Genomic DNA, 53,383 nt, shown 5'->3' on the forward strand with positions numbered 1-53,383 from the left:
GTGCTGCGCCGTGTGCCGGACGGCCATCCCTTCGTCACCTCGCTCGACGCGCCGCTGCTGCGCGGGGCGCAGGCGGGGCTGCTCGGGGTACTGGTGGTCGGGCTGGCGGTGCAGATCGTCGTCCTGCGCCGTTCGCGCCCGGCCTAACCGCCGCCGGGCAACTTGCCTTCGGGCACCTTCAGGGCATCCGCCAGCCGGGCCTTGGCGGAACCGGGGCGCAGCGGCTTCTGCTGGCTCTCATGCGGCGCCCAGCCGGAAACCCAGGCGATCTCGAAGGTCGCGCGCAGCCGTCCGTCGGCATCGGCGAAACGCTCGGCATAGACCTCGAACAGCCGCGCCAGCGTCTTGCGCAGCAGGGGGGTGCGGCGGCGATGGGTCAGCGGATTGGCCGCGCCCATGCGGCGCAGGTCGTGCAGCAGGGCGAGCGGATCGCCATAGCGCACCACCACGCGGTCCACGTCGGTCACCGGCAGGGCGAGTCCGGCGCGCTGGAGCAGGCCGCCGAGGTCGCGCAGGTCGGCGAAGGGCGCCACGCGCGGGGAGATGCCGCCCAGCGTGTCGCTCTCGGCGATGGCGAAGGCCTCGCGCAGCTCGGCCAGCGTGCCCGAGCCGAAGAAGGCCGCGAGCAGCAGCCCGTCTGGCCGCAGCGCGCGGCGGATCTGCGCCAGAGCGCCGGGGAGGTCGTTTACCGTCTGCAGCGCCAGCGCCGAGACCACGAGATCGAGCGATTCCGGCGCGAAGGGCAGCACCTCGGGGTCCGCGACGGCATCGACGTCGGCGCGCTCGGCCGGGCCAAAGGCGAACAGCCGGCCGATCATGTCGGAGCCGGCGAGTGCGTCGCGCAAAGCGGGCGTCGGGGTGCCGAGATCGGCGGCGATCGCGAAGCGGCGCTTCACCGCGGCGAGCCGGTCGGCGAGGTCCTCGGCCACCCGGTCGAGCAGAAAGGTCTCCGATCCCAGCGCCAGCGCGCGGCGGCGCCGGGCGGCCAGCGCGCGGGCGTCGAAGACGTCGAGCGGATTGAAACCAGACATGGGATGCTCCTCGGGCGAGAGGCATAAGCCCGCCGCTACGCCGGGTCAAAGCCGGCAGCGCCGTGCGGGGGCGATGTTCCCGATGACATGTCGCCGGAGCGGGTGGCGCGGGCGTGGGGCCTGCGTGCTAGGCTCGGCGCCCATGGATATCTCCCGGCCCTCCGATCCCGCGCTGGAAGGCGCCGCCCTGCCGCTGGCCGTGCGGGCCGGCGCCCTGGGCCGCCATGTGCTGCGCAGGCTCGCACGCGGGGCGGTCGATCTCGCCCTGCCGCCGCTCTGCATGGCCTGCCGGGCGGCGGTGGAGGAGCCGGGCTGCCTGTGCGCGCGCTGCTGGAGCCGGGTCGGCTTCATCGAACGCCCGTTCTGCGACCGGCTCGGCACGCCGCTGCCGCATGATTTCGACGCCGCCGAGGGGCCGGCGGTCTCCGCCGCCGCGCTGACCGATCCGCCGGCCTATGGACGGGCGCGGGCGGTGGCGCTGTTCGGCGATGTGTCGCGCGACCTCATCCACGCGCTGAAATATGCCGACCGGCTCGACGTCGCCGCCCCGCTGGCGCGGATGATGGCACGGGCGGGGGCGGACATCCTCGCGGATGCCGACGCGCTGGTTCCCGTGCCGCTGCATGGGCTGCGGCTGTGGCGGCGGCGTTTCAACCAGTCGGCGGCGCTGGCGCAGGGCATCGGGCGGGCGGCCGGGGTGCCGGTGCGGTCCGGCTGGCTGGCGCGCCGGCGCGCCACCACCCCGCAGGTCGGGCTCGACCGGCAGGACCGGGCCCGCAACGTCGCGGGCGCCTTCGCCGTGCCGGAGGCGGCACGCGGCGAACTGGCCGGCCGGCGCGTGGTGCTGGTCGACGACGTGCTGACCACCGGCGCCACCATCGACGCCTGCGCCAAGGCGCTTGCCCGCGCCGGCGCGGCGCGGGTCGACGTGCTGGTGTTCGCGCGGGTTGTTGACGGGCGGGTTGTTGACGGGGAGGCCGCGCCCATATCATAGCCATCACCGCCGCGAAGCAGCGCGCAGAGGTCGCAAGCGATGTCGCAGATCGAGATCTACACCACCTATTCCTGCCCCTATTGCCACGCCGCCAAGAACCTGCTGGCACGCAAGGAGGTGGAATTCACCGAGATCAACGTCACCGGCGATCCCGTCGCCCGCTCGGCCATGTCGAGCCGGGCCAACGGGCGCACGAGCGTGCCGCAGATCTTCATCGACGGCCGGCATATCGGCGGCTGCGACGACCTCTACGCGCTGGAGGAAGCCGGCGAACTCGACGCGCTTCTGGCGAGCTGAAAGAGCAGACGCATGACCACCGTCCCCGTCGTCCCGCCGCTCGGCAGCCCCTTCCGCGCCGCGCTCGTGCAGATGCGCACTGCCAAGAGCGTCGCCGCCAATATCGAGGCGGCCTCGGCCCTCATCCGGCAGGCAGCGGCCGAGGGCGCGAGCTATGTGCAGACGCCGGAAATGACCGGCACGATGGAGGAGAACCGCGAGGCGCTGTTCAGGGTGCTGCACGCGGAGGAGGACGACCCGGCGCTGGCCGCCTTCCGCGCGCTCGCCGCCGAGCTGAAGATCCACCTGCATATCGGCTCGCTGGCGGTGAAGGCGAGCGAGCACCGCGCCGCCAACCGTTCCTACCTTCTGGCGCCGGACGGCTCCATCGCCGCGCGCTACGACAAGATCCACATGTTCGACGTCGATCTGCCCAATGGCGACGTCTACCGCGAATCCAACGCCTATCGGCCGGGCGAGCTCGCCGTGCTGGCGGAGCTGCCGCAGATAAGGCTGGGCTTCGCCATCTGCTACGACCTGCGCTTTCCCGCGCTGTTCCGCGCGCTGGCGGAGGGCGGCGCCGGCCTCATCACCGTGCCGGCGGCCTTCACCCAGTCCACCGGCGAGGCGCACTGGCACGTATTGCTGCGGGCGCGGGCGATCGAGACCGGCTCCTTCGTGCTCGCCGCCGCGCAGGGCGGCACGCATGAGAACGGCCGCAAGACCTTCGGCCACAGCCTGATCATCGACCCGTGGGGCACCGTGCTCGCCGAGGGCGGCACCGAGCCCGGCATCGTCGCCGCGGAGATCGACCCGGCCAAGGTCGCGGCGGTGCGCGCGCGCATTCCCTCGCTCGCCAACGGCCGCCGCTTCGAGCTGCTGGCGCCGGGCGCGGAATCCCGGCTGCACCTCGTCGCCTCGCGCGAGGGGGCGGGCGGCGCGACATGATCCTCTACCGCCTGACCTGCGCCCGCGCGCACGAATTCGAGAGCTGGTTCCGCGATTCCGCCGCCTTTGACGGCCAGCGTGCGGCGGGGCTCGTGACCTGCCCCGTCTGCGGCTCACCGGATGTCGACAAGGCGCTGATGGCGCCGGCGCTCGGGCGCGGCACCCGCAAGGGAGCGCCGGAAGCCGAGCCGGCAGCCACGCCGTCGGCGCCGGTTCCTGCTCCGTCTCCGCAGCCGGTGGCGCTGATGTCGGAGAAGGAGCAGCAGCTCCGCGCGATGCTGCGTGCGGTGCGCGCCCATGTGGAGGCGAATTCCGACTATGTGGGCGAGGACTTCGCCACGCTCGCCCGCCGCATGCACGAGGGCGAGGAGGAGGCGCGCGCCATCCATGGCGAGGCCAGCGCCGACGACGTGCGGGCGCTGATCGAGGACGAGATCGAGATTCTTCCGCTCCCCGTCCTGCCCGACGAGCGGAACTGACGCGATGGGCGCGCGGGCGGGATCGTCGCTTGGCCGCTCGCGCGCGACGATGCCGGCCCTCGCCCTGCTGGCTCTCTCCCTCATCAATCCCGCCGGCGCGAGCGCGCAGACCACGGGTGGACCGGCGACGAAGACCGCGCTCTACGAGCTGGGTGGCCGCGAGCCCTACCGCACCGCCTGGAAGCACCTCACCGCCCCGGTGGTGCGCCATGAGCGCTGGCTCAAGGGCGTGCGCGGCGTGTGGTCGCCGGCGCAGAATGTGACGGCGGAGGGTGCGAGCTTCCACGTGTTCTACTTGTGCAAGCCGACCGACTGCGCGCATTACAAGATCACGGTGATCTTCGGGCCGGAGGGGCGCCACGCCTATGGCGCGCTCTACACGCCGGCGGGCACGCAGCTTCTCGGGGCGCCGGCCGAGCCGGTGCGCCGGGTGCTGCTCAAGGCGCTGCACCCCGGCTAGCGGTAGCGGCCGCTCAGCCGCCGGCGGCGGCGCCCGGCGCGGGGCTTGCCACAGGCGCCGGGGCCGGCGCTGCCATGACCTTCTGGATTTCCGGCAGCAGCTTTTCCGTCAGCCCGCGCTCGTCGAGCGGGCCGATGAACTTGTAGGCGATGCGCCCGTCGCGGCCGATGACGAAAGTTTCCGGCACGCCGTAGACGCCCCAGTCGATGGCGGTGCGCCCATTGGCGTCGACGCCGACGGCGGCATAGGGATTGCCGAAGCGGCCGAGGAAGCGGCGGGCGTTCTCGGCGTCGTCCTTGTAGTTGAGGCCGACGAGGCGGAAGCCCGGCATCTTCGACAGCGCGACGAGGAAGGGGTGCTCGTCCCGGCAGGGCACGCACCAGGAGGCGAAGACGTTGAGCACCGTCACCTCGCCCGTGAGGCCGGCGGAGGTGAGGCCCGGCACGGCGGCGCCGTCGCGTGCCAGCCCGTCGAGCGGCGGCAGGTCGAGCGCGGGGGCTGGCCGGCCGATCAGCGCCGAAGGCACGCGCGAGGGATCGCCCGAGAACAGCCGGCCGTAGAACAGCGCCGCCAGCGCCAGAAACGCGATCAGCGGCAGCAGCACGAGCAGCCGGCGGCGGCCGGGGGAGGGGATGGTCTCGCTCATCGCGGCTTCCTCACGCCTCGGGGGTGCCGGCCGAACGGCGGCGCACGCCGCGCGCCTCCAGCTCGCCGAGCTGGCGGCGCACCAGGCGCCCGTCGAGCACGGTCCACAGCGCCAGTGTGCCGAGGACGAGCGCGCTCACGCCGTAGCAGGCGAGGATGAAGCTGCCGTGCTCGCCGAGCATTCAGGCCCCCTCACGCATAGGCGGCCTCGGCGGCGGCACGCGCTTCCAGCACGCGCAGGCGGCGGCGGTAAATCTCGTTGCGCATCGCCGCCATGTGCAGGGCCAGCATGAGCAGGGTGAAGCCGACGGCGCAGATCATCAGCGGCCAGAGCAGGCTGGAATGGATGGTCGGCCCGTCCATGCGGAACACCGAGGCCGGCTGGTGCAGTGTGTTCCACCAGTCGACCGAGAACTTGACGATCGGCACGTTGACGAAGCCGACGAGGCTGAGCACGGCGGCGGCGCGGCCGGCCTGGTTGGGGTCCTCGATGGCCGAGCGCAGCGCCAGCAGGCCGAGATAGAGCAGCAGCAGCACCAGCATGGAGGTGAGCCGCGCGTCCCAGACCCAGTAGGTGCCCCACATGGGCCGGCCCCACAGCGAGCCGGTGACGAGGCACAGGAAGGCGAACACCGCGCCGATAGGCGCCATCGCCTTGTGCGCGACATCGGCCAGCGGGTGGCGCCAGACGAGGATGCCGAGGGCGGAGAGCGCCATCAGCGAATAGCCGAACATGGCCAGCCACGCGAAGGGCACGTGGATGTACATGATCTTCACCGTCTCGCCCTGCTGGTAGTCGGATGGGGCGCGGAAGGCGAGGAAGAAGCCGACGGCGAGCGTCGCCAAAGCCAGTGCGGTGAGCCATGGCAGCACGCGCCCGGAAAGAGCGAGGAAGCGGGTAGGGTTGGCAAGGTCCATCAGCGCCATGGCGCGGTTCTAATCCGCCCGGGCGTGGCCGGCAACACGCCCGGCCTGCGTCACTTTACGGATACGGGCCACAGGATGGTCACAAGTGGACGATTGAACGGAGCGAGCTTAAAGGGAATCGCATGACACTGGCATCTTCCACCGCCCTGCGCGCCGCCCTCGCCGCTCTCGGCCTTTCCGCTCTCGTCCTTCCTGCGGGTGCCGCCCATGCCCGCTCCAATGATGAGGTGATGATGAAGCTCGAACCTTCCGAGCGCATCGAGCAGCGCTGCAATTCGCGGGCGATGGGCGAGGTCGGGCGCGACAACAAGGGCATGCACCCGGACGAGCTGGTCGCCTATGCCTATCGCGATCCGGTCATAAAGGGCTGGAAGATCAAGGCCTCCGGCGCCGCCATCCGCAGCGGCAACACCTGGTACCACATCGCCTACGAGTGCGAGACGCAGAACGAGGGGATGGACGTGAAGAGCTTCTCCTACAAGCTCGGCGCGGCGATCCCCAACGAGGAATGGGGCGCGCACTACCTCGTGGGGCAATAGGGCGCCCCTGGCACGGCGACATCCCGCCGTGGCGTGCGTCGAACCATCCGTCTTCCGGACGGCTCCATGTGCAATCCCGTCATGTCCACCCAGAGCCCCGTCATGGCCGGGCTTGACCCGGCCATCCACGGCTTATTCGGCAAGAGCGTGGCGCGCCCGCACCCAAGTCGTGGATCCCCGGGTCAAGCCCGGGGATGACGGGGTGAGGGTGGCAGGCCGGCGCGGCGGGCCATTCCGTCATCCGCTTGGTCCGTCATCCCGGACGGCCGGTAGGGCCGATCCGGGATCGCGTGCCGAAGACGACGCGCTCTCTGTGGACGATCCCGGCTCTCCGCTACGTTCCGGGCGCGATGACGATGGAATTCCCACGGGATGATCGATGCGCGGTTGCCCCTGCCTACCAGGACTTGAGCGCGCGCAGGGTGGGGGTCTTCTTGTCGAGATGGTCCGACATGCGCGAGAGCAGGCGGTCGAGCAGTTCGATCGCCTCGCGCACCGCCGGGCCCTTGTTGAGCATCACGCATTCGGCGCGGGCGGCCATGGCGGCGTCGGTCATCTCGCCGCGCGAAGGGATGCCGTCGCGCACGAGGTCCTCCAGCACCTGCGTCGCCCAGATCGCCGGCACGGCGGCGGCCTCGCAGATCCACAGGAGTTCCTCCTGCATCTCGGCGAGCCGCTCGAAGCCGATCTCGGCGGCGAGGTCGCCGCGCGCGATCATGACGCTGAACGGGCCGCGGCGGGCGGCGCGGGCGATGAGGTCGGGCAGGTTCGTCACCGCCTCGGGGCGCTCGATCTTGGCCATCAGGCCGAGCGGGCGCGCGCCGCGGCCGTGCTTGTCGAGCGCGGCGTCGAGCAGGTCGAGGTCCTCCGGCCGGCTGACGAAGGAATAGCCGATCAGGTCGGCGCATTCGATGATGGTGGCGAGGTCGGCGTCGTCCTTGGCGGTGAGCGGGGAGAGGCCGAGTGCGGTGTCGGGCAGGTTGATGCCCTTCTCGGGCTTCAGCTTGGTGCCGTCGGGCCGCGTGTGGAGGATGCGCAGGATCGCCTCGGCACCGTTCTCGCCCTCGCCGACGCTCTCCACCACCGCCTCGACCTTGCCGTCGTCGTAGCGCACGCGGTGGCCGACCGCGAGCCGGGTGACGATCTCCGGCAGCGAGACGGCGGCGCTGAAGCGGGCGGTCTCGTCGACATGGGGCTTGCCCTTGGCGACGAGGCGCAGCGTGTCGCCCGGCAGCAGCCGGCCCTCGGGCTTGCCCTTCTTCATGGGCAGCACGGCGCCGGTGCGGATCTTCGGGCCGGCAATGTCCATCAGCACGGCGATGGGCCGTCCGACCGCCTCGCCGGCGGCGCGCACATGCCCGGCCATGGCGCGCCACGCTTCGGCGTCGTCATGGGCGCAGTTGATGCGGGCGACGTCCATGCCGGCGCGGGCGAGCTCCAGCACGAAGTCGGGCGCCCCGGCGGCCTCGCCCGGCAGCGTCACCATGATGCGGGTGGGACGGTCGGCCGGTTCCGGACCAAGCGAGGCGAGGCTGGCCGCGTCGAGGCGGGCCTCGCCGGCGAAGAAGTTCGCCACGTCCGGCGCGGGATAGGGCGCCGGGCGGCCGGCGAGCGCGGCAAGCGCCACGAGCACGGCGTCGAGCGTCGGCAGCACGCGGCTTTCCAGCCGGCCCAGCGAGGACAGGCCGCGCCGCATGAGCTGGCGTTGGAGCGGGCGCAGCTCGTGGCGGCGCAGGGCGAGATAATGGGCCAGATTCTCCAGCGCTGCGTCCTCGCGCCCGTCCTCGCGGAAGAAGCGCTCCTTCAGCGGGGCGGCCTCCTCGATCACAGCGGCGCGCAGGGACAGCAGGGTCTGGAACAGGGCCGCGTCGTCGCTGGCGGCCTCGCCGGTGGAGATCGGATCGTGCATGGTCGTCGCCCTGTTCCGTGGATGGCGGGGCGACGCTAGAATGGCGCTGTTACGCGCCTGTGACCTCCGTAGTCCTGCGGAAGGCGGCGCAAAGCTTGACTTTGCGGCGGGCGGCGCCTAACAACCCGCCATCCTCGCATCACCCGCGAGCCGTCCCGCCGCCCGGACCCGTGAGTCCGGAGGCTAACGCCCGACAGCGCGATGCGCCCTCGGGCGGCAATCGGCTTTGCGGGTGTCTCCGCGCGGAAAGGGAGCCGAGCGAACGCATGTTCGATTCATTGACCGACCGCCTCGGCGGCATATTCGACCGGCTGAAGAAGCGCGGCGCGCTCTCCGAGGCCGATGTCGGCGAAGCCATGCGCGAGGTGCGCCGGGCGCTGATCGAGGCCGACGTGGCGCTCGACGTGGTGCGCTCCTTCACCGACCGCGTGCGCACCCGCGCCGTGGGCGCCGAGGTCATCAAGTCGGTCACGCCCGGCCAGATGGTGGTGAAGATCGTCAATGACGAGCTCGTCGCCATGCTCGGCTCCGACGCCAAGCCGATCGACCTCGACGCCGCCCCGCCTGTGCCGGTGCTGATGGTCGGCCTGCAGGGCTCGGGCAAGACCACCTCCACCGCCAAGATCGCCAAGCGCCTGACCGAGCGCGGCAACCGCAAGGTCCTGATGGCCTCGCTGGACACCCGCCGCCCGGCGGCGATGGAACAGCTCGCCACGCTCGGCCAGCAGGTCGGCGTCGCCACCCTGCCCATCATGGCGGGCCAGAGCGCCGTGCAGATCGCCCGCCGCGCCATGGAGGCCGCCCGCCTCGGCGGCTACGACGTGGTGATGCTCGACACCGCCGGCCGCGTCACGCTCGATGAGGCGCTGATGGCCGAGGTCGCCGAGGTCAAGGCGGCGACCAACCCGCACGAGGTGCTGCTCGTCGCCGACAGCCTCACCGGCCAGGACGCGGTGAACACCGCCAAGGCGTTCGACGGCCGCGTCGGCCTCACCGGCATCGTGCTGACCCGCGCCGACGGCGACGGGCGCGGCGGCGCCGCGCTCTCCATGCGTGCCGTCACCGGCAAGCCGATCAAGCTGCTCGGCACCGGCGAGAAGATGGACGCGCTGGAGGATTTCGATCCCCGCCGCGTCGCCGGCCGCATCCTCGGCATGGGCGACGTGGTGTCGCTCGTCGAGAAGGCGGTCGAGAACCTCGACGCCGAGAAGGCGATGGCCGCCGCCGAGCGGATGCGCAAGGGCCAGTTCGACCTCGACGATCTGCGCATGCAGCTCGACCAGATGGAGAAGCTCGGCGGTCTCGGCGGGCTGATGGGCATGCTGCCGGGCGTCGGCAAGATGAAGAACCAGCTCGCCGCCTCCGGCATGAATGACGGCGTGATCAAGCGGCAGAAGGCGGTCATCGATTCGATGACGAAGAAGGAGCGGCGCAACCCGAAGCTCCTCGACGCCTCGCGCCGCAAGCGCATCGCGGCCGGCTCCGGCACCAAGGTCGAGGACGTCAACCGGCTGATGAAGATGCATCGCCAGATGGCGGACATGATGAAGGCGATGGGCGCGCAGGCCGGCAAGCGCGGGCCGATGGCGGGCCTCGCCTCGATGTTCGGCCTCGGCGGCGGGGGCGGCATGCCGAGCCCCGAGCAGATCAAGCAGATGGCCGAGAAGATGCCGGGCGGTCTTGGAGGCGGTCTGGGGGGCGGTGGCGGTTTGCCGCCGAACTTCCCCGGCAAGTTGCCCGGGCTTCCCGGCGGACTTCCCGGAATCGGAACCAAGCCGGGCGGGCTTCCCGGCCTGCCGGGCTTCCCGGGGAAGAAGAAGTGACGGCCCGACAAGACTTCACGCCGTCATGGCCGGGCTTGACCCGGCCATCCACGAATTGCTGACCGCGAGGCGTGGATCCCCGGATCAAGTCCAGGGATGACGGAAGAAACAAGACGAAAAGAAACCAGGTAACCGAAAGGAAATCCCGAATGTCCCTCAAGATCCGTCTCGCCCGTGGCGGCGCCAAGAAGCGCCCCTATTACCGCATCGTCGTCGCCGACTCGCGCTCGCCGCGTGATGGCCGCTTCATCGAGAAGATCGGCACCTTCGATCCGCTGAAGCCCAAGGACGCCGCCGACCGCTTCGTGCTCGACGTCGAGAAGGCCAAGGCCTGGCTCGCCAAGGGCGCGCAGCCGACCGACCGCGTCGCCCGCTTCCTCGATTCGCTGGAACTGGTGAAGCGCGCCCCCCGCAACAACCCTGAGAAGGCCGTGCCCGGCAAGAAGGCGCAGGAGCGCGCTGCCGAGGCCGCCAAGGCCGCCGAAGCCGCTGCCGCCGCTGCTGCGGCTCCCTCGGCCGAGTGAGGCTTGCGCCGGTGGTGTCGGCCCGAGCGGCCGACGCCTTCGGCGAAGTCTTGCGCTGGGTCCCGGCTCGGCGCTCCGCCTTTGGCGTCGCTGGTCCGGGACACGCGGACCCGCTTCGTTTCCCGGACAAGCTGTGCGCAGCACGGCGCAGCTCCGGGATCCGGGAGAAAACAGCGCCTTAGGCGTGTCTCGGATTCTTCTTGCCGCGAGACTGCTCCATGCCGAACGACCGCGTTCTCCTCGCCCGCATCGGCGCGCCGCACGGCGTGCGCGGCGAGGTGCGGCTGTTCGTCTTCGCCGAAGACCCGTCCGCGCTCGGCGACTACGGCCCGCTGACCGACGAGACGGGCAAGCGCGTCTTCAAGCTGAAGGCGCTGCGCCCGGCAAAGGACCATTTCGTCGCCCGCATCGAGGGCGTCGATACCCGCGAGGCGGCCGAGGCGCTGACCAATGTCGGCCTCTTCGTCGCCCGCGACCTCCTGCCCGCGCCGGAGGACGAGGACGATTTCTACCATGCCGACCTGATCGGCCTCGCCGTGGTCACGCTGGAGGGCGCGCCCTTCGGCACGGTCGTCGCGGTGCATGATTTCGGCGCCGGCGACATCATTGAGGTGGCCCCGGCCGAGAAGGGCAAGACGCTCATGCTGCCCTTTACCAAGGCGGTGGTACCGAGCGTCGACCTCAAGGCCGGCCGTCTCGTCGTCGACGCGGGTGAGTGGGCGAGGGAAGAAGCGCCTCCGCCGGACGCCGACCGGAGTTAGAACGACGCTGTCATCCCGACCGAAGGCGAAGCCGCAGAGCCGGGATCGCTCTCAAATTTCACACGATTCCGGTCCGGCCCCGCAGGCCGTCCCGGATGACGAGGCGAGAGATCAACCCATGTGGCGCGCCTCTGTTCTCACCATTTTCCCCGAGATGTTTCCCGGCCCGCTCGGCCTGTCGCTGGCGGGGCGCGCGCTGGCGCAGCAGGCGTGGGGCCTTGAGACCGTCGATCCGCGCGAGTACGCCACCGACCGTCACCGCTCGGTCGACGACACGCCGGCGGGCGGTGGGCCGGGCATGGTGATGCGGGTCGACGTGCTGGCGCGTGCCATCGACGCGGCGGCTCCTGAAGGCGACACGCGCCCGCGCCTGCTGATGACGCCGCGCGGCGCGCCGCTGACGCAGGAGCGCGTGCGCGCGCTCGCCGCCGGGCCCGGCGCGGTGATCGTGTGCGGGCGCTTCGAGGGGGTCGACGACCGGCTGGTCGCCGCGCGCGGGCTGGAGGAAATCTCCGTCGGCGACGTCGTGCTGTCGGGCGGGGAGATCGGCGCGCTGGTGCTTCTCGATGCCTGCGTGCGGCTGCTGCCGGGGGTGATGGGCCATCCCGAATCGGGCACCGAGGAGAGCTTCTCGGCCGGGCTGCTGGAATACCCGCAATATACCCGCCCGCAGAGCTTCGAGGGGCTGGAGATTCCCTCCGTCCTTACCAGCGGCGATCACGCCAAGGTGGCGCGCTGGCGCCGTGAGCAGGCCGAGGCGGCCACCCGCGAGCGCCGGCCGGACCTGTGGGCCGCTTTTCAGGCCGCGCATGACCGTTCTGCGACGAAGGGGGAATGACAAGCGGCCCCACTTCGCGTATAGGGCGCGCCGTCACTATGAACTGACAACAGCAATATGCGGACGGTCGGGTCCACGGACACCGCCGATCTCGCCTGAGGTGATCAAAATGGTCGATATCATCAAGGAGCTCGATGACGAGCAGGCCGCCAAGCTGGCCGAAATCCGGGCGATCCCCGATTTCCAGCCGGGCGACACCGTCATCGTCAACGTGAAGGTGAAGGAAGGCGAGCGCTCGCGCGTTCAGGCCTATGAAGGCGTGGTGATCGCCCGCAATGGCGGCGGCATCAACGAGAGCTTCACCGTCCGCAAGATTTCGTACGGCGAGGGCGTCGAGCGCGTGTTCCCGCTCTACTCGCCGAACATCGACAGCCTGAAGGTTATCCGTCGCGGCAAGGTGCGCCGCGCCAAGCTCTATTACCTGCGCGACCGTCGCGGCAAGTCGGCCCGTATCGCCGAGCGCCAGGACAAGAACGCGGTCAAGGGCAAGAAGGGCGCCGCCCCGGTCGCCGCCGAGTGATCCGCATCGCACCGATGCACTGAAAAGGCCGGGGCATGCCCCGGCCTTTTTGTTTGATCGACTGAGGACGGCAGGCGTTTCCGACACCACCACGTCATGCCCAGCCTTGGGCCGGGCACGCTTCGGCGGAGACGACGGGCAGGCAAGACGTGGATGGCCGGGTCAAGCCCGGCCATGACGTTGTTCCGGAGGCTTCACGTCCGAGAGGGCGCCCCTCAGGTCACTGTGCTCAGATAGCCTGCCCGCCGGAGACCTCGATGCGCTGGGCGGTGACCCAGCGATTATCCGCCGACAAGAGGCTCGCGACCATCGGGCCGATATCGTCCGGCACGCCGACGCGCCCGAGCGCGGTCATGTTGGCGAGGGCCTTGTTGATCTCCGGATTGTCGCGCACCGCTCCGCCGCCGAAATCGGTCTCGATGGCGCCCGGCGCGACCGTATTGACGGCGATGCCGCGCGGGCCGAGCTCCTTGGCCATATAGCGGGTGAGCACCTCCACCGCGCCCTTCATCGCGGCATAGGCGGCGTAGCCGGGATAGGCGAAGCGCGTGAGGCCGGAGGAGAAATTGATGATGCGTCCGCCGTCGGCGATCAGCGGCAGCAGCGTCTGCGTCAGGAAGAACACGCCCTTGAAGTGCACATCGACCAGCCGGTCGAACTGCGCCTCGGTGGTCTCGGCGAGGGAGGCATGGTCGCCGTGGCCGGCATTGTTGACGAGGTGGTCGATGCTCTCGCGGCCCCACACCTCCTTGAGCGTGGCGCGCAGCCGGTCGGCGAAGTCGGGGAAGTCCGCCACCTTGCCGGTGTCGAGCTGCAGCGCGGCGGCCTTGCGGCCGAGCGCTTCGATGTCGGCGACGACGGCCTGCGCGTCCTCGGCGCGGCTGTGATAGGTGAGCACGACGTCCCCGCCGTGACGGGCGACGGCGAGGGCGGTGTTGCGGCCGAGGCCGCGGCTGCCGCCGGTGATGAGGGTGATGGTGGTCATGTCGGTCTCCTGTCGGGGTGGATGAGCAAAGATATGGACGTCGCGCGGCGCCGGCGGTTGCCGGAAGGCCGCGATTTCTTGCCTGATCCTCCAAAGCTGCTTTCCTCACCGCCGGGCTGGGCTATCATGAAGGCATGACAGAGCTGCTCGACATCATGGACCGGCATGGCCGGCTGCACGCCGATGCGAACGGGATCGTGACGACGGCGATTCCCGGCGTCAGTTTCTTTCGCGTCACCGCCCCCACGGGCGGCACGCACGCCATCGCCCGGCCTCTCGTCTGCCTGGTGGTTCAGGGCGCCAAGCAGGTGACGATGGGCACGCGCGAATTCAGCTTCGGTGCGGGCGACTCGCTGCTCATCACCGCCGACGTGCCCATTGTGAGCCACATCGTCCGGGCCAGCCACGCCTCGCCTTATGTGTCGCTGGTGCTGGAGCTCGATGCGGCGGTGATCGCCGAACTGCTGCTGGAGATGGGGCCGGCCCCGGTGGGCGATGTCGAGCCGGTGAGGGTCGAGCCGACCGACGCCGAGGTGGCGAGCGCGGCGCTGCGGCTCATGAGCTTGCTTGATCGTCCGGCCGCGCTGCCGGTGCTGAAGGACCAGCTCCTGCGCGAGATCCATTACTGGCTGCTGGCGGGCCGGCATGGCGCGGCGATCCGCCGGCTCGGCTGGCCGGACGGGCATGCGCGCCGCGTGGGGCGGGCCATCGCGCTGCTGCGCGCCGATTTCGCCCGGCCGCTGCCGGTGGAGCGGCTGGCGGCGGAGGCGGGGATGAGCGTCTCCGCCTTCCACCAGCATTTCCGCGCTGTGACCTCGCTGTCGCCGCTGCAGTTCCAGAAGCAGCTCCGGCTCATCGAGGCGCGCCGGCTGATGGTGGGAGAGGGCATGGCGGCGAGCGGCGCGGCCTTCGCGGTCGGCTATGAGAGCGTGCCGCAGTTCACCCGCGAATATGGCCGGCTGTTCGGCCAGCCGCCGGTGCGCGACATGAAGAGTGCGCGGCAGAATATGCGCGCGGCCTGAGACGGCGCGCCACGCCTTGCAGGCGGCTCAGCAATCCTTGACGTGACGTACGCGCGTATTGGTCTGCTGCTCGACGATGAGCGTCCCGTCGCCGAGCATCGCGGCCTGCATGACGGTGGCGAATTCGGGCTTGCGCAGCGGGCAGGTGATCAGCGAGGCCTTGGCCGGGGCGCTTTCCGGCGCCGGTGCCGCCGGGCTTATCTCGACGCGGTTATGCGCCTCGACGGCGATGAAGGCCCCGGCGGTGGCAAGGATCAGGAGGATGTCGGTCGCGCGCATCGCTCACTCCGTTCGCGCACCCAACGTAACGCAGCGTTTTGCGCTGCGCTATATCGTAATGACGTTGGGTAAAATTGCCTGAAAAGAGAGGTGAGGCGGCGGAAATACTGGATAATACATTATTTCAGATGAGGTTCCGGGAGCTTGCGCTTCACGCGCTCGTGCGCCGTCAGGACGTTGGGCGACGCCTGCGGCCGATTGTCCGGCGCGGCGAGACTTGCTAGAAGGGTTCCATGATGACGAAGGGCACGAGCAAGGCGGCGAATGGCTGCGCGCGGAACGGCGTTTGCGCCGGTGCGCCCGCCGTGGCGCGCCCGGAGGCCCGCCGCCGGCTGCCGACGACCATCGGTTTTGCCGCCGTGCCCGACCATGTGCGCCTGCCCGCGCGTTTCTTCGGCCGTTTCACCGCCTGCGCGGTGGCCGGGCTTAGCTGAGCGCCGCCCGGAGCATCGCGCCACGGCGCCCCGCTCCCGGCTGCGCTGCCGAGCCCCGACATCCCCCTTTTCCTTCAAGTGAGACGCCGAGATGAGCACGTCCGCTCCCCGTACCCTGTACGACAAGATTTTCGACGACCATGTGATCGACCGTCAGGAAGACGGCACCTGCCTGCTCTATATCGACCGCCATCTCGTGCATGAGGTGACCAGCCCGCAGGCCTTCGAGGGTCTGCGCGTCGCCGGTCGCCGGGTGCACGCGCCGTCGAAGACGCTGGCCGTGGTCGACCACAACGTGCCGACCACCGACCGCCGCTTCGGCATCGACGATCCCGAAAGCCGCACCCAGGTCGAGACGCTGGCCGAGAACGCCCGCGACTTCGGCATCGAGTATTTCAACGAGCTCGACAAGCGCCAGGGCATCGTCCACGTGATCGGGCCGGAGCAGGGCTTCACCCTGCCGGGCACGACCATCGTCTGCGGCGACAGCCACACCTCGACGCATGGCGCCTTCGGCGCGCTCGCCCATGGCATCGGCACCTCGGAGGTGGAGCATGTGCTCGCCACCCAGACGCTGATCCAGAAGAAGAGCAAGAACATGCGGGTGTCCGTCGACGGGAAGCTGCCCGAAGGCGTGACCGCCAAGGACGTGACGCTCGCCATCATCGGCGCCACCGGTACCGCCGGCGGCACCGGCTACGTCATCGAATATGCCGGCGAGGTGTTCCGCAACCTGACGATGGAAGGCCGCATGACGGTCTGCAACATGTCCATCGAGGGCGGCGCGCGCGCCGGCATGGTGGCGCCCGACGAGACCACCTTCGCCTATGTGAAGGACCGCCCGCGCGCGCCGAAGGGCGCGGCGTGGGACGCGGCGCTGCGCTACTGGGACACACTGCGCACGGATGAGGGCGCCTTCTTCGACAAGGAGATTCGTCTCGACGGCGCCGCGCTGCCGCCCATCGTGTCCTGGGGCACCAGCCCGGAGGACGTGATCTCGGTGGAAGGGCTGGTACCCGATCCGGACATGATCGAGGACGCCGACCGGCGCGAGGCCAAGAAGCGCGCGCTGGCCTATATGGGCCTGTCCGCCGGCACGAAGATCACCGACATCGCCATCGACAAGGTGTTCATCGGCTCCTGCACCAATGCCCGCATCGAGGACCTGCGCGCCGCGGCCAAGATCGTCGCCGGCCACAAGGTGCGCGAGGGCGTGGCGGGCATGATCGTGCCGGGCTCGGGGCTGGTGAAGCTGCAGGCCGAGGCCGAGGGGCTGGACGCGATCTTCCGGGCTGCCGGTTTCGACTGGCGCGAGCCGGGCTGCTCCATGTGCCTGGCCATGAACGCCGACAAGCTCGGCCCGGAGGAGCGCTGCGCCTCGACCTCGAACCGCAATTTCGAGGGCCGGCAGGGCCACAAGGGCCGCACGCATCTCGTCTCCCCCGCCATGGCGGCGGCGGCGGCGATCGCGGGGCACTTCGTCGACGTGCGCCGCTGGCCTTACGCGGTGTGAGCCGCCGAACGGCGACCCGGCCCGGAAGGGGCGGGGTCGCCGGTCGCCGGTCGCGCGTCAGGCGCAGCCATATTCGCGAACGTAGCGGTAGTGCATCGGCGGCCCGACGCGCACGAGGCGGAAGCCGCACCGGTCCCCGGACGTGTTCAGGCCGAAGCCGTAGTCGTCGTAGGGGAAGCCGAAGAACCCGTAGCCATAGCCATAACCGTCATGATGGTAGACGTTGCTGAACGGCACGCCGTGGAAGAAGCCGCCATGCGGGTAGAAGCCTCCGCCATCGTGAAAGCCGCCGCCATGGAAGCCGCCGCCAACGTTTCCTCCGTAGCCTCCATCATGGAAGCTGCCGCCTCCGAAGCCGCCGCCCATGTGGCCGCCACCACCGCCCCCGCCATGCGCGGAAGCGGCGCCGACGCCGGCGGCCAGGAGCGAGAGCGCGAGAAGGCCGGTCTTGAGCGCGCCGGCCAGGCGCGGTTTGCTGAGTGTCATTTTCGTCGTCCTCGGTATGAAGGACGTCGCCCACAGTTGATGTGGAGAGCCGACGGCGCGTTGGCTCGGCTTCTGACGCTGGGGGAGGCGCGCACGGGGGTGCGAATCGGCAAATACGGGACGCAGGCGGCGCCGCGATGGCGCGGGGAGGTGCCGGCGTGAGGGGCGATCCGTTCTGGGAACCGCCGCCGGACGACCCCATGGAGCGATGGGGACGCCGCATCGGGCGCGGCCTCGCCATCGTGGCGGGGCTCGTGCTCGCCTATTATCTGTTCGCGACCTATCTCAGGTGAGCCGATGAGCATGAGCGCAGACTGGCTGAAGCGGGGGGCGCCCTCGCTGGCGGAAATGGAGGCGATGGCCGAGGAGGCCTATGCCCGGCTGCCCGAGGAATTCCGCGCGCTCTGCGGCAACCTCGTCATCCGGGTGGAGGATTTCCCGACCGACGAGGTCCAGAAGGAGATGGAGGCGGAGACGCCGTTCGACCTTCTGGGCCTGTTCCAGGGCATCGGGCTGGCGCAGGGCTACGAACTGGCGACCGGCATGCTGCCCAACATGATCTTCCTCTACCGCCGCCCGATTCTTGACTACTGGGCGGAGAACGAGGAGACGCTAGGCGACATCGTCACCCATGTCCTGGTCCACGAGATCGGCCACCATTTCGGTCTCTCCGACGACGACATGGAGCGGATCGAGGAGGAGGCGGGCTAACGGCCCCGCCTCGAAACGGAATTTGACGGACGCAGGCGCGTCCAGGAATTTGACGGACGCGGGCGCGTCCAGGAGATGTGAGAGATGGACAAGTTCACCACGCTGACCGGCGTCGCCGCGCCGCTGCATCTGGTCAATGTCGACACCGACATGATCATCCCGAAGCAGTATCTGAAGACGATCAAGCGCACCGGCCTCGGCAAGGGGCTGTTCTCCGAGATGCGCTATCTGGAAGACGGCTCGGACAATCCCGATTTCGTGCTCAACAAGCCCGCCTACAAAGGCGCGCAGATTCTGGTCGCCGGCGACAATTTCGGCTGCGGCTCCTCGCGCGAGCACGCGCCCTGGGCGCTGCTGGACTTCGGAATCCGCTGCGTGATCTCCACGTCTTTCGCCGACATCTTCTACAACAACTGCTTCAAGAACGGCATCCTGCCGATCACCGTCACCCATGAGCAGCTCGCCGCGCTGTTCGACGACGCCGCGCGCGGCGCCAATGCGAAAATCACGGTCGATCTGGAGAGCCAGACCATCACCGGCCCGGATGGCGGCTCGATCTCCTTCGACATCGACCCCTTCCGCAAACATTGCCTGCTGAACGGGCTGGACGATATCGGCCTCACCCAGGTGAAGGCGGACAAGATCCATTCCTTCGAAGGCAAGCTCGCCGAGGAGCGCCCCTGGGCCTGAGGCCGGCAAGGCACGCCCTCTCGTCGTCCCGGCTTCGCCTGGGCCGGATGACACCAAGGACAAATCCCATGGCCGAGCGCCGCCTCATCTCCTCCCATTCCGCCTTCGAGGCGGTGGCCGGCTATTCGCGCGCGGTGGTCGACGGCGACGACATCTTCGTCTCCGGCACCACCGGCTACGACTATGCCCGGATGGAGCTGCCCGAGGACCTTCTCGCGCAGACCCATGGCTGCTTCCGCAACATCGCGGCCGTGCTGGAACAGGCCGGCGCCGGGCTCGATGACGTGGTGCGCGTGCGTTACATCGTGTCCCGCGCCGAATATGCCGAGGCGGTGTTCCCGATCTTCGGGGAGTATTTCGCCCGCGCCCGCCCCGCCGCCACGCTCATCGTCGCCGGGCTCCTCCAGCCGGAGATGAAGATCGAGATCGAGGTAACCGCGCGCCGCCGCCGGCCCGCGCCGGCGGGCTGACCATTTTTCAGCTTTACAGCCGGGCGTTCCCAAGATGGAATCGTTGAAAACGAGAACATCCGGGAGACGCCCCATGTGCCACATCTTCGCGGGCCAGCCGCCCGAAACCTATGAGAGCCAGACCCGCTCGGTGCGGATCGGCGGCCATTCGACCTCGATTCGCCTTGAGGCCGCCTTCTGGACCGTGCTCGAGGACGTCGCCGCCCATCAGGGCATGAGTCTGGGCAAATTCGTCACCAAGCTGCATGACGAGGTACTGGACCTGCATGGCGAGGTGCGCAACTTCGCCTCGCTGCTACGCTGCTCCTGCCTCATCTACCTCGCCGAGGTGCGCCCTGCCGGCGTCGCGCCCGCCCATGCCCGCGACCGCTATCTCTGCGAGAGCACCCGGCTGCATCTGCAGGCGGCCGAATAGGCCGGGCATCCGCCTGCGGCGTGCCTTCCGCTCCGAAAAAGCACATCGTGGTGATGTGTTAGCAGCGTACCACCTGCGCTTCTCCCCGAGGCCTAGCATCCCCGATATCGGCGGCATTCCCGCCGCGACGGGGTTCAAGGCCGGAGGAACAGGTGGCGAAGGCCATTCATTCGATGATCCGCGTGCTCGACGAGGCGCGCTCGGTTGATTTCTATTCGCGAGCCTTCGGGTTGAAGGTGGCGACGCGGCTGCCGTTCGACGGCTTCACGCTGGTCTATCTGCGCAATGACGAGGCCGACTTCGAGGTCGAGCTGACGGTCAATCACGGCCGCACGGAGCCCTATGCGCTGGGCGACGGCTACGGGCACATCGCCTTCGTGGTCGACAATCTCGACGCGGAGCATGCCCGCTTCGTCGAAGAAGGGCTCTCGCCCAACCCCGTCAAGGAATTCTTCCACGAGGGCGCGCTGCTCGCGAAGTTCTTCTTCGTATCGGACCCCGACGGATACAAGATCGAGGTGCTGCAGAAGCACGGCCGATACCGCTGACATACGCCTGCGGTGCCGCTGCGGACGCCAATCTGCGCGGTATCGAATAACGAATACATAAGAAGTCCGGGAGGATACAATGCCAACACTGATCGACAGGCGAGGTGTGTCCCGCCGCGCGGTGCTCACGGGCATCGGCGCGGCCGGCGCCCTCATGGTGAGCGGCGCCGCCGTGCTCAGCCCGCGCGAGGCGTGGGGGCTGGAAGTGGCGGCGCTCAAGCCGGAGACGATGCGCACGCTCATCGTCATGGCGCGCGACATCTATCCGCACGACAAGGTGCCGAACCGCTTCTACGCCGTGGCGATGAAGCCCTATGAGACGGATGCCGCCAAGGACCCCGCGCTCAAGGCGCTGGTCGAGAACGGCGTGACGACGCTCGACACGCTCGCCATGGCGAAATACGGCGTGCCCTATGCCGATGTCGGCTGGGAGGAGCATCGCGTCGCGTTGCTGCGTGGCATTGAGGACAGCGCTTTCTTCCAGAAGGTGCGCGGCGGCCTCGTGGTCGGCCTCTACAACCAGGAGGAGGTGTGGCCGATCTTCGGTTACGAGGGCTCCTCGGCCGACAAGGGCGGTTATATCGACCGCGGCTTCAACGACATCGTCTGGCTCTGAGGGGAGAACGCGATCATGGCTGCACCCTTCGATCTCAACGATGATTCCGTCGTCGTCATCGTCGGCTCCGGCGCCGGCGGCGGCACGCTCGGCACCGATCTCGCGCTCAAGGGCATCAAGGTGGTGATCCTTGAGGCCGGCGAGCGCCACAACATGGAGGACTTCGTCAACAACGAGTGGGACAGCTTCGCCCAGCTCGCCTGGAAGGACATGCGCACCACCTCCGGCTCCTGGCGCGTGCACAAGAACTTCCCCAATTTGCCGGCCTGGATCGTCAAGGCGGTGGGCGGCTCCTCGGTGCACTGGGCCGGCGCCTCGCTGCGCTTCCAGGAACACGAGTTCAAGACCCGCTCGACCTATGGCGACCTCGACGGCGCCAACCTGCTGGATTGGCCGATCACGCTGAAGGAGATGGAGCCCTATTACGCCCGCGCCGAGGACCGCATGGGCGTGACGCGGACCAACGGCATTCCGGGCCTGCCGGGCAACAACAACTTCAAGGTGTTCGAATCCGGCGCCACCAAGATCGGCTACAAGGAAGTCTCGACCGGCCACATGGCCATCAACTCGCAGCCGCGCAACGACCGCGGCGCCTGCCAGCAGATCGGCTTCTGCTTCCAGGGCTGCAAGTCGGGCGCGAAATGGTCGACGCTGATCGCCGAGATCCCGCGCGGCGAGGCGACCGGCAATCTCGAAGTGCGCCCGCAATCCATGGTGCAGAAGATTGAGCACGACGCCTCGGGCAAGGTGACGGGCGTCGTCTATGTCGACAAGGACGGCAAGACGCAGCGCCAGAAGGCCCGCATCGTCGCGGTGGCCGGCAATTCCATCGAGAGCCCGCGCCTGCTGCTCAACTCCGCCAGCGCGATGTTCCCGGACGGGCTCGCCAACTCCTCCGGCCAGGTCGGGCGGAACTACATGCGGCACATGACCGGCTCGGTCTATGGCGTGTTCGACAAGCCGGTGCACATGTATCGCGGTACCACCATGGCCGGCGTGGTGCGCGACGAGGCGAAGAACGACACCAAGCGCGGCTTCGTCGGCGGCTACGAGATGGAGACGCTCTCGCTCGGCGTGCCCTTCATGGCCGCCTTCCTCGATCCCGGCGCGTGGGGCCGCTCCTTCACCTCCGCCATGGACGGCTATGTGAACATGGCCGGCATGTGGCTGGTGGGCGAGGACATGCCGCAGGAGACCAACCGCGTCACCCTCAACATGGACGTGAAGGACCAGTACGGCCTGCCGGTGGCGGACGTGCATTTCGACGATCATCCCAACGACGTCGCCATGCGCAACCACGCCTACCGGCAGGGCGCGGCGGTCTACGATTCGGTCGGCGCCATCCGCACCCTGCCGACCCCGCCCTATCCCTCCACGCATAATCTCGGCACCAACCGGATGAGCGAGAAGGCCCGCGACGGCGTGGTGAACCGCAACGGCCAGACGCACGACATCAAGAACCTGTTCGTTTCGGACGGCAGCCAGTTCACAACCGGCGGCGCGGAGAACCCGACGCTCACCATCGTGGCGCTGGCGATCCGCCAGGCGGAGTTCATCGCCGGCGAGATGGGCAAGGGGACGATCTGAGCGGACCTTCCCACAGGCCGTCATCCCGGACGGCCGCAGGCCGATCCGGGATCGCTGCCCAACAGGGGCGCGATCCCGGCTCCCCGACGCCGGCAGCTCGCTGCCGGCGTCTTTCTTTCTCCGTCACCGCGCCGGCCGCCCGCTGCCGGCGTTTTTCTTTTGCCGCCCCGGCCGGCGCGCGGCTTGCCAGCGCGGGCGCCAGCCATTAGCACTCCCTCGCCGGGCCGAGCGGCCGGTAAAGACGCTTCACGAACAGGCGCGCGCGAGGATTCCATGGCCACCCACAAGCTTCTCCTTCTCCCCGGCGACGGCATCGGCATCGAGGTGATGGCCGAGGTGAAGCGGGTCATCGACTGGCTCGACACGCGGGGCGTTGCCTCCTTCGCAATCGAGGAGGACCTCGTGGGCGGCGCGGCCTATGATTCCTGCGGCCAGCCGATCTCCGAGGAGGCCATGGCCAAGGCCTTCGCTGCCGACGCTATCCTGCTCGGCGCGGTGGGCGGCCCGAAATGGGCGAATGTGCCTTATGAGTGCCGTCCCGAGGCGGGCCTGCTGCGCCTGCGCAAGGACCTGCAGCTTTTCGCCAATCTGCGCCCGGCGGTCTGCTATCCCGCGCTCGCCGATGCCTCCAGCCTCAAGCGCGAGCTTGTCGAAGGGCTCGACGTCCTGATCGTGCGCGAACTGACCGGTGGCGTCTATTTCGGCGAGCCGAAGACCATCAGCGACCTCAGTGACGGCCAGAAGCGCGCCATCGACACCCAGGTCTACGAATCCTACGAGATCGAACGCATCGCCCGCGTCGCCTTCGAGCTCGCCCGCACCCGCCGCAACAAGGTGGTCTCCACCGAGAAGCACAACGTCATGAAGACCGGCGTGCTGTGGAAGCAGGTGGTGAGCGAGGTGCACGGCGCGGAGTTTGACGACGTGGTGCTGGAGCATCAACTCGCCGATTCCTGCGGCATGCAGCTTGTGCGCGCGCCCAAGCAGTTCGACGTCATCGTCACCGACAACCTGTTCGGCGACATCCTCTCCGACGTCGCCGCCATGCTGACCGGCTCGCTCGGCATGCTGCCCTCCGCCTCGCTCGGCGCGGTGGAGGAAGTGTCCGGCCGTCGCCGCGCGCTCTACGAGCCGGTGCACGGCGCCGCGCCCGACATCGCCGGCAAGGGCCTTGCCAACCCGATCGCCATGGTCGGCTCGCTCGCCATGGCGCTGCGCTATTCCTTCGGCCTCATCGAGGCGGCCGACCGGGTTGAGGCGGCGATCGCCGGCGTGCTGGCCGGCGGCTTCCGCACCAACGACATCTTCTCGGAAGGCATGACCCGCGTCGGCACTTCCGGCATGGGCGACGCGCTGCTGGCTGAGCTGGACAAGGCGGTCTGAGCGGATCGCCCTCGGCGCTTTCTGGTTCCCAAAACGACAAAGCCCGGCGCGAGCCGGGCTTTTTTCGTAGGCGGGCCGGTGAGGCGGGCTCAGTAGCCCGGCAGATCGAAGCGGCTCGGCAGCGGCCAGCGGATGCCGGTGATGGAGCTGTCACTGCCATATTCGGCATAACGCGGCGTGATCAGCTCGACATAGTTGAGGTCACGGCTGGTGCCGGGCTTCACCACCGGACCGGGATCCAGATAGGAGCGCGGCGGCATCTTGCGGATGATGATGCGCGTCTCCTGCGCCTGTGCCGGAACGACCGCAGCAATGGCGGCACCCGCGACGAGGCCGGCAAGGATCATGGGGGCGACACGCATTTAAACCTCCCGTACGGCGTTCCGAGTCGGACAACACGACCTGACGCCACGATAACATATGGTTGGAACTTATCGTTCCGTCGAGATGAGGGAAGTACTAATTCCGCCTCGCGGCGACGAAATAAGCCGCTTCCACGAGAAGTGTTGCCGCCGTGCCGAACCCGGCCAGCGCTTCTTCGGCCTCGCGGACCAGCCTGGCGAGCTCGGCCCGCGCGCCGTCCACGCCCAACTTGCCGACCAGCGTCGCCTTGCCGGCGGCGGCATCCTTGCCCACCGCCTTGCCCACCGTGCCGGCCTCGCCCTCGACGTCGAGCAGGTCGTCGGCGATCTGGAAGGCGCGCCCGACCGCGCGGGCGTAGCGGTCGAGGGCGTCGCGCCCGGCATCGTCGGCGCGGCCGAGCAGGGCGCCGGCCTCGCAGGCCTGCCGCAGCAGCGCGCCGGTCTTCATCGCCTGAAGCTCGATGATCGCTTCGGCCGGGAGGTCGAGCGGGGCGCCGTTGGCGAACCGGCCCTCGGCGGCGAGGTCGAGCATCTGCCCGCCGATCATGCCGGCGACACCCGCCGCGCGGGCGAGGCTCCCCACCAGTGCGATGCGCACCTGCGCGTCCGGGCCGGCCTCCTCGCGGGCGAGAATCTCGAAGGCGAGGGTCAGCAGGCCGTCGCCGGCGAGGATGGCGGTCGCCTCGTCATAGGCGCGATGCACCGTCGGCTGGCCACGGCGCAGGTCGTCGTCGTCCATGGCGGGCAGGTCGTCATGCACCAGCGAATAGCAGTGGATGCATTCGAGCGCGGCGGCGGCCGGCAGGGCTTTGGCGTGCGGCACGCCGAACAGAGCCGCGCTCTCCACCACGAGGAAGGGGCGCAGCCGCTTGCCGCCCGCCAGCGTCGCGTGTCGCATCGACGCCGCCAGCCGCTCGCCCGGCCCGCCGCTCGCCGCGATGGCGGCGTCGATATAGGCGGCGACCTCGCCGGCCGTGCGGGCAAGCGCCCCGGAGAGCGCGAGCGTGCGGGTATCGTCGGGAGCGTCGTCGTCGGGCATGGGGCGACCTGTTGGCGAACCGCCGCTTCCGTGCCCGAGCGGGCGGGCGGGGTCAAGCCGCTGGACCCCGCGCGGTTCGGCGTGCGGTCGACCGCGCCCGCCCCGCCCGCTAGAGTGCCGTGTCGGGGATGAGGGCGTGCGGCGGAATGGGGCGGTTTTGGCGATGGGTGTGGAAGGTGGCGCTGGCCCTCGGGCTGGCCCCGCTTGTCCTCACGCTTCTCTATAATATGGTGCCGGCGCCCTCGACGCTGATGCTGGCGCGCTGGGTGACGGGCCAGACCGTGACGCGCGACTTCGTGCCCTTCGACGCCATCTCCCCGGCCCTGGTGCGCTCGGTGCTCGCCTCCGAGGACGCCCGTTTCTGCCAGCATATCGGCGTCGACATGGTGGAACTGCAGAACGTGATGGACAGCGCCGAGGAGGGCGAGCCCTCGCGCGGCGCCTCCACCATCACCATGCAGCTCGCCAAGAACCTGTTCCTGTGGAACGGGCGCAGCTACATCCGCAAGGGGCTGGAGATGCCGCTGGCGCTCTACATCAATCTGGTGATGTCGAAGCGCCGCCAGCTGGAGCTCTATCTCAACATCGCGGAATGGGGGCCGGACGGCGAGTTCGGCGCCGAGGCCGGCGCCCGCCGGGCCTTCGGTGTCGGGGCGGGCGATCTTTCCGCCCGTCAGGCCGCGCTGCTGGCGGTGACGCTGCCCAACCCCTACCGCCGCAATCCCGCCAAGCCGGGCCGGGGGCTGAACCGGCTGGCGAGCAACCTTCAGGCGCGGTTGCCGCGCGAGGGCCCGGAGCTGACCGCCTGCCTCTAGAGCTTCGTCGCGCGAGGTCTGAGGATGCTCCGCGACAGAATTGCGTCAGCCTCTTCCGCTCGCGCATATGAGTCTGTATAAGCCGCCACTCGAATTACGCACGAGTCCGGCGCCGGCCCCGCCTTGGGGTGTGAGAAGCCGGTACAGGAGAAGACGATGGCCGTTCCGAAGAAGAAAACCAGCCCGTCGCGTCGCGGCATGCGCCGTTCCGCCGATGCCCTCGCCAAGCCGACCTATATCGAGGACAAGGATTCGGGCGAGCTGCGCCGTCCGCACCACCTCGACCTGAAGACCGGCATGTACAAGGGCCGCCAGGTTCTCAAGGTCAAGACCGAGGCCTGATCGGCTGCGGCGGCTCCATGTCGCCGGCCTGCCTCAGCCTGCATGGAGCCGGCCCCTCGGGCCGGCTTTTCTGCGTCGACGTCCGTCCGCGAAAGCGGAGGTGTCACCGCCCGGTAACCATGCCGGCGGTATCGGACGGCGCGCGCGGTGCGGAAACCGGCCACCGCTTACCGGGGTGGCGGAATGGTGCTAGTTTTTCCCGGCGTTCGGGTGGGAGCTTGAGGCGTGCGTAGCGCGGGCGGTTATGGGCGCCGGGTCATCATCTGGCTCTTCGTGGCGGTTTTGGCCGGCCCGGTTCTGGCCGGCTGCGCCTCGCGCCCCGGCGACGACGCGCTGACCGCCATTCCCGAGCATGTGCCCGGGGCGAAGGAGCACGTCATCCTTGTCGCCTCGTCGCGGGCCCGCGACGAGCGGCCCGGCGTGTTCTACAGCGGCGAACGCACGCAGGCGCTGAGCTTCGCGCGGGTCGAGATCACCGTACCGCCCACCCATAAGCCGGGCATGGTGGAGTATCCCACGCGCGGCGTGGCCAATCCCGCCACCGACATGGCGGTGCGCGAGGCGGTCTATCGCGACACCGAGAAGGAATTCCTCACCGATCTGAAGGCCGAGCTGGCGCGCCGGCCGGTGGGGCAGAAGCAGGCGGTGATCTTCGTGCACGGCTACAACACGCGCTTCTCCGAGGCGCTGTACCGCATCACCCAGATGGCCGAGGATTCGAAGTCGCCTTCGGTGCCGGTGCTGTTCACCTGGGCCTCGCGCGGCGACGTCGCCGACTACGTCTACGACAACAACAGCGCCACCGCGGCCCGCGACCGGCTGGAGGAGACCATCCGCCTCGTCTTCGACAGCGGCGCCGAGCAGGTGACGATCCTCGCTCATTCCATGGGCAACTGGGTGACCGTGGAGGCGCTGCGGCAGATCCAGATGTCCGGCAAGCGCCTGCCGCCGGAGAAGATCGGCAACATCATCCTCGCCGCGCCCGATATCGACGTCGACGTGTTCAAGACCCAGCTCAAGCGCTTCGGCAAGCCGGCCAAGCCCTTCATCGTCATCGTCTCGCGCGACGACAAGGCGCTGGCCTTCTCCGACTTCATCGCCGGCGACAAGCCGCGCCTCGGCGCCTACACCAACGATGCCGAGCTGGTGGAACTCGGCGCCCTCGTCGTCGACATGTCCGGCGTGAAGTCGCTGGACGATCTCAACCACGGCAAATTCGCCCAGCTCGCCGGCATGGCGCCCGAATTGCGCGGCATGGTGGCGCGTGCGCAGGGATCCAAGGCGGCCGGCAATATCGAGGTGGCCGGCATCAAATTCTCGGGTGTCGACCGGCTGAACCCGGGCCAACTCGCGGCCGATGCACCGCAATCTGCGGCCTCTGCTACGGCGTCCGGGCAGGTCGTCGACCCCAGCGCGCCCGTGGTCGCCGCCGGCGTCGCCCCGCTGCACTGAGGCCGATTGCCGCGCGGACGGCCGTCGGAATCGCGGGGCTCCTTAACGAAAAGGTGGCTGGCTTGCCGCTAAGCGTCCGCACAATGTTTTCGACGCCTGTGAATGCGGGGAACCCTTATGCCGAGGCCTGAGACGGCGGCCCCGATCGACATCGAGACGAAGGACGCCCTTCTGCCGGAGACGGTGGCCGGCGCCGTGCAGGCGCTCGGCAAGGCGGCCTATGTCTGGACGCTCGACGACGACCGCCTGCGCTGGAGCGCCAATGTCGGCGACGTACTCGGGCGCGAGCGCCTGCCGCTTGCGGGGTCCGGCGCCGACTACCAGACGCTGATCGAGGCCGGCTCGGGCGCCACGCGCCAGGAGGCCGCGCTTGCCGCGCTGGACTTCGACATCGTGCCCGGCGCCGACCCCAGCGCGCGCTATTTCGAGACCGTCTACTGCCTTGCCCTGCCGCCCGGCGGCCGCCAGCGGCGTCTGTGGGTCGAGGATCGCGGTGTCGCCTATTTCGACGCGGGGGGCATGCTTCAGCGGGTGGAAGGCTTGCTGCGCCGGCTCTCGGTCGGCCGTCCGGTGCGCATCGCCGCCGATCTCGGCGTCGAGCCGAAGACCGACCGCCAGCGTCTCTCGGGCCTGCTGGAGGAGCATCTTGCGCGCGGCTATCGCGAGGATGGCGAATTCGGCTTCGCGCTGGTGGGCATCGATCAGCTCGGCACGCTCAACGACGCGTTCGGATTCATGGTCGCCGACGAGGTGATCGACGTCGTGTGGATGCGTCTGCGCGGCCAGCTCGGGGAGGGCGAGGAGATTGCCCGCTTCTCGGGGAGCAAGTTCGGACTGCTGCTGCGGGCCGGCTCGGGCGAGGAACTGGCCGGCGTGATGCGCCGCTTCCTGTCCACCGTCAACCTGTCCGCCCCGCGCACCAGCGCGGGCGCCGTGGCGGTGACGATCTCGGCCGGCGGGCTGGTGGCGCCGCGTCAGGCGCGCACCGTCTCCGAGATCTTCTCCCATGCGCAGGACGCACTGCGGCGGGCGCGGCGCAATGCACGCGGTTCGCTGGAGATCTACACGCCTTCGCTCGACCGGGCCGCCGAGCGGCACGCCAATGTGCGCTTCGCCGACGAGATCGTCCGCGCGCTGGGGCAGGACCGGGTATCGCTCGCCTACCAGCCGATCGCGCATGGCGGCAGCCGCGAGGTGGCGTTCCACGAATGCCTCGCCCGCATCACCGGGCGCGACGGGCGGGTTTTCGATGGTGGAACGGTGATCCCGACGGCCGATCGCTTCGGCCTGACCCGGCTGCTCGACTGCCGCTCGATGACGCTGGCGCTGGCGGCGCTGCGCGACAACCCGGCGCTGCGCCTCTCGGTCAACGTCTCGCCGCCCTCCATGCACGACGCCAGCTGGCTGGAGATCGTCGAGGAGGGCGCGCGCGAGGGGCTCGGCACGCGCCTGGTCGTCGAGATCACCGAATCCTCCAGCATCCCCGACATGGAGGCCATGGGCTCGCGCATCGCCTGGCTGCGCGACCATGGCTGCCGGGTGGCAATGGACGATTTCGGCGTCGGCTACACCTCGTTCCGCAACCTGCGCAGCCTGCATGTCGACATGCTGAAAATCGACGGCAGCTTCATCTGCACCATGATGCAGTCCGAGGACGACCGCAGCTTCGTGCGCATGCTGCTCGACCTTGCCGGCCAGCTCGGCATCGAGACGGTGGCGGAATGGGTGCTCGACGAGGCCACGGGGCGCCAGCTCGTCGAATGGGGCTGCACCTATCTTCAGGGCGAGCTGATCGGCCTGCCGGCGGAAAGCCCGGTGCCGCTGGACGGCGCCTTCGAGAACTGAGGCGCGCGGACCCGCAGGGCCGGCGCCATCAGGGCGCCGCGCCCAGCCTCTTCATCGGGCTACCGGAAACCGTCAGTCCTTCTTGCCGCTGTCGCCGAGGCGGTCGAGCCGCTTCTGCATCTCGGCGACCTGGCGGCGCAGCTCGTCGAAATCGTCGGCCGGCGCGGCGGCGGGTGTGCCCGGTGTTTCCTCGGCCCGGCCATTGGGCAGGAACATCTTGAAGGCGCGGTCGAACATCTCGATGTTGCGGCGCACCTGCTCCTCCATGATGCCGAAGCCGCCGACTCCGAAGCCCTTGGAGAAATGCTCGCGCAGGTTGCCCTGCTCCTTGGTGAAGTTCTCGATCGACATGTCGAGATAGCGCGGCACCAGCATCTGCATGCTGTCGCCGTAGAAGCGGATGATCTGCCGCAGGAAGTTGATCGGCAGCAGGTTCTGGCCCTTGCCTTCCTGCTCGAAGATGATCTGCGTCAGCACCGAATGCGTGATGTCGTCGGAGGACTTTGCGTCATAAACGACGAAATCCTCGCCGTTCTTCACCATCTGCGCGAGATCTTCCAGCGTCACATAGGTACTGGTGCCCGTATTGTAGAGACGGCGGTTCGCGTACTTCTTGATGGTGACGGGTTCGTTGGATTTTGCCATTGTGATCCGGTCGCCTTGGTCGTTTCCCATTGAAAACACTAGGACGTTTCCCGCCGCCCGGCTACAGGAATTGTTGCAGCTGCGCACACGCTCCCGCAGCGGCGCCGAACGCATAAAAATACCCCGCCATTGACATGGATCACTTGAGCCACCCACGATGGTGGCACATCTGAAGAACAACACGCGCGCACCGGCTCGCGAGCCTCGCCGCACAGCCAGATCTACCGGAGGACGTCATTCATGAAGGACGACATCGTTATCGTCGGCGCCGCCCGCACGGCCGTCGGCGCGTTCAACGGCGCGCTCTCCTCGCTGCCCGCCCATGAACTCGGCAAGATCGCCATCATGGCGGCGCTGGAGCGCGCGGGCGTCGCGCCGGGCGAGGTGAGCGAGACGATCATGGGCCAGATCCTCACCGCCGGCGCCGGCCAGAACCCGGCCCGCCAGGCCTCGGTGGCGGCCGGCATCCCGGTCGAGAGCCCGGCCTGGGGCGTTAACCAGCTGTGCGGCTCGGGCCTGCGCGCGGTGGCGCTGGGCTATCAGGCGATCCTCAACGGCGACAGCGACATCGTGGTCGCGGGCGGCCAGGAATCGATGAGCCAGGCGCCGCACTGCGCGCATCTGCGCAACGGCACCAAGATGGGCAATCTCGAATTCGTCGACACCATGATCAAGGACGGCCTGTGGGACGCCTTCAACGGCTACCACATGGGCACGACCGCCGAGAACGTCGCCCGCCAGTGGCAGATCACCCGCGAGCAGCAGGACGAGTTCGCCGTCGGCTCGCAGAACAAGGCCGAGGCGGCGCAGAAGGCCGGCCGCTTCAAGGACGAGATCGTCCCCGTCACCATCTCCAGCCGCAAGGGCGACATCGTGGTGGCGGACGACGAATATCCCCGCCACGGTGCCACGATCGATTCCATGACCAAGCTGCGGCCGGCCTTCTCCAAGGACGGCTCGGTGACGGCGGGCAACGCCTCCGGCATCAATGACGGCGCCGCCGCCGTGGTGCTGATGACGGCCGCCAAGGCTGCCGCTGCCGGCAGGAAGCCGCTGGCGCGCATCGTCTCCTGGGCGCAGGCGGGCGTCGATCCCTCCATCATGGGCACCGGCCCCATCCCGGCCTCGCGCCGCGCGCTGGAGAAGGCTGGCTGGACCGTCGCCGACCTCGACCTCGTGGAGGCCAACGAGGCCTTCGCCGCGCAGGCCTGCGCCGTGAACAAGGACCTCGGCTGGGACCCCTCCAAGGTCAACGTCAATGGCGGCGCCATCGCCATCGGCCACCCGATCGGCGCCTCGGGTGCGCGCATCCTCACCACGCTGCTCTACGAGATGGAGAAGCGCGACGCCAAGAAGGCGCTCGCCACGCTGTGCATCGGCGGCGGCATGGGCATCGCCATGTGCCTGCAGCGCGACTGACCGCCGGGCGGTTGATGGGCTTCAGGCACAGCCCGCGGGCGCTGTGACAGGCTGCGACGACAAGGCGCCGGTTCCGCCTTGCCGTCGCGTCAAAACGACGTACAAGCCGTCGACGTTCCCGGGTCAAGGGACGCACAGGGGGGAGTGAGATGGGTCGTGTTGCGTTGGTCACGGGGGGCACGCGCGGTATCGGCGCGGCGGTCTGCAGGGCCTTGAAGGCGGCGGGTTATACGGTCGCCGCCAATTATGCCGGCAACGATGCCGCCGCCGCCGACTTCACCGCCGAGACGGGCATTCCGGCCTTCAAGTGGGACGTATCGGATTTCGAGGCCTGCAAGGCGGGCATCGCCGAGGTCACCGCGAAGCTCGGCCCGGTCGAGGTGCTGGTGAACAATGCCGGCATCACGCGCGACGGCATGCTGCACAAGATGTCGCCGGACCAGTGGTACGCGGTCATCAACACCAATCTGAACTCGGTGTTCAACATGTGCCGCAACGTGATCGAGAGCATGCGCGAGCGCAGCTTCGGGCGCATCGTCACCATTTCCTCGATCAACGGCCAGAAGGGCCAGCTCGGCCAGACCAATTATTCCGCCGCCAAGGCCGGCGAGATCGGCTTCACCAAGGCGCTGGCGCAGGAGAACGCCAATAAGGGCATCACCGTGAACGCCATCTGCCCCGGCTATATCGGCACGGAAATGGTGCGGGCGGTGCCGCAGGAGGTGCTGGAGAAGCGCATCCTGCCGCAGATCCCGGTGGGGCGGCTCGGCGAGCCGGAGGAGATCGCGCGCTGCGTCGCCTTCCTCGTCGCCGACGAGGCCGGCTTCATCACCGGTTCGACGCTCACCGCCAATGGCGGCCAGTACCTGGCCTGAGATTCATCCGATCAGGCCGGCGTCGGGCGGACAGGCCGCCCGGCTACTTGATCGAGATCACCTTGCCGTCGACGGCGTTGATCTCGATCTCCAGCTTCTTGCCGGCGGCGTCGAGGCCCTCCGCCTCCCATTTGGACACGCCCTTCTCGTGCTCGTGCTCCAGCTTGGCGACCACCGCCATGCCATTGGCGCGCACGATCACCAGCGCCTCGTCGATGCCGATGGCGGCCTGCTGCGCGAAGGCGGGGGAGGCGAGGACGAGGGCGGCGGCGAGAGCGGGCGTCAGGCGCGTCATGGGACAACTCCTCGGGTGAGCCGGAACCGGTTGCCGGAGCGTAAGACGGGCACTCGGGCGCGTCCACAAGCATGGCGGATGACCGGCGGCGGATAGCGCGCCCATGCTTGGCGGAAGGGCGCGCAGCGGCCATAAGAGGCCGCTCTGAATTACCGGCCATCCTCGTTCACTGGTTCGCCCGCATGTCCCGCCCGCTTTCCTCCCGCGCCGCCACCTTCATCGGCTTCACCGCGATCCTGCTGTGGTCGGCGCTGGCGCTCGCCACCTCTTCGACCGGCAAGGTGCCGCCCTTCCTGCTCACCGCGCTCACCTTCGCCATAGGCGGGCTGGTGGGCATCGCGGCGGCGCTGGCGCGCGGGGTAGGGCTGTCCGTGCTGCGCCAGCCCTGGCCGGTGTGGGTGCATGGCGTGGGCGGGCTGTTCGGCTACCACTTCTTCTATTTTTCGGCGCTGAAGCTGGCGCCGCCCGCCGAGGCCGGGCTCATCGCCTATCTCTGGCCGCTGCTCATCGTGCTGTTCTCCGCCTTTCTGCCGGGGGAGAGGCTGCGCCCGGCCCATATTGGTGGGGCGCTGATGGGGCTGGCCGGCACAGTGGTGCTGCTCGGCGGGCGGGCCGGCGGCTTCGGCTTCGCGCCGGAATATGTGCCGGGCTATCTGGCGGCGGCGCTGTGCGCGGTGATCTGGTCGGTCTATTCGGTCGCCTCGCGGCGCTTCGCCGGCGTGCCGACCGAGGTGGTGGCCGGCTTCTGCCTCGCCACCGCCGCGCTGTCGGCGCTGTGCCACGCGCTGTTCGAGCCGGCCATCTGGCCGGTGGGGGGCGGGGAGTGGCTGGCCGTGCTGGCGCTCGGCATCGGGCCGGTGGGCATCGCCTTCTACACCTGGGACATCGGCATGAAGCGCGGCGACATCCGCCTGCTGGGCGTGCTCTCCTATGCCGCGCCGGTGCTGTCCACGCTGCTGCTGGTGGCCGCCGGTTTCGCGGCGCCGAGCCTGTCGCTCGGCCTCGCCTGCGCGCTGATCGTCGGCGGGGCGGCGGTGGCGACGCTGCTCGCGCGACGTTGACCCCTCAGCCCGGCGACCAGCCGGGCGCGGCCAGTTCGAAGCCGGAGAATTCGAAGCCGGGCGCCACGGTGCAGCCGACCAGCGTCCAGTCGCCGAGGCTGCGCGCCGCCTGCCACGCACCCTGCGGCACCACACGCTGGGGCTCTTCCCCATTGGCGAGATCGGGGCCGAGGTGCAGCGTCTCGACCGGCCCCATGTCCGAGCCGGCGAGGGTGAGCTCCAGCGGCGCGCCGGCGTACCAGTGCCAGATCTCCACCGCGTCGACGCGGTGCCAGTGCGAGCGCTCGCCGGCCGCCAGCAGGAAATAGATCGCGGTGGACGCCGAGCGTCCGTCGGCGCCGCGCCGTGGATCGCGGAACATCTCGCGGAAATGCCCGCCTTCCGGGTGCGGCGTCAAGCCCAGCCGGGCGACGATCTCGGCGGCCGTGAGCGTGCCGGCCGTCATCGCGCGTGGACCATGCCGGCCTCCTCAGCCCTTGAAGCTGTTCTTCAGGCTGCGCAGCTCGGTGAACACCGCGCCCGGCTCCGCGCCGGCCAGTCCGATGCGCTCGGCCAGTTCGGGGTCGTCGGCGTGCAGGAAGGGGTTTGTCGCCTTCTCCGCGCCGATGGTGGTCGGCAGGGTAGGCTGGCCGGCGGCGCGCTGCTTCTCCGCCACGTCGAGGCGGGCGGCGAGCTCGGCATTGTCCGGCTCGACCGAGACCGCGAAGCGCCCGTTCGAGACGGTGTACTCATGCCCGCAATAGACCGAGATGTCGTCGGGCAGGGCACGCAGGCGTGAGAGCGATTCCCACAGCACCGGCGGGTCGCATTCGAAGGGGCGGCCGCAGCCGAGCACGAACAGCGTGTCGCCGGAGAACAGAAGCCGTTCCTCCTCGAACAGGAAGACGATGTGCCCCTTGGTGTGGCCGGGCGTCTCCAGCACGCGGCCGACGAGGCTGCCGACGGCTACCGGGTCGCCGTCCACCACCGCCACGTCGAGGCCGGGAATGGTCTCGCGCTCGGCGCGCGGGCCGACCACTGTGGCGCCGTAGCGCTCCTTCAGCGCCAGCACGCCGGCGATGTGGTCGGTGTGGTGGTGGGTGACGAGGATATGGGTGAGCGTCCAGTTCTCGCGCTCCAGCGCGGCGAGGATCGGCGCCACCTCCGGCGCGTCGACGACGGCGGTCGCCTCCGTGACCGGATCGTGCAGCAGCACCGCGTAATTGTCGGCGAGGCAGGGAATGAGCCGCAGTTCGGCCGCCATGATGTTCCTCGGGATAGGATCGCCTCGGAAAAGAACGAGCGGCCGGGCCGCCCGCTTTCCACTCTAATGCAAGGCCGCCGCGCTCGCAGCGGCGATCTTCAGCCGCGCGCCGGCACCGTCACCGGCATTCCTGCGCGGCGCGGTCGATGGCGGCGGAGATGCCGTTCAGCGAATAGCTGTCCGTGGTGACATTGCCGCGCACCGAGGTGCTCTTCACCACCACGTCGCGGCCCTTGCGCAGCGCGTCGACGAGGCGGGTCTCCTCGGCGACGTTGCGCACCCAGGCTCCGGTGCCACGGGTGTAGAGGTCGAAATTCGCCGGGCCGATGGTCAGGGTGGCGTCGGTGCCTTCCTTGAGCGGGAAGCCCATGACAACGCTGACCTCGCCCTTCACATTCTCCGCCGTGCGGGTCGAGATGAAGAAATAGGCGGGGTCGCGGCTGAGGCCTGCCGGCAGGCGGGTCTTGGGCTGGGCGAGGGCGTAGCAGATCTTGCCGCTGCCGCTGGTATCGACATAGACGCCCCAGTCGCCGAACTGGCCGACAAGTTTCGGCGCCGCCTGTGCGCTGGCGCCGGACGCGCTCATGAATGCCAGTGCCAAGCCGGCAAGTGCCGCGCGCACGGTGCGTCGTGCCATGGTCTCTGTCCTCCGTGTCGTCTGCCGCGATGCGGTCCGCATTGATTCTCCGTTCAGCCGCCACAGGGATATCCGCCCCGTCCGCCCCTGTGAACCCTTGGTGCCGGAATGCGGCGCCTTTGCCGATCAAATGCCCGCAGGCGAACGGCGAATTGAGGGCATGGTGAATGAATTCTTAACCAACCTGCGCCATCGGGCTACCGCGGGGCGGAGGTAGCCCCGGCGGAGGCGGCAGGTCCGGCGGAGGGGTCGCCGGCGGTATCCTCGCGCAGGCGTGCCAGCGCGGCACGGGCCGCCTCGCGATGGGCGGGGGTAATATGGCTGGCCAGCAGGTTGAGCGCCGTGGCGAGCACTGCCGCGTCGTCGGTGAAGCCGATGCCGAGCAGGAGGTCGGGCAGGGCATCGGAGGGCAGCACGAAATAGGCGAGGGCGCCGAACAGCAGCGCGCGCACGCGCACCGGCGTGCGGCTGTCGAGCGCGCAGTAATAGGCGGCGGCGGCATCGTCGGCGAAAGGAATGCGGCTGGCGGCCGAGCCGAGCTTGCGCCAGAATCCGGCGCGCACGCGCGCCTCGTCGCCGCTCTCCGGCTCGATCGCGATCTCGGGCTCGTTCGTCGGGGCGCGCTCACGCACGAACCGCCAGTCGGGCCAGCGAACCATCGGTCTCCTCGCCCTGCCGGTGGCTGTCGGGCGAAGCGCCCGCCGGCATCACCTGAGAGATGGTCCCCGCCGTGCCATTTCGCAATGCTGGCGCGCGTGCGCGTCACATCAGCGGGTAGGCGGCCTCGACGCGGTAGGGTCCGCCGCCGACGGAATCACGCGAGGAATAGAGCACGAAGCGCGACACCTCGAAGGTCGGGGAGCGGAAATAGCCGCGCAGCGCGAGATAGTCCGCCACCTGCCGTGGCGCGGCGTCGCGCAGCCGTGCCAGCGTGACGTGCGGGCGGAAATTGCGCCCTTCCGGCGGCAGGCCGACGCGCTTCATCGCCCGCTCATGCTCGGCCTGCAGGTCGTTCAGCGCCTCGTTGGCCTTTACCCCGACGAAGATCGAATGCGGCTTGTGATTGCCGAACTGGTCGACGCCCGACAGGGTGAGGTCGAAGCCGAAACGGTCGATCTCGTCGAGCGCGGCGGCGGCGTCGCGTGCCACCACATGGTCGACATCGCCGATGAAGCGCAGGGTGACGTGGTAGAATTCCGGGCTGATCCAGCGGGCGCCCGGCAGACCACCGCGCAGCATGGAAAGCTGCTCGGCGACGTCGGTCGGAATTTCGAGGGCGGTGAAGAGCCGCGGCATGACCCCCTCCTGTGAGTTACCGGCACGGGAACCCGCGCCAATTGAGACGGATTCGCGCGCCGAGGAAAAGCCGAAAATACGACAGGCAAAACACGGGCCGCCGCGCATCCCTCCCGAACTGCCCGCCGCCGGCCGCTTTGCCCCGATCCCGCCGCGTCGGCGCGGTATCGGGCCGGTTCCCGGTTATGGCTGGCCCCGGCCCCGCAAGCCTATATGGTAGTTAACATGAGCGAATCGACCGACGACGCCGATGTTTTCAATCCCGCCGCCCCGGTCCCCGCCGAGGCGCCGGTGCCCGCCGTCAGCTTCGCCAGCATCCAGTCGATCTACCGCTACCCGGTGAAGGGGCTCACCCCGGAGCGGCTGGAAGTGGTCGAGCTGGAGGATGGCGCTTATTTCCCCGGCGACCGGCTCTATGCCATCGAGAACGGGCCTTCCGGCTTCATTCCGGAGGAGCCGGCCTTCCAGCCGAAGATCAAGTTCCTGATGCTCATGCGCAATGAGCGGCTCGCGGCTCTCGACGCGCGCTATGTCGATGCCACGCGGGAACTGATCATCGAGCACGAGGCGGTCGAGGTGGTGCGCGGCCGGCTCGACACGCAGGAGGGGCGGGAGGCGATCGAGCTCTTCTTCCAGCGTTATTCCCGCTACGAGCTGCGCGGCGCGCCGCGCGTGCTGGGGGCGCCCGACGGCTTTCGTTTCGTCGACACGACGGAGGGCTTCATCTCGCTGATCAACCTGGCGAGCTGCCGGGCGCTGGGCGAGATCATCGGCCAGCCGGTCGATCCGCTGCGCTTCCGCGCCAATCTCTATCTCGACGGCATGGAGCCGTGGGAGGAGTTCGACCTTGTCGGCCACACCATCGAGATCGGCAATTTCGTGCGGTTGAAGGTGACGCAGCGCATCTTCCGCTGCGCCGCCACCAATGTGGATCCCGTCACCGCGCAGCGCGACCTCGACGTGCCCGGCACGCTGATGCGCAGCTTCGGCCACACCGATTGCGGCATCTTTGCCGAGGTGGTGCAGGGCGGCCTGATCGCCGAGGGCGATTCCGTCCGCATCAGCCTCTGAGCGGCGTCGGTTTTCGAGACTTAATCCCAATGCAACGAAAAGGCCCGGCGCGAGCCGGGCCTTTTGCATGTCAGGAATGCCGTCGGCGGGTGCTCACTCGCCGGCTTCCGCCGGGGCGGCCTCGGCGGCCTCGCCTTCACCTTCCGCATCGGCGCGACGGTAGCGGCGGCGGCGAGTGCGCGGGGCGGGGGCCTCGCCGTCCTCGCTCGGCGCAGGGGCGGGCGCGGCAGCGGCACGCGAGCGCGTGCGGGGCGCGCTTTCGCGGACCGGGGCGGCCTCGACCGTCTCGGCGGCGGGCGCGGGCGCGGGCACTTCCGCCCTGGCGGGCTCGGCCTTCGGCGCCTGCGCGGCGGCGATGTTCGCCGGCGGGGTGTTCACCGGGGCCGCGCTGCTCTGGGTGATGAAGGCGGGCAGACCGATCTCGGCCTCCACCTCCGGCCCCAAGCGCGGCTGCGGCTGCTGTCCGGGATCGCGATAGCCCTGCTCGCCGTTGTCACGCGGCTCGCGGTGCTCGCGATAGGGGCGGTTGTCGCGCTGCCAGCGGCCCTCGCGCTCGGGGCGGTCCTGCCGCTCGGAGCGGTCACGGTCCTGACGCTCGGGGCGTTCCTGCCGGTCGCGATCCTGCCCGCGCTCGCGATTGTCGCGGCGCCCGTCACGATCCTGCCGGTCGCGATCCTGCCGGTCGCGATCCGGCCGGTCACGATCCTGGCGGTCGGAACGGTCCTGACGGTCGGAGCGGTCCGGACGATCCTGCCGGTCGCGCTGGAAGAAATCGCGCTGGCCTTCGCGCGGATTGCCCTCGCGCTGGCCGCCTTCGCGGACCTGCTCGCGCGGCTGGAAGGCCGGCTGCGCCTCGCCGGCCTCGTCGAGCTCGTCGTCGTACTCTTCGTCGTCGTTGCGCTGGAAGGGCTGGCCCTGCACGCCGAACTGCGCCTGCGCGGCGGCGATGATGCGGAAATAATGCTCGGCGTGCTGGAGGTAGTTCTCCGCCGCCACATGGTCGCCGGATGCCTGAGCGTCGCGGGCGAGCTGCTGGTACTTCTCGACGATGTGCTGGGCGGTGCCGCGCACCTTCACGTCGGGGCCGTTGGACTCGTAGACGCGCGTAAGCGGGTTCTGGCTGCGACGGTTGCCGTTGTTGCGGCCGCGCATACGCTTCTGCTGGTTGTTATTTCGCATCTCTGGTCTCTGATGCCGGTACGCCCGGCGGGATGGGCCCCGGTCGGGTGAGGTACGGGCGGGTCAATCGCCTCTGTTTCCGCCATCCCGTCGCCTCGGCCTCGCCTCGGCGGACGGTACGTCGGGAAATGTCGCCCTTGGCCGGGGACAAACCGGGCACAGGCCGGAAACCACGAGGTTCCGGACGTGCCGCAGGTCGCCATCGACCGTCGGACTTCTTCCATGGGAGCGCATCGTCACGATGCTCCGCCGCCGGATATCCCGGCTGCGATCCCCGGGCCGCATTCCCCGGCCCGGATCCGGCGAGCGCCGCACGGCGCTACAGCCGACCCCATGCTTCATCGTGCAACCAAGGCCGCACTGATAAACTCGTGGAGCTTTCGTCCTGTAAGACTCCTCACCTGGCCGGGCTCTCCGCAGTGCCCGAACGTTCCTGAGCGTGAAGGCCGCGATCACCCGGCGAGAGCGACACGCATCCGAACACGGCGAGGTTGATGAGGTGTCAGGACGATTCCTGCAAAGACACTAATCGGTTCGTACCCTCGTTCCAAGCCCTTTTTTGCTGCGGTGCCGCCATTCTCAGGCGGCTGCGGTCACGATGGCGCGCGCGATCCCGGCAAGGTCCGGCCGGGCGGGACCGTCGGGCGGAAGGCCCGCCGCCGCCAGCAGGGCAGCGACATCGGCCTCCTGCCCGGTGCCGAGTTCGAGCACCGCGCGCCCGCCGGGCCGGAGCAGTCCCGGCAGGGACTGCGCGAGGGCGCGGTAGGCGTCGAGCCCCTGCGGGCCACCGTCGAGCGCGAGAGCGGGATCGTGCTCGCGCACCTCGCGCTCCAGCGCCGCGATATCGGTGCTGGGAATATAAGGCGGATTGGAGACCACGAGGTCGAAGCGGCCGGCAAGCGCCAGCGCCCAGCGCCCGACGAGCACCGCCGAGCGGTTGCCAAGCCCAAGGCGCACAAGGTTTTCCCGCGCCTGCCGGGCGGCGCCGTGCGACAGGTCGACGCCGACGCCGAAGGCGTTGCGGTATTCGCTCAGCAGCGCCGCCAGCAGGGCGCCCGAGCCGGTGCCGAGGTCGAGGATCGCCAGCGGCGCGGCGCGGTCGGGGAAAAGGTCGAGCGCGGCTTCCACCAGCGTCTCGGTTTCCGGGCGCGGCACCAGCGTCTCGGGCGAGAGCGCGAAATCGAGGCTCCAGAACTCGCGCCGGCCGGACAGCCGGGCCAGCGGCTCGCCGGCGGCGCGGCGGGCGGAAAGACCACGCAGGCGGTCGGCATCGGCTGGCGCGACCGGCTCTTCGGCGCGGGCGAGGAGGTCGAGGTCGGAAAGGCCGAGGCCGGCTTTCAGGAGGGCGCGGGCCTCGCGCTCGGGCGTGTCCAGTCCGGCGGCGGCGAGGCCTGCGGCGATCTCGCGCAGGAGCCCGGCGCGGGAAATCACCGTTCGCCCCAGCCGGAATGCTCGGCCTCGGCCAGCAGCGCGGCCTGATATTCGGTAGTCAGCGCGCCCACCAGCTCGCCCAGCCCCTCGCCGGAGAGGATTTCCGGCAGTTTGTGCAGGGTGAGGCCGATGCGGTGGTCGGTAACGCGGCCCTGCGGGAAATTATAGGTGCGGATGCGCTCGGAGCGGTCGCCCGAGCCGACCTGCACCTTGCGCTCGCTGGCGCGGGCGCTGTCGCGCTTCTCGCGCTCGGCCTCGTAGAGCTTGGAGCGCAGCAGCGCCATGGCGCGCGCCTTGTTCTTGTGCTGCGAGCGCTCGTCCTGCACCGCCACCACGACGCCGGTGGGCAGGTGGGTGATGCGCACCGCGCTCTCGGTCTTGTTCACGTGCTGGCCGCCGGCGCCGGAGGCGCGGAACACGTCGATGCGCAGGTCGCCCTCATTGATGTCGATGTCGACGTCCTCGACCTCGGGCAGCACAGCCACCGTGGCCGCCGAGGTGTGGATGCGCCCCGATCCCTCGGTTTCGGGCACGCGCTGCACGCGGTGCACGCCGGATTCGAACTTCAGCTTCGCATAGGCGCCCGAGCCGTGCAGGGCGGCGACGATTTCCTTGTAGCCGCCCGCCGTGCCCTCGGTGAGCGAGAGCACCTCCACCGACCAGCTGTTCAGCCCGGCGAAGCGCTCATACATGCGGAACAGATCGCCGGCGAACAGCGCCGCCTCGTCGCCGCCGGTGCCGGCCCGCACTTCGAGGATGACGCCGCGTTCGTCCATCGCGTCCTTGGGCAGCAGGGCGAGCCGCACGGCATGGGCGAGGGTCTCGACCTCGGCGTCGAGCGAATCGGCCTCCTCCTGCGCCAGCGCCGCCATCTCGCGGTCGCCGGCGGCGTCGGTGGCGAGCGCGCGGGCGTCGGCGAGCTGGCGCTCGGCACGGCGCAGCGCCTTCACGCTGTCGACGAGCGGCGTCAGCTCGGCGAATTCGCGCGACAGCCGCACATAGGTCTCCGCCTCCGGGCTGGCGGACAGCGCGTGCTCGATCTCCGCATGGCGGGCGAGGAGCTGGTCGAGGCGGGCGTCGGGGAGGGTCGTCACAAAAGCGCACTCACAGCGGCAGGCCGGCCTTCTCGGCGAACGCCTTCAGCGGCTGGCGCAGCGAGGCGACCTCGCCTTCGGCCAGCAGCGGCGCGACGAGGGCAGCAGCGGCCGCGAGGTCCAGTTCCCGCAGCATCGCCTTTACCGGGCCGTAGGAGGCGGGCGAAAGGGAGAGCTTGCGATAGCCGATGGCGGCCAGCGCCAGCGCTTCCAGCGGGCGCGAGGCGAGCTCGCCGCACAGCGTCACCGGCTTGCCGTACTCGGCTGCCTTGTCGGCGATGGCCTTGAGCGCGCGCAGCGAGGCGGGGGCGAGGGCGTCGAAGCGGTCGGCGACGCGCGGATTGCCGCGGTCGGCGGCGTAGAGGAACTGCACGAGGTCGTTCGAGCCGACTGAGGCGAAGTCGACACGGGTGAAGAGCTGGTCGAGCTGGAACAGCAGCGCCGGCACTTCCAGCATCACGCCGACCAGCACGCGTTCGGGCAGATCGTGGCCGTGGCGGCGCAGATGGGTCAGTTCGCGCTCGACGATATGGCGTGCGCGGTCGAATTCCTCGACCGCCGACACCATCGGGAAAATGAGGCGCAGTTCGCGCCCGGTGGCGGCGCGCAGCAGGGCGCGGATCTGGCTGCGCAGCAGGCCCGGCCGGTCGAGCCCGAGGCGGATGGCGCGCCAGCCGAGCGCCGGGTTCTCCTCCTCGATCGCCCGCATATAGGGCAGCACCTTGTCGCCGCCGATGTCGAGCGTGCGGAACACCACGGGGCGCTCGCCGGCCGCGTCCAGCACCGAGCGGTAGAGCTTGAGCTGCTCGTTGGTGCGCGGGAAGGCGGAGGCGATCATGAACTGCAGTTCGGTGCGGAACAGGCCGATGCCGGTGGCGCCGGTCTCCGAGATGTGCGGCAGGTCGACCAGCAGGCCGGCGTTCAGATGCAGCTCGATCTCGGTGCCGTCGCGGGTGACGGTCGGCAGGTCGCGCAGCGCGGCATACTGCTCAAGCCGCTTGGCGCGGAAGCGCACCTTCTCGACATAGGCGGCCTCGACGTCGGCGGGCGGGCGCACATGCACCTCGCCGCTGACGCCGTCGGCGATGATGGCGTCGCCCGAATCGACCTGGCCGACGATGTTCTCGACATGGCCGACCGCCGAGATGCCCAGCGCGCGGGCGACGATGGTGAGGTGGCTCGTCGCCGCGCCTTCCTCCAGCACGAGGCCGCGGATGCGGGTGCGGTCATAGTCGAGCAGCGCTGCCGGGCTCATGTTGCGGGCGACGATGATGGCGTTGTCGGGCAGGCCCTTGTGCTCGGAGCCGCCGGCGCGCCCGGTGAGCTGGCGCAGCAGACGGTTCGCCAGGTCGTCGAGGTCGTGCATGCGCTCGCGCAGATAGGGGTCGGTCATGCGCAGCATGCGGGCGCGGGTGTCCGACTGCACGCGCTCCACCGCGCCCTCGGCGGTGAGGCCGGTCATCACCGCCTCGCGCATGCGCCCGATCCAGCCGCGGTCATGGGCGAACATGCGGTAGGCTTCGAGGATCTCGCGATGCTCGCCGACGCGGGCGACGCCCTCGTCCTCCAGCATGATGTCGATGGAGGCGCGCAGCGTGTCGACCGCGCCGTCGAGCCGGTTGAGCTCGCCCGGCAGGTCGTCGGCGATGACCTTGGTGACTTCGATGCGCGGCTCGTGCAGCACCACATGGCCGAGGCCGATGCCCTCGGAGAGTGCGAGGCCCTTGAGGTGCAGCGGGCGACGGGCGGCCGGCTCGGCGCCGGGCAGCGCCATGGCGGTGAGCTCGCCCGAGGCGATGATCTCGGCCAGCACCATGGCGGTGGTCTGGAGCGCCTCGATCTCCTCCTCGGTGTAGGAGCGGTGGGCGCGGTTCTGCACCACCAGCACGCCGAGCGTGTTGCCCGCGCGCAGGATCGGCACGCCGAGGAACGAATGGTAGATTTCCTCGCCCGTCTCCGGCCGGTAGGAGAAGGCGGGGTGCGCCTGCGCGTTGGACAGGCTGATCGGCTCGGCCTCGCGGGCGACGGTGCCGACGAGGCCCTCGTCAATGCGCATCACGGTCAGATGGACGGCGGTGCGGTTCAGGCCTTCGGTGGCGTAGAGCTCAAGGGTGCCGTCGACGCGCAGCACATAGACCGAGCATACCTCGGCCACCATGTTGGCCGCGATCAGCACCACGATCTTGTCGAGGCGGTCCTGCGCGCTGACCGGCTCCGCCATGACCTCGCGGAGGCGCCTGAGCAGCACGCGCGGACCGCCGAGCGCGCCACGCATTGGCCGTCCTCGGTTTCCGGGAGCCGCGATCCCGGAGCGTCGATGTCACGGCGCGACTCACCGCCGCGCCGGTGCCTGATCTCAGGCGTCGAGCCCGTATACCGAATGGAGCGTTCGAACGGCAAGCTCGGTATAGGCGGCGTCGATCAGCACCGAGATCTTGATCTCGGAGGTGGAGATAGCGCGGATGTTGATGCCGCGCTCGGACAGCGCCTTGAAGGCACGAGCCGCGACGCCGGCGTGCGAGCGCATGCCGATGCCGATCACCGAGATCTTCACCACGTCGGTGGCGCCTTCGATGCTCTCGTAGCCGATTTCCCCGCGCACATTCGCGAGTGCGGCCTTGGCGCGCTCGAAGTCGGCGGTCGGCACGGTGAAGGTGATGTCGGTGAAGCCCTCGGCCGAGATGTTCTGCACGATCATGTCGACATTGATGTGCGCCTCGGCGAGCGGCACGAACACGCTCGCGGCGATGCCCGGCTTGTCGGGCACGCGGCGGATGCTGACCTGGGCCTCGTCCCGGGCGAAGGCGATGCCGGTGACGACTTCACTCTCCACGATTTCCTCCTCGTCGCAAATCAGGGTGCCGGGCGGATCGCCGGCGGTCTTCAGTTCCGGGGCGTCCGGGTCGGTGAAGCTGGAGCGCACGAAGGTGCGGACCTTGTGTACCATGGCGAGCTCGACCGAGCGCACCTGCAGCACCTTGGCCCCCAGCGAGGCCATCTCCAGCATTTCCTCGAACGCGATCTTGTCGAGCCGGCGCGCCTTCGGGACGATGCGCGGGTCGGTCGTATAGACGCCGTCGACGTCGGTGTAGATGTCGCAGCGGTCGGCCCTGATGCCGGCGGCGACCGCCACCGCGCTGGTGTCCGAGCCGCCGCGCCCGAGCGTGGTGATGCGCCCGCTCGGCAGATGCATGCCCTGGAAGCCGGCGATCACCGCGACCTCGCCCTGCGCGAAGCGGGCGACGATCTCTTCGCCATTCACCGAGAGGATGCGGGCGGAGCCGTGTGCGTCGTCGGTCGAGATGGGAAGCTGCCAGCCCTGCCAGGAGCGGGCCGGGATGCCCATGTCCTGCAGCGCGATGGCCAGAAGGCCGGACGTGACCTGCTCGCCGGAGGCGACGATGGCGTCGTATTCGCGCGCATCGTGCAGCACGGCGGTCTCGCGGCACCAGGCGACCAGCTCATTGGTCTTGCCCGACATGGCGGAGACGACGACCGCCACCTCGTTGCCCGCCTCGACCTCCCGTTTCACGTGCCTCGCGACATTGCGAATGCGTTCGATGTTGGCGACCGATGTGCCGCCGAACTTCATCACCAGACGTGCCATTGCGGGAAACCGTACCGTGTTCTTCTGTGGGGCCGGGCGGGAGAGGTGGGCTCCCGGCCCAAAAGGCGCGTATACATATCCACCTCGCGCCCGGCCCGCAACGCCGCCGCGCGAGCCTGGAATTCCTCTCGGCCGAGGCCGAACCGCGAGGGTGCGCCGATGAGCAAGACTGCCACCACCGTCGATCCGCGCGAGGTCGAGCGCTTCGCCGCGCTGGCCGCGCAATGGTGGAACCCGCGCGGCAAGATGGGCGTGCTGCACAAGTTCAATCCCGTGCGGCTCGCCTATCTGCGCGAGACGATCACCGCCCATTTCGGCCGCGATCCGCGCGCCATCCGCCCGCTGGAAGGGCTGAGCCTGCTCGACATAGGCTGCGGCGGCGGGCTGCTCAGCGAGCCGCTGGCCCGCATGGGTGCGAGCGTCACCGGCATCGATCCGGCGGAGAAGAATGTCGGCGTTGCCGCGCTGCACGCGGCGGAGGCCGGCGTCGGCGTCACGTACCGCGCGACCACCGCCGAGGAGCTGGCGGATTCGGGCGCGCGCTTCGACGTGGTGCTGGCGATGGAGGTGGTGGAGCACGTCGCCGATGTCGGGCTGTTTCTCTCCCGCGCGGCCGAGATGGTGAAGCCGGGCGGCCTGCTGGTCGCCGCCACGCTGAACCGCACCAAGCGCTCCTTCGCCCTTGCCATCGTCGGCGCGGAATATGTGCTCGGCTGGCTGCCGAGGGGCACCCATGACTGGAACCGCTTCCTCACGCCGGAGGAGCTTGAAACGGCGCTGGTCGCCGGCGGGCTGGAGGTGTTCGACCGCGCGGGCGTCGTCTTCCACCCGCTGGCGGACGAGTGGCGCCGCTCGTCCGACCTGTCGGTGAACTATGTGATGGCGGCGCGCAAGCCGGCCGCTGCGTAAGCGGGCGAAAGCGCACTCAAGAGCCGGAACCGGAGCGCAGGCGCCGACTTATCGGTGCGATGTCACCGCCGGGTGTCCTGCCATGCCTCCCGCCTCGCGCCCCTTCTCGTCCACCGCGCTGATCACGCCGCTCGCGGCGCTTGCCGCCCTCAACCTCTTCCTCGCCGATGTACGCGACGGGCTCGGGCCGTTTCTCGGCGTCTTCCTCCAGCAGAAGGGCTGGGGGCCGTCCGAGATCGGCCTCGTCATGACGCTCGGCGGCCTCGCGGGCATGGCGGCGACGATGCCGATGGGAGCGCTGGTCGATGCCAGCCGGGCCAAGCGGGCGCTCATCCTCGCCGGCTCCGCCGCCATCCTCGCCGCCTCGCTGGCGATCCTGGCCGCCCCGAATTTCGCCTCGGTCGCGGTGGCGCAGGCGGTGAACGGCATCGCCGCCGCCGTTCTTCTGCCCGCGATCGCCGGGCTGACCCTCGGCCTTGTCGGGCCGGCCGGCTTCGACCGCCAGCTCGGCCGCAACGAGGCGTTTAACCATGCCGGCAATATCCTCGCCGCCGTGCTGGCGGGCGTGCTCGGCTGGTGGTTCGGCCTGCCCGCCGTGTTCGCGCTACTGGGGGCGATGGCGGTGCTGGGCGCCCTGTCGGCACTCGCCATTCCGGCCTCGGCCATCGACCACGAGGCGGCGCGCGGCGGCGCGGCAGTTTCCACGGGGGAGGGCGGGGCGCATGAGAACATCGGCCGCCTGCTGCGCGAGCCGGCACTGGTCACGGCCGCCGTGACCTTCGCCCTCTTCCATCTCGGCAACGCGGCGATGCTGCCGCTGTTCGGGCAGGCCATGGTGGCGACCGCCGGTGCCGATCCCAGCGCCCTCACCGCGACCACCGTGGTGGTGGCGCAGGGGGCGATGATCCCGATGGCGCTGGTCGCGGCGTGGCTGGGCGAACGGCGCGGCTACCGGTTCGTCCTGCTGCTCGCTCTGGCGGCGCTGCCGGTGCGCGGCGCGATCGCGGCGGCTGCCGTGCATTACGGGGCCTCTTGGGCGCTGGTTCCCGTCCAGCTTCTGGACGGGGTGGGCGCCGGGCTTCTGGGGGTCGCGACGCCGGGGCTGGTGGCGCGCATCCTTGCCGGGTCCGGCCGGTTCAACCTCGGCCTCGGCTTCGCGATGACGGCGCAGGGCGTCGGCGCGGCGCTCTCCACCCTGCTCGGAGGCATGGTGGCGCAGGAACTCGGCTATCCCGCCGCCTTCCTCGCGCTCGGCGGCGTGGCGCTGCTGGCCGCCGGCGCCTATATGCTCGGCGGCTGTCCCGGCGGGACAGATCCTGCCCGCAGTGGCCGCGCGACCGCTGCGCCCGCCCCCGCGTGAGAAAATCGCGGCCTTGACCCTGCTCAAGGCCCTTCCGTTGCCGATTGGCCACACTACATGAGGACCGTCGGGCTGCCGCAACGGGGCCCGGCACGGCGGCCGGGATACGGGCGCCGTCGTCCCGAATGACCGTTCGTGCCTTGAAGGGCGGACGGCGGGCCAGGAGGCAACGCGTTATGAATTTCGAGATCTATACCGAGCGCGCGCGCGGATTCGTGCAGTCGGCGCAGTCGCTTGCGCTACGCGAGGGCAACCAGCAGTTCACCCCCGAGCACCTGTTGAAGGTGCTGCTCGACGACCCCGAGGGCCTGTGCGCGGGTCTGATCCAGCGGTCCGGCGGCGATCCGCGCGCCGTGCTCGCGGACACCGAGGCCGCGCTGGCGAAGCTGCCGAAGGTGCAGGGTTCCGGGGCCGGGCAGGTCTATCTCGCGCCCGCGACGGCGCGCGTCTTCGAGGCGGCCGAGCAGGCGGCGAAGAAGGCCGGCGATGGCTATGTCACCGTCGAGCGGCTGCTGCTGGCGCTCGCGCTGGAGAAGGACAGCGAGGCGGGGAAGGTCCTCGCCAAGACCGGCGCCACCCCGCAGAAGATCAATGCCGCCATCGAGGCGCTGCGCAAGGGCCGCACGGCCGATTCGGCAACCGCCGAGAACGCCTATGACGCGCTCAAGAAATACGCCCGCGACCTGACCGAAGCGGCGCGCGAGGGCAAGCTCGACCCGGTGATCGGCCGCGACGAGGAAATCCGCCGCACCATTCAGGTGCTGTCGCGCCGCACCAAGAACAATCCCGTGCTGATCGGCGAGCCCGGCGTCGGCAAGACCGCCATCGTCGAGGGCCTCGCCTTGCGCATCGTCGACGGCGACGTGCCGGAGAGCCTGAAGGACAAGAGCCTGCTCTCGCTCGACATGGGCTCGCTCATCGCGGGGGCGAAGTATCGCGGCGAGTTCGAGGAGCGGCTGAAGAGCGTGTTGTCCGAGGTCGAGGCGGCCGAGGGCGGCATCGTGCTGTTCATCGACGAACTGCACACGCTCGTCGGCGCCGGCAAGACCGACGGGGCGATGGACGCTTCCAACCTGCTCAAGCCCGCGCTTGCGCGCGGCGAACTGCACTGCGTCGGCGCCACCACGCTCGACGAGTACCGCAAATATATCGAGAAGGACGCCGCGCTCGCCCGCCGCTTCCAGCCCGTCTTCGTCTCCGAGCCGAGCGTGGAGGACACCGTGTCCATCCTGCGCGGCATCAAGGAGAAGTACGAGCTGCACCACGGCGTGCGCATCACCGACTCGGCTCTCGTGGCGGCGGCGACGCTGTCCAACCGCTACATCACCGACCGTTTCCTGCCCGACAAGGCGATCGACCTTGTCGACGAGGCGGCCTCGCGGCTGCGCATGCAGGTGGATTCCAAGCCCGAGGAGCTGGATTCCATCGACCGCGAGATCGTGCGCCTGCGCATCGAGCAGGAGGCGCTGAAGAAGGAGAGCGACGCGGGCTCGCGCGACCGGCTGAAGAAGCTGGAGAAGGAGCTCGCCGAGCTTGAAGAGCAGTCGGCCTCCATCACCCAGCGCTGGAAGGCGGAGAAGGAGAAGCTCGGCGACGCCCAGAAGATCAAGAGCGATCTGGAAAAGGCGCGCGCCGACCTCGCCATCGCCCAGCGTTCCGGCGAGTACCAGAAGGCGGGCGAGCTCGCCTATGGCACGATCCCGGCGCTGGAGAAGAAGCTCGCCGAGGTCGAGGCGCAGGATGGCGTCGGCTCGAAGGCCGGCATGGTGGAGGAGGCGGTGACGCCCGATCACATCGCCGGCGTGGTCTCGCGCTGGACCGGCGTGCCGGTCGACAAGATGCTGGAGGGCGAGAAGGAGAAGCTGCTGCGCATGGAGGAGGTGCTCTCCACCCGCGTAGTGGGCCAGAAGGAGGCCGTGGAGGCCGTCTCGACCGCGGTGCGCCGCGCGCGGGCGGGCCTGCAGGACCCCAACCGGCCGATCGGCTCCTTCATGTTCCTCGGGCCCACGGGCGTCGGCAAGACCGAGCTGACCAAGGCGCTGGCCTCGTTCCTGTTCGACGACGACACCGCGCTCGTGCGCATCGACATGTCGGAATACATGGAGAAGCACGCGGTGGCCCGGCTGATCGGCGCGCCTCCCGGCTATGTCGGCTACGAGGAGGGCGGCGCGCTGACCGAAGCCGTGCGGCGCCGGCCCTATCAGGTCGTGCTGTTCGACGAGGTAGAGAAGGCCCATCCGGACGTGTTCAACGTCCTTCTTCAGGTGCTCGACGACGGGCGCCTGACGGACGGGCAGGGCCGCACGGTCGACTTCCGCAACACGCTGATCATCATGACCTCGAATCTCGGGGCCGAATATCTGGTGAACCAGCCGGACGGCGAGGACAGCGAGGCGGTGCGCGAGGAGGTGATGGCGGTGGTGCGTTCGCACTTCCGGCCGGAATTCCTCAACCGCGTCGACGAGATCGTGCTGTTCCACCGGCTGCGCCGCGAGCAGATGGGCGCCATCGTCGACATCCAGGTCAAGCGGCTCGACAAGCTGCTGGAGGAGCGCAAGATCCGCCTGGAGATCACCCCCGAGGCGCGGGACTTCCTCGCCGAGAAGGGCTACGACCCGGCCTATGGCGCGCGCCCGCTCAAGCGCGTGATCCAGAAGCTGCTGCAGGACCCGCTGGCCGGCCGCATCCTCGCCGGCACGGTGAAGGACGGTGACGTCGTGCGGGTCGAGCGCGGGGCGAACGAACTCCTGTTCGACGCCCGCCCCGGTGTGGTGGACGAAGCGGCCTGAGACCCGGGCCGATCAAAAGACAGGAAGGCCCGGCCCCGCGCCGGGCCTTTTTCGTTGCGAGCGTCCGCCGGCGGGCGCCTTGCTGGCGGGCGCGCGCCGGGCCACACTCCGCCCCGTCCTGCGGGCGGGAGAACCTGCGGGCGCAAGAAACTGCGGGCGGGAGAGATTGCCATGGTGCTCGGGCTCAACGTCTTCGTTCTGGTCTTCCTCGCGCTGGTGATCCTCACCATCTTCGCCGGCGTGAAGACCGTGCCGCAGGGCTATCAGGTCACGGTGGAGCGCTTCGGGCGCTACACGCGCAGCCTCTCGCCGGGGCTCAACATCATCGTTCCCTATCTCGACCGCATCGGGAAGCGGGTGAACGTGATGGAGCAGGTGCTCGACGTCCCCACGCAGGAGGTCATCACCCGCGACAACGCGACCGTTTCGGTGGACGGCATCGCCTTCTTCCAGGTGTTCGACGCCGCGCGGGCGAGTTACGAGGTCGCCCAGCTCGACCTCGCCATCCTCGCGCTGACAACCACGAACATCCGCACCGTGATGGGCAGCATGGACCTCGACCAGCTGCTCTCCCACCGCGACGAGATCAACGAGCGGCTGCTCAAGGTGGTGGACGCCGCCGCCGCGCCCTGGGGCGTGAAGATCACCCGCATCGAGATCAAGGACATCGTGCCGCCGGCCGATCTCGTCACCGCCATGGCCCGGCAGATGAAGGCCGAGCGCGAGAAGCGCGCCGTGGTGCTGGAGGCGGAAGGCCTGCGCCAGTCCGAGATCCTGCGCGCCGAAGGCCAGAAGCAGTCGCAAATCCTCGAAGCCGAGGGACGGCGCGAGGCCGCCTTCCGCGACGCCGAAGCCCGCGAGCGGCTCGCCGAGGCGGACGCGAAGGCGACGCAGATGCTGTCCGGGGCGCTCGCCGAGGGCGACCCGGCGGCGCTCAACTACTACATCGCCGAGAGATACATGAAGGCGCTGGAAGCCATGGCGAGCGCCCCGAACCAGAAGATGATGGTGCTGCCCTACGAGGCGAGCGCGATGCTCGGCTCGCTGGCCGGCATCGCCGAGATCGCCCGCGGCGCCTTCGGTGGCGAACCGCCGCCGCCCGCCCGCCCACGTCGGCCCACCGGCCCCGCGTGGTCGACGCCGCCGGCCGACAAGGGCTGAGGCCGGCATGAGCGAGATCGCGTCCTTCGTCGACGGGCTGACCGATTTCTGGCTCTGGTTGATCGGCGCCGGCCTCCTGATGATCGCCGAGCTGGCCATGCCCGGCGCCTATCTCCTCTGGCTCGGCGTGGCGGCGCTCGTCACCGCGCTGGTGCTGGCGGTGGTGCCGCTCGGCTGGCAGGCGCAGCTCGTCGTCTTCGCGCTCGCCGCGCTGGTCGCGGTGGTGGCCGGGAGGCTCGTTGCGCGCTCGCGGCGCGGCACCGACCGGCCCTTCCTCAACCGGCGGGCGGAGGAACTGGTGGGTCGGGCTTTTGTGCTGAGGGAGCCCATCGAGGGCGGGGTCGGTCAGATTCGCGTCGACGACACGATCTGGCGCGTCACCGGGCCGGACTGCCCGGCGGGCGCGCGCGTCGTCGTCGCGGCGGCGGAGGGCGCGACCCTCACTGTGCGGCCGGAAGATCAGGCGGCACAGTGAGGCTGTCGGTTGGGGCGTGACCCTGGGGCCGGCCGGGGCGGCCGGCGCCGCGCGTCAGTTCTTCGCCAGCAGGGCGTCGAGCTCGGGCCGGAAGGAACCGGAGATTTCCGGGTTGTCCAGCGCATAGGCGACATTCGCCATCAGGAAGCCGAGCTTCGAGCCGCAGTCGTAGATCGCGCCGTCGAAGGTCACGCTGTAGAAATCCTGGCTCTGCGCCAGCTTGAGCATGGAATCGGTCAGCTGGATCTCGTTGCCGGCGCCGCGCTCCTGCGTCGCCAGCAGGTCGAAGATCTCGGGCTGGAGGATGTAGCGGCCGGAGATGGCGAGGTTGGACGGCGCGACATCCCGCTTCGGCTTCTCGACCATGCGGGCGATCTTGTGCACGCCCTCGGCGACCTCGGTGTCGAGGCCGACGATGCCGTACTGGTCGGTCTGCTCGGGCGGCACCTCGTAGACCGCGATGTGGTTGCCGCCGCCGGTCTTGGCATAGGCCTCGACCATCTGGCCAAGGCAGCCCTTGCCGTTGCTCGGCTTGTGCAGCATGTCCGGCAGCAGCAGCGCGAAGGGCTCGTGGCCGATGATGTCGCGCGCGCACCACACCGCGTGGCCGAGGCCGAGCGGAAGCTGCTGGCGGGTGAAGCTGGTGGCGCCGGGACCCATGGTCTCGCGGCGGAGCTGTTCGAGCATCTGGGTCTTGCCGCGCTCGTTCAGCGTGTCCTCCAGCTCGTACTGGCGGTCGAAATGGTCCTCGATGACGCCCTTGTTGCGGCCGGTCACGAAGACGATGTGCTCGATGCCCGCCGCGCGGGCCTCGTCCACCACATGCTGGACGACCGGACGGTCGACCACGGTGAGCATTTCCTTGGGCACGGCCTTGGTCGCGGGAAGAAACCGCGTGCCGAGGCCGGCCACGGGCAGGATCGCTTTGCGAATGGGAGCTACCATTTGGGGATTACGCCGCCTTGATGTCGCTTGCTTGGATTTCGCTTGGTGGGTAGGGCCGATCAGAACGAAATTTCTATGAAATTCAGTTTAACGTTTTGCCTGATGCAATGCACCGGAGGGATAACGCGGAGGTGACGGAATAGGTTCACGCCCCGGTGGCATGATTGTGAAGAAACACGGACATGACGCTAGGGAAATTTCCTCGGCGTTAAGAGGCCCGAAA

59 protein-coding genes (1 of these 59 only partly in view) are annotated in these 53,383 nt (G+C 69.4%); 36 read left to right on the top strand and 23 right to left on the bottom strand.

Annotated features, from left to right (window positions below; genetic code table 11):
• Positions 1-147, top strand: partial view of a hypothetical protein gene (locus MWN33_RS09515; RefSeq protein ID WP_247200243.1) — the final stretch only. It extends 333 nt beyond the left edge of the window; the window shows 147 of its 480 coding nt (coding positions 334-480); its start codon lies off the left edge, out of view; its stop codon occupies positions 145-147.
• Here the strand turns inward: MWN33_RS09515 and MWN33_RS09520 are convergent.
• A complete protein-coding gene (locus MWN33_RS09520; protein ID WP_247200244.1) occupies positions 144-1,031 on the bottom strand; it encodes a methyltransferase domain-containing protein in 888 nt (295 codons plus the stop codon). The two genes, MWN33_RS09515 and MWN33_RS09520, sit on opposite strands and share 4 nt — an antisense overlap.
• 142 nt (positions 1,032-1,173) lie before the next feature.
• Between MWN33_RS09520 and MWN33_RS09525 the strand changes: the two genes are divergently transcribed.
• The 5 genes from MWN33_RS09525 to MWN33_RS09545 are packed head-to-tail and all read left to right on the top strand — an operon-like array spanning position 1,174 to position 4,188.
• A complete protein-coding gene (locus tag MWN33_RS09525; protein ID WP_247200245.1) occupies positions 1,174-2,025 on the top strand; it encodes a ComF family protein in 852 nt (283 codons plus the stop codon).
• A gap of 39 nt (positions 2,026-2,064) precedes the next feature.
• The gene (gene grxC, locus MWN33_RS09530; RefSeq protein ID WP_247200246.1) at positions 2,065-2,322 is read left to right on the top strand and encodes a glutaredoxin 3; all 258 of its coding nucleotides are present in this window, start codon (positions 2,065-2,067) and stop codon (positions 2,320-2,322) included.
• A gap of 12 nt (positions 2,323-2,334) precedes the next feature.
• Positions 2,335-3,249 (top strand): carbon-nitrogen hydrolase family protein, encoded by a 915-nt coding sequence (locus MWN33_RS09535; RefSeq protein ID WP_247200247.1) that lies wholly within the window; start codon positions 2,335-2,337, stop codon positions 3,247-3,249.
• Positions 3,246-3,728 carry a DUF1178 family protein gene (locus MWN33_RS09540; RefSeq protein ID WP_247200248.1) on the top strand — a complete coding sequence of 161 codons (483 nt, stop codon included), beginning with the start codon at positions 3,246-3,248 and terminating at the stop codon, positions 3,726-3,728. Before MWN33_RS09535 ends, MWN33_RS09540 begins: the two co-directional genes overlap by 4 nt.
• 4 nt (positions 3,729-3,732) lie before the next feature.
• Positions 3,733-4,188, top strand: coding sequence for an Ivy family c-type lysozyme inhibitor (locus tag MWN33_RS09545; RefSeq protein ID WP_247200249.1), 456 nt, complete (start codon positions 3,733-3,735; stop codon positions 4,186-4,188).
• A gap of 13 nt (positions 4,189-4,201) precedes the next feature.
• On the opposite strand, the gene MWN33_RS09550 is transcribed toward MWN33_RS09545, so the two are convergent.
• The 3 genes from MWN33_RS09550 to MWN33_RS09560 are packed head-to-tail and all read right to left on the bottom strand — an operon-like array spanning position 4,202 to position 5,760.
• Positions 4,202-4,834, bottom strand: a complete 633-nt coding sequence (locus tag MWN33_RS09550; RefSeq protein WP_247200250.1) for a DsbE family thiol:disulfide interchange protein — start codon at positions 4,832-4,834, stop codon at positions 4,202-4,204.
• 10 nt (positions 4,835-4,844) lie between these two features.
• Positions 4,845-5,015, bottom strand: coding sequence for a heme exporter protein CcmD (gene ccmD / locus MWN33_RS09555; protein WP_247200251.1), 171 nt, complete (start codon positions 5,013-5,015; stop codon positions 4,845-4,847).
• Between the two features lie 10 nt (positions 5,016-5,025).
• On the bottom strand, positions 5,026-5,760 hold the full coding sequence (locus MWN33_RS09560; RefSeq protein WP_247200252.1) for a heme ABC transporter permease: 735 nt from the start codon (positions 5,758-5,760) through the stop codon (positions 5,026-5,028).
• 122 nt (positions 5,761-5,882) lie between these two features.
• Between MWN33_RS09560 and MWN33_RS09565 the strand changes: the two genes are divergently transcribed.
• Positions 5,883-6,299 carry a DUF930 domain-containing protein gene (locus MWN33_RS09565; RefSeq protein ID WP_247200253.1) on the top strand — a complete coding sequence of 139 codons (417 nt, stop codon included), beginning with the start codon at positions 5,883-5,885 and terminating at the stop codon, positions 6,297-6,299.
• A 397-nt stretch (positions 6,300-6,696) separates the two neighbouring features.
• On the opposite strand, the gene MWN33_RS09570 is transcribed toward MWN33_RS09565, so the two are convergent.
• Positions 6,697-8,208 carry a pyruvate kinase gene (locus MWN33_RS09570; protein WP_247200254.1) on the bottom strand — a complete coding sequence of 504 codons (1,512 nt, stop codon included), beginning with the start codon at positions 8,206-8,208 and terminating at the stop codon, positions 6,697-6,699.
• A 266-nt stretch (positions 8,209-8,474) separates the two neighbouring features.
• Between MWN33_RS09570 and ffh the strand changes: the two genes are divergently transcribed.
• From ffh to rplS, 5 genes are all read left to right on the top strand, one after another.
• Positions 8,475-10,031 carry a signal recognition particle protein gene (gene ffh, locus MWN33_RS09575; protein WP_247200255.1) on the top strand — a complete coding sequence of 519 codons (1,557 nt, stop codon included), beginning with the start codon at positions 8,475-8,477 and terminating at the stop codon, positions 10,029-10,031.
• A gap of 149 nt (positions 10,032-10,180) precedes the next feature.
• A complete protein-coding gene (rpsP, locus tag MWN33_RS09580; RefSeq protein ID WP_247200256.1) occupies positions 10,181-10,555 on the top strand; it encodes a 30S ribosomal protein S16 in 375 nt (124 codons plus the stop codon).
• A gap of 218 nt (positions 10,556-10,773) precedes the next feature.
• Positions 10,774-11,316 (top strand): ribosome maturation factor RimM, encoded by a 543-nt coding sequence (gene rimM / locus MWN33_RS09585; protein WP_247200257.1) that lies wholly within the window; start codon positions 10,774-10,776, stop codon positions 11,314-11,316.
• Positions 11,317-11,434: 118 nt separating this feature from the next.
• Positions 11,435-12,154, top strand: a complete 720-nt coding sequence (gene trmD, locus MWN33_RS09590; RefSeq protein WP_247200258.1) for a tRNA (guanosine(37)-N1)-methyltransferase TrmD — start codon at positions 11,435-11,437, stop codon at positions 12,152-12,154.
• Between the two features lie 109 nt (positions 12,155-12,263).
• Positions 12,264-12,674, top strand: coding sequence for a 50S ribosomal protein L19 (rplS, locus tag MWN33_RS09595; RefSeq protein WP_247200259.1), 411 nt, complete (start codon positions 12,264-12,266; stop codon positions 12,672-12,674).
• Between the two features lie 229 nt (positions 12,675-12,903).
• Here the strand turns inward: rplS and MWN33_RS09600 are convergent, their stop codons facing one another.
• On the bottom strand, positions 12,904-13,659 hold the full coding sequence (locus MWN33_RS09600) for an SDR family NAD(P)-dependent oxidoreductase (protein ID WP_247200260.1): 756 nt from the start codon (positions 13,657-13,659) through the stop codon (positions 12,904-12,906).
• A 134-nt stretch (positions 13,660-13,793) separates the two neighbouring features.
• Between MWN33_RS09600 and MWN33_RS09605 the strand changes: the two genes are divergently transcribed.
• Entirely contained in the window at positions 13,794-14,681 is an 888-nt protein-coding gene (locus MWN33_RS09605) for an AraC family transcriptional regulator (protein ID WP_247200261.1), read from the top strand.
• A gap of 27 nt (positions 14,682-14,708) precedes the next feature.
• Here MWN33_RS09605 and MWN33_RS09610 read toward each other — a convergent pair whose 3' ends face one another.
• Positions 14,709-14,960 carry a hypothetical protein gene (locus MWN33_RS09610; RefSeq protein ID WP_247200262.1) on the bottom strand — a complete coding sequence of 84 codons (252 nt, stop codon included), beginning with the start codon at positions 14,958-14,960 and terminating at the stop codon, positions 14,709-14,711.
• Between the two features lie 233 nt (positions 14,961-15,193).
• Here MWN33_RS09610 and MWN33_RS09615 point away from each other — a divergent pair, with 233 nt between their 5' ends.
• Positions 15,194-15,394: a hypothetical protein gene (locus tag MWN33_RS09615; protein ID WP_247200263.1), complete on the top strand. Its 201-nt coding sequence runs from the start codon at positions 15,194-15,196 to the stop codon at positions 15,392-15,394.
• Between the two features lie 91 nt (positions 15,395-15,485).
• On the top strand, positions 15,486-16,907 hold the full coding sequence (gene leuC, locus MWN33_RS09620) for a 3-isopropylmalate dehydratase large subunit (protein ID WP_247200264.1): 1,422 nt from the start codon (positions 15,486-15,488) through the stop codon (positions 16,905-16,907).
• A gap of 57 nt (positions 16,908-16,964) precedes the next feature.
• Here the strand turns inward: leuC and MWN33_RS09625 are convergent, their stop codons facing one another.
• A complete protein-coding gene (locus MWN33_RS09625; RefSeq protein ID WP_247200350.1) occupies positions 16,965-17,393 on the bottom strand; it encodes a hypothetical protein in 429 nt (142 codons plus the stop codon).
• Positions 17,394-17,690: 297 nt separating this feature from the next.
• Between MWN33_RS09625 and MWN33_RS09630 the strand changes: the two genes are divergently transcribed.
• The 8 genes from MWN33_RS09630 to leuB all read left to right on the top strand — a co-directional run bounded on the left by MWN33_RS09630 (position 17,691) and on the right by leuB (position 23,813).
• Entirely contained in the window at positions 17,691-18,104 is a 414-nt protein-coding gene (locus tag MWN33_RS09630; protein WP_247200265.1) for a metallopeptidase family protein, read from the top strand.
• An 84-nt stretch (positions 18,105-18,188) separates the two neighbouring features.
• A complete protein-coding gene (gene leuD, locus MWN33_RS09635) occupies positions 18,189-18,794 on the top strand; it encodes a 3-isopropylmalate dehydratase small subunit (protein ID WP_247200266.1) in 606 nt (201 codons plus the stop codon).
• A gap of 68 nt (positions 18,795-18,862) precedes the next feature.
• Entirely contained in the window at positions 18,863-19,264 is a 402-nt protein-coding gene (locus tag MWN33_RS09640; protein ID WP_247200267.1) for a RidA family protein, read from the top strand.
• A 73-nt stretch (positions 19,265-19,337) separates the two neighbouring features.
• On the top strand, positions 19,338-19,679 hold the full coding sequence (locus MWN33_RS09645) for a ribbon-helix-helix domain-containing protein (RefSeq protein WP_247200268.1): 342 nt from the start codon (positions 19,338-19,340) through the stop codon (positions 19,677-19,679).
• Positions 19,680-19,831: 152 nt separating this feature from the next.
• Positions 19,832-20,227 carry a VOC family protein gene (locus MWN33_RS09650; protein WP_247200269.1) on the top strand — a complete coding sequence of 132 codons (396 nt, stop codon included), beginning with the start codon at positions 19,832-19,834 and terminating at the stop codon, positions 20,225-20,227.
• 79 nt (positions 20,228-20,306) lie between these two features.
• On the top strand, positions 20,307-20,843 hold the full coding sequence (locus tag MWN33_RS09655; RefSeq protein ID WP_247200270.1) for a twin-arginine translocation signal domain-containing protein: 537 nt from the start codon (positions 20,307-20,309) through the stop codon (positions 20,841-20,843).
• 15 nt (positions 20,844-20,858) lie between these two features.
• Positions 20,859-22,430 carry a GMC family oxidoreductase gene (locus tag MWN33_RS09660; protein WP_247200271.1) on the top strand — a complete coding sequence of 524 codons (1,572 nt, stop codon included), beginning with the start codon at positions 20,859-20,861 and terminating at the stop codon, positions 22,428-22,430.
• 273 nt (positions 22,431-22,703) lie between these two features.
• A complete protein-coding gene (gene leuB, locus MWN33_RS09665) occupies positions 22,704-23,813 on the top strand; it encodes a 3-isopropylmalate dehydrogenase (RefSeq protein WP_247200272.1) in 1,110 nt (369 codons plus the stop codon).
• 89 nt (positions 23,814-23,902) lie between these two features.
• On the opposite strand, the gene MWN33_RS09670 is transcribed toward leuB, so the two are convergent.
• Entirely contained in the window at positions 23,903-24,175 is a 273-nt protein-coding gene (locus MWN33_RS09670; RefSeq protein WP_247200273.1) for a hypothetical protein, read from the bottom strand.
• Between the two features lie 97 nt (positions 24,176-24,272).
• Positions 24,273-25,214 carry a polyprenyl synthetase family protein gene (locus tag MWN33_RS09675; RefSeq protein ID WP_247200274.1) on the bottom strand — a complete coding sequence of 314 codons (942 nt, stop codon included), beginning with the start codon at positions 25,212-25,214 and terminating at the stop codon, positions 24,273-24,275.
• A gap of 146 nt (positions 25,215-25,360) precedes the next feature.
• Here MWN33_RS09675 and MWN33_RS09680 point away from each other — a divergent pair, with 146 nt between their 5' ends.
• From MWN33_RS09680 to MWN33_RS09695, 4 genes are all read left to right on the top strand, one after another.
• A complete protein-coding gene (locus MWN33_RS09680; RefSeq protein ID WP_247200275.1) occupies positions 25,361-26,029 on the top strand; it encodes a transglycosylase domain-containing protein in 669 nt (222 codons plus the stop codon).
• 156 nt (positions 26,030-26,185) lie between these two features.
• Positions 26,186-26,371: a 50S ribosomal protein L32 gene (rpmF, locus tag MWN33_RS09685; RefSeq protein ID WP_192640354.1), complete on the top strand. Its 186-nt coding sequence runs from the start codon at positions 26,186-26,188 to the stop codon at positions 26,369-26,371.
• A 225-nt stretch (positions 26,372-26,596) separates the two neighbouring features.
• Positions 26,597-27,823: an alpha/beta hydrolase gene (locus MWN33_RS09690; RefSeq protein ID WP_247200276.1), complete on the top strand. Its 1,227-nt coding sequence runs from the start codon at positions 26,597-26,599 to the stop codon at positions 27,821-27,823.
• A gap of 117 nt (positions 27,824-27,940) precedes the next feature.
• The gene (locus tag MWN33_RS09695; protein ID WP_247200277.1) at positions 27,941-29,668 is read left to right on the top strand and encodes an EAL domain-containing protein; all 1,728 of its coding nucleotides are present in this window, start codon (positions 27,941-27,943) and stop codon (positions 29,666-29,668) included.
• 72 nt (positions 29,669-29,740) lie between these two features.
• On the opposite strand, the gene phaR is transcribed toward MWN33_RS09695, so the two are convergent.
• On the bottom strand, positions 29,741-30,313 hold the full coding sequence (gene phaR, locus MWN33_RS09700) for a polyhydroxyalkanoate synthesis repressor PhaR (protein WP_247200278.1): 573 nt from the start codon (positions 30,311-30,313) through the stop codon (positions 29,741-29,743).
• A 240-nt stretch (positions 30,314-30,553) separates the two neighbouring features.
• Between phaR and MWN33_RS09705 the strand changes: the two genes are divergently transcribed.
• On the top strand, positions 30,554-31,732 hold the full coding sequence (locus MWN33_RS09705) for an acetyl-CoA C-acetyltransferase (RefSeq protein ID WP_247200279.1): 1,179 nt from the start codon (positions 30,554-30,556) through the stop codon (positions 31,730-31,732).
• 149 nt (positions 31,733-31,881) lie between these two features.
• A complete protein-coding gene (gene phbB, locus MWN33_RS09710; RefSeq protein ID WP_247200280.1) occupies positions 31,882-32,607 on the top strand; it encodes an acetoacetyl-CoA reductase in 726 nt (241 codons plus the stop codon).
• Between the two features lie 43 nt (positions 32,608-32,650).
• On the opposite strand, the gene MWN33_RS09715 is transcribed toward phbB, so the two are convergent.
• Entirely contained in the window at positions 32,651-32,902 is a 252-nt protein-coding gene (locus MWN33_RS09715) for a PepSY domain-containing protein (protein WP_247200281.1), read from the bottom strand.
• Between the two features lie 182 nt (positions 32,903-33,084).
• Here MWN33_RS09715 and yddG point away from each other — a divergent pair, with 182 nt between their 5' ends.
• The gene (gene yddG / locus MWN33_RS09720; protein WP_247200282.1) at positions 33,085-33,963 is read left to right on the top strand and encodes an aromatic amino acid exporter YddG; all 879 of its coding nucleotides are present in this window, start codon (positions 33,085-33,087) and stop codon (positions 33,961-33,963) included.
• A 4-nt stretch (positions 33,964-33,967) separates the two neighbouring features.
• On the opposite strand, the gene MWN33_RS09725 is transcribed toward yddG, so the two are convergent.
• The 5 genes from MWN33_RS09725 to thpR form a co-directional block, all read right to left on the bottom strand.
• The gene (locus MWN33_RS09725; RefSeq protein ID WP_247200283.1) at positions 33,968-34,408 is read right to left on the bottom strand and encodes a cupin domain-containing protein; all 441 of its coding nucleotides are present in this window, start codon (positions 34,406-34,408) and stop codon (positions 33,968-33,970) included.
• Positions 34,409-34,432: 24 nt separating this feature from the next.
• Positions 34,433-35,206, bottom strand: coding sequence for a hydroxyacylglutathione hydrolase (gene gloB, locus MWN33_RS09730; protein WP_247200284.1), 774 nt, complete (start codon positions 35,204-35,206; stop codon positions 34,433-34,435).
• A gap of 118 nt (positions 35,207-35,324) precedes the next feature.
• Positions 35,325-35,843, bottom strand: coding sequence for an invasion associated locus B family protein (locus tag MWN33_RS09735; protein WP_247200285.1), 519 nt, complete (start codon positions 35,841-35,843; stop codon positions 35,325-35,327).
• A gap of 197 nt (positions 35,844-36,040) precedes the next feature.
• On the bottom strand, positions 36,041-36,502 hold the full coding sequence (locus tag MWN33_RS09740) for a YkvA family protein (protein WP_247200286.1): 462 nt from the start codon (positions 36,500-36,502) through the stop codon (positions 36,041-36,043).
• 103 nt (positions 36,503-36,605) lie between these two features.
• Positions 36,606-37,139, bottom strand: coding sequence for an RNA 2',3'-cyclic phosphodiesterase (gene thpR, locus MWN33_RS09745; RefSeq protein ID WP_247200287.1), 534 nt, complete (start codon positions 37,137-37,139; stop codon positions 36,606-36,608).
• 225 nt (positions 37,140-37,364) lie between these two features.
• Between thpR and MWN33_RS09750 the strand changes: the two genes are divergently transcribed.
• Positions 37,365-38,210 (top strand): MOSC domain-containing protein, encoded by an 846-nt coding sequence (locus tag MWN33_RS09750; RefSeq protein WP_247200288.1) that lies wholly within the window; start codon positions 37,365-37,367, stop codon positions 38,208-38,210.
• A 93-nt stretch (positions 38,211-38,303) separates the two neighbouring features.
• Here the strand turns inward: MWN33_RS09750 and MWN33_RS09755 are convergent, their stop codons facing one another.
• The 5 genes from MWN33_RS09755 to MWN33_RS09775 form a co-directional block, all read right to left on the bottom strand.
• Positions 38,304-39,389, bottom strand: a complete 1,086-nt coding sequence (locus MWN33_RS09755; RefSeq protein WP_247200289.1) for a DUF4167 domain-containing protein — start codon at positions 39,387-39,389, stop codon at positions 38,304-38,306.
• Between the two features lie 579 nt (positions 39,390-39,968).
• Positions 39,969-40,820, bottom strand: coding sequence for a peptide chain release factor N(5)-glutamine methyltransferase (prmC, locus tag MWN33_RS09760; RefSeq protein WP_247200290.1), 852 nt, complete (start codon positions 40,818-40,820; stop codon positions 39,969-39,971).
• Entirely contained in the window at positions 40,817-41,914 is a 1,098-nt protein-coding gene (prfA, locus tag MWN33_RS09765; RefSeq protein WP_247200291.1) for a peptide chain release factor 1, read from the bottom strand. The genes prmC and prfA overlap by 4 nt, the downstream gene beginning before the upstream one ends.
• A gap of 10 nt (positions 41,915-41,924) precedes the next feature.
• Complete coding sequence (ptsP, locus tag MWN33_RS09770) at positions 41,925-44,189, bottom strand: phosphoenolpyruvate--protein phosphotransferase (protein ID WP_247200292.1); 2,265 nt, start codon at positions 44,187-44,189, stop codon at positions 41,925-41,927.
• 81 nt (positions 44,190-44,270) lie between these two features.
• Entirely contained in the window at positions 44,271-45,521 is a 1,251-nt protein-coding gene (locus MWN33_RS09775; protein ID WP_247200293.1) for an aspartate kinase, read from the bottom strand.
• Positions 45,522-45,680: 159 nt separating this feature from the next.
• Between MWN33_RS09775 and ubiG the strand changes: the two genes are divergently transcribed.
• The 5 genes from ubiG (at position 45,681) to MWN33_RS09800 (ending at position 52,215) form a co-directional block, all read left to right on the top strand.
• A complete protein-coding gene (gene ubiG / locus MWN33_RS09780) occupies positions 45,681-46,430 on the top strand; it encodes a bifunctional 2-polyprenyl-6-hydroxyphenol methylase/3-demethylubiquinol 3-O-methyltransferase UbiG (protein WP_247200294.1) in 750 nt (249 codons plus the stop codon).
• An 82-nt stretch (positions 46,431-46,512) separates the two neighbouring features.
• Entirely contained in the window at positions 46,513-47,790 is a 1,278-nt protein-coding gene (locus MWN33_RS09785) for an MFS transporter (protein WP_247200295.1), read from the top strand.
• A gap of 176 nt (positions 47,791-47,966) precedes the next feature.
• The gene (clpB, locus tag MWN33_RS09790; protein WP_247200296.1) at positions 47,967-50,579 is read left to right on the top strand and encodes an ATP-dependent chaperone ClpB; all 2,613 of its coding nucleotides are present in this window, start codon (positions 47,967-47,969) and stop codon (positions 50,577-50,579) included.
• A 174-nt stretch (positions 50,580-50,753) separates the two neighbouring features.
• Positions 50,754-51,740 carry an SPFH domain-containing protein gene (locus tag MWN33_RS09795; RefSeq protein ID WP_247200349.1) on the top strand — a complete coding sequence of 329 codons (987 nt, stop codon included), beginning with the start codon at positions 50,754-50,756 and terminating at the stop codon, positions 51,738-51,740.
• Positions 51,741-51,747: 7 nt separating this feature from the next.
• Complete coding sequence (locus MWN33_RS09800; protein ID WP_247200297.1) at positions 51,748-52,215, top strand: NfeD family protein; 468 nt, start codon at positions 51,748-51,750, stop codon at positions 52,213-52,215.
• A 54-nt stretch (positions 52,216-52,269) separates the two neighbouring features.
• Here the strand turns inward: MWN33_RS09800 and MWN33_RS09805 are convergent, their stop codons facing one another.
• Positions 52,270-53,160 carry a UTP--glucose-1-phosphate uridylyltransferase gene (locus MWN33_RS09805; protein ID WP_247200298.1) on the bottom strand — a complete coding sequence of 297 codons (891 nt, stop codon included), beginning with the start codon at positions 53,158-53,160 and terminating at the stop codon, positions 52,270-52,272.
• Between the last annotated feature and the right edge of the window lie 223 nt (positions 53,161-53,383).

The sequence above is a fragment of the Ancylobacter koreensis genome (assembly GCF_023016525.1).
GTDB classification, from domain to species: domain Bacteria; phylum Pseudomonadota; class Alphaproteobacteria; order Rhizobiales; family Xanthobacteraceae; genus Ancylobacter; species Ancylobacter koreensis.

Bases quoted from the DNA above. Each gene is read 5' to 3' on its own strand.
- leuB (WP_247200272.1), top strand. From the start codon at position 22,704: ATGGCCACCCACAAGCTTCTCCTTCTCCCCGGCGACGGCATCGGCATC.
- MWN33_RS09640 (WP_247200267.1), top strand. From the start codon at position 18,863: ATGGCCGAGCGCCGCCTCATCTCCTCCCATTCCGCCTTCGAGGCGGTG.
- rpmF (WP_192640354.1), top strand. From the start codon at position 26,186: ATGGCCGTTCCGAAGAAGAAAACCAGCCCGTCGCGTCGCGGCATGCGC.
- MWN33_RS09655 (WP_247200270.1), top strand. From the start codon at position 20,307: ATGCCAACACTGATCGACAGGCGAGGTGTGTCCCGCCGCGCGGTGCTC.
- leuC (WP_247200264.1), top strand. From the start codon at position 15,486: ATGAGCACGTCCGCTCCCCGTACCCTGTACGACAAGATTTTCGACGAC.
- MWN33_RS09755 (WP_247200289.1), bottom strand. From the start codon at position 39,389: ATGCGAAATAACAACCAGCAGAAGCGTATGCGCGGCCGCAACAACGGC.
- MWN33_RS09750 (WP_247200288.1), top strand. From the start codon at position 37,365: ATGAGCGAATCGACCGACGACGCCGATGTTTTCAATCCCGCCGCCCCG.
- MWN33_RS09670 (WP_247200273.1), bottom strand. From the start codon at position 24,175: ATGCGTGTCGCCCCCATGATCCTTGCCGGCCTCGTCGCGGGTGCCGCC.
- MWN33_RS09615 (WP_247200263.1), top strand. From the start codon at position 15,194: ATGATGACGAAGGGCACGAGCAAGGCGGCGAATGGCTGCGCGCGGAAC.
- MWN33_RS09540 (WP_247200248.1), top strand. From the start codon at position 3,246: ATGATCCTCTACCGCCTGACCTGCGCCCGCGCGCACGAATTCGAGAGC.
- grxC (WP_247200246.1), top strand. From the start codon at position 2,065: ATGTCGCAGATCGAGATCTACACCACCTATTCCTGCCCCTATTGCCAC.
- MWN33_RS09715 (WP_247200281.1), bottom strand. From the start codon at position 32,902: ATGACGCGCCTGACGCCCGCTCTCGCCGCCGCCCTCGTCCTCGCCTCC.
- MWN33_RS09740 (WP_247200286.1), bottom strand. From the start codon at position 36,502: ATGGTTCGCTGGCCCGACTGGCGGTTCGTGCGTGAGCGCGCCCCGACG.
- MWN33_RS09520 (WP_247200244.1), bottom strand. From the start codon at position 1,031: ATGTCTGGTTTCAATCCGCTCGACGTCTTCGACGCCCGCGCGCTGGCC.
- MWN33_RS09785 (WP_247200295.1), top strand. From the start codon at position 46,513: ATGCCTCCCGCCTCGCGCCCCTTCTCGTCCACCGCGCTGATCACGCCG.
- phbB (WP_247200280.1), top strand. From the start codon at position 31,882: ATGGGTCGTGTTGCGTTGGTCACGGGGGGCACGCGCGGTATCGGCGCG.
- MWN33_RS09525 (WP_247200245.1), top strand. From the start codon at position 1,174: ATGGATATCTCCCGGCCCTCCGATCCCGCGCTGGAAGGCGCCGCCCTG.
- MWN33_RS09775 (WP_247200293.1), bottom strand. From the start codon at position 45,521: ATGGCACGTCTGGTGATGAAGTTCGGCGGCACATCGGTCGCCAACATC.
- MWN33_RS09735 (WP_247200285.1), bottom strand. From the start codon at position 35,843: ATGGCACGACGCACCGTGCGCGCGGCACTTGCCGGCTTGGCACTGGCA.
- MWN33_RS09705 (WP_247200279.1), top strand. From the start codon at position 30,554: ATGAAGGACGACATCGTTATCGTCGGCGCCGCCCGCACGGCCGTCGGC.
- MWN33_RS09605 (WP_247200261.1), top strand. From the start codon at position 13,794: ATGACAGAGCTGCTCGACATCATGGACCGGCATGGCCGGCTGCACGCC.
- gloB (WP_247200284.1), bottom strand. From the start codon at position 35,206: ATGGCGGCCGAACTGCGGCTCATTCCCTGCCTCGCCGACAATTACGCG.
- thpR (WP_247200287.1), bottom strand. From the start codon at position 37,139: ATGCCGCGGCTCTTCACCGCCCTCGAAATTCCGACCGACGTCGCCGAG.
- MWN33_RS09560 (WP_247200252.1), bottom strand. From the start codon at position 5,760: ATGGCGCTGATGGACCTTGCCAACCCTACCCGCTTCCTCGCTCTTTCC.
- rimM (WP_247200257.1), top strand. From the start codon at position 10,774: ATGCCGAACGACCGCGTTCTCCTCGCCCGCATCGGCGCGCCGCACGGC.
- MWN33_RS09675 (WP_247200274.1), bottom strand. From the start codon at position 25,214: ATGCCCGACGACGACGCTCCCGACGATACCCGCACGCTCGCGCTCTCC.
- MWN33_RS09630 (WP_247200265.1), top strand. From the start codon at position 17,691: ATGAGCATGAGCGCAGACTGGCTGAAGCGGGGGGCGCCCTCGCTGGCG.
- MWN33_RS09535 (WP_247200247.1), top strand. From the start codon at position 2,335: ATGACCACCGTCCCCGTCGTCCCGCCGCTCGGCAGCCCCTTCCGCGCC.
- MWN33_RS09660 (WP_247200271.1), top strand. From the start codon at position 20,859: ATGGCTGCACCCTTCGATCTCAACGATGATTCCGTCGTCGTCATCGTC.
- MWN33_RS09645 (WP_247200268.1), top strand. From the start codon at position 19,338: ATGTGCCACATCTTCGCGGGCCAGCCGCCCGAAACCTATGAGAGCCAG.
- MWN33_RS09680 (WP_247200275.1), top strand. From the start codon at position 25,361: ATGGGGCGGTTTTGGCGATGGGTGTGGAAGGTGGCGCTGGCCCTCGGG.
- MWN33_RS09610 (WP_247200262.1), bottom strand. From the start codon at position 14,960: ATGCGCGCGACCGACATCCTCCTGATCCTTGCCACCGCCGGGGCCTTC.
- rpsP (WP_247200256.1), top strand. From the start codon at position 10,181: ATGTCCCTCAAGATCCGTCTCGCCCGTGGCGGCGCCAAGAAGCGCCCC.
- MWN33_RS09800 (WP_247200297.1), top strand. From the start codon at position 51,748: ATGAGCGAGATCGCGTCCTTCGTCGACGGGCTGACCGATTTCTGGCTC.
- MWN33_RS09545 (WP_247200249.1), top strand. From the start codon at position 3,733: ATGGGCGCGCGGGCGGGATCGTCGCTTGGCCGCTCGCGCGCGACGATG.
- rplS (WP_247200259.1), top strand. From the start codon at position 12,264: ATGGTCGATATCATCAAGGAGCTCGATGACGAGCAGGCCGCCAAGCTG.
- trmD (WP_247200258.1), top strand. From the start codon at position 11,435: ATGTGGCGCGCCTCTGTTCTCACCATTTTCCCCGAGATGTTTCCCGGC.
- ffh (WP_247200255.1), top strand. From the start codon at position 8,475: ATGTTCGATTCATTGACCGACCGCCTCGGCGGCATATTCGACCGGCTG.
- MWN33_RS09625 (WP_247200350.1), bottom strand. From the start codon at position 17,393: ATGACACTCAGCAAACCGCGCCTGGCCGGCGCGCTCAAGACCGGCCTT.
- MWN33_RS09565 (WP_247200253.1), top strand. From the start codon at position 5,883: ATGACACTGGCATCTTCCACCGCCCTGCGCGCCGCCCTCGCCGCTCTC.
- clpB (WP_247200296.1), top strand. From the start codon at position 47,967: ATGAATTTCGAGATCTATACCGAGCGCGCGCGCGGATTCGTGCAGTCG.
- MWN33_RS09600 (WP_247200260.1), bottom strand. From the start codon at position 13,659: ATGACCACCATCACCCTCATCACCGGCGGCAGCCGCGGCCTCGGCCGC.
- ubiG (WP_247200294.1), top strand. From the start codon at position 45,681: ATGAGCAAGACTGCCACCACCGTCGATCCGCGCGAGGTCGAGCGCTTC.
- ptsP (WP_247200292.1), bottom strand. From the start codon at position 44,189: ATGCGTGGCGCGCTCGGCGGTCCGCGCGTGCTGCTCAGGCGCCTCCGC.
- MWN33_RS09695 (WP_247200277.1), top strand. From the start codon at position 27,941: ATGCCGAGGCCTGAGACGGCGGCCCCGATCGACATCGAGACGAAGGAC.
- ccmD (WP_247200251.1), bottom strand. From the start codon at position 5,015: ATGCTCGGCGAGCACGGCAGCTTCATCCTCGCCTGCTACGGCGTGAGC.
- yddG (WP_247200282.1), top strand. From the start codon at position 33,085: ATGTCCCGCCCGCTTTCCTCCCGCGCCGCCACCTTCATCGGCTTCACC.
- MWN33_RS09725 (WP_247200283.1), bottom strand. From the start codon at position 34,408: ATGACGGCCGGCACGCTCACGGCCGCCGAGATCGTCGCCCGGCTGGGC.
- leuD (WP_247200266.1), top strand. From the start codon at position 18,189: ATGGACAAGTTCACCACGCTGACCGGCGTCGCCGCGCCGCTGCATCTG.
- MWN33_RS09550 (WP_247200250.1), bottom strand. From the start codon at position 4,834: ATGAGCGAGACCATCCCCTCCCCCGGCCGCCGCCGGCTGCTCGTGCTG.
- phaR (WP_247200278.1), bottom strand. From the start codon at position 30,313: ATGGCAAAATCCAACGAACCCGTCACCATCAAGAAGTACGCGAACCGC.
- MWN33_RS09570 (WP_247200254.1), bottom strand. From the start codon at position 8,208: ATGCACGATCCGATCTCCACCGGCGAGGCCGCCAGCGACGACGCGGCC.
- MWN33_RS09805 (WP_247200298.1), bottom strand. From the start codon at position 53,160: ATGGTAGCTCCCATTCGCAAAGCGATCCTGCCCGTGGCCGGCCTCGGC.